Here is a 57,159-nt window from a genome sequence, read left to right as displayed (position 1 = left end):
AGCGCCTGATCGAGACCTTCACCATCGCCGCCGAGGAAGCCGTGCGCACCAACGGCGAAACGATCAACCTGGAAATCGCCAGGCGGCTGGACGGCTATCACGGCTACACCAAGCGCGTGCCGCTGGGCCCGGTATCCTTCATCACGCCGTTCAATTTCCCGTTGAACCTGGTGGCGCACAAGGTGGCTCCGGCGATCGCCGCCGGCTGCCCGTTCGTGCTCAAGCCCGCCGAACGCACGCCGATCGGCGCGCTGATCATCGGCGAGGTGCTGGCCGAAACGGATCTGCCCAAGGGCGCCTTCTCGGTGCTGACGCTCGATGGCAAGCATGCCAATCCGCTGGTGGAAGATCCGCGTTTCAAGCTGCTCTCCTTCACCGGCAGCCAGATCGGCTGGGACCTGAAAACCCGCGCCGGCCACAAGAAGGTGACGCTGGAACTGGGCGGCAATGCGGCGTGCATCGTCGATGCGGATCAAGGTCCGCACATGGACTATGTGATCGACCGATTGGTGTTCGGCGCGCTCTATCAGTCCGGCCAGAGCTGCATCAGCGTGCAGCGCATCTACGTGCATGAATCGCTGTACGACGAAGTGAAGAAGCGCCTGGTGGCCGCCGTGAAAAAGCTCAAGGCCGGCGATCCGAAAAAGAAGGACACCTTCCTCGGCCCGATGATCGACGAAGCCGCCGCCGAACGCCTGCAGGGCTGGATCGAGGAAGCGCGCAAGGCCGGCGGCAAGCTGCTGTGCGGCGGCAAGCGCGTGGGCGCCATGCTCGAAGCCACTTTGATGGAAAACGTACCCAGCAGCGCCAAGGCCTATCGCAACGAGGCGTTCGGTCCGTTCGCCCTGCTTGCGCCCTTCCGCAAGTTCGATGAGGTCGTCGCGCTGGTCAACGATTCGGAATACGGCCTGCAGGCCGGCATTTTCACCGACAGCCTGACCCATGCGATGCGCGCCTGGAACGAGCTTGAACAAGGCGGCGTGGTGGTCAACGACGTGCCCAGCTTTCGCGTCGACAACATGCCCTACGGCGGCGTGAAGCTCTCGGGCGTCGGTCGCGAAGGCATCCGCTGGGCCATCGAGGACATGACCGAGGTGCGTCTCATGGTCATGCGCGAGCGCTGATTTCATCACGGGTCCGACCATCCGCCGCGCTCTTGCGCTGATCAGTGCAGGCGCGGCGGAACGCCCTCTGCCTGTCACGTATCTGTCTTGCGCTGGTGCTTAGCTTGCGCGAGACCGACCACGAGGGCATGTCATGCAGACCGAAGCCGCAGTCGTCTCCGCCGCACCAGTACGCCAGGGATCGGGTCGACTGTTTGCGTTGATCTTCGGGGTGATCCTGCTCATCGGCGCAGGTTATGCCGGTCTTCATCTCGTACAAGACCTCTCGGCCGTCCGCTCCCATTCGCTGGCGCCGTTCCTCCTGCTGGGCGTGGCGCTGCTGATCGCGCTGGGCTTCGAATTCGTCAACGGTTTCCATGACACCGCCAACGCGGTGGCCACGGTGATCTACACCAACTCGATGCCGGCCAATATGGCGGTGATCTGGTCCGGTGCCTTCAACTTCCTCGGCGTGCTGCTGTCCTCCGGCGCGGTGGCCTTTACCGTGGTATCGCTGCTGCCGGTGGAGCTGATCCTGCAGGTGGGCGGACAGGCGGGCTTCGCCATGGTGTTCGCGCTGCTGATCGCCGCCATCCTGTGGAATCTGGGCACCTGGTATTTCGGTCTACCCAATTCCTCTTCGCACACCTTGATCGGTTCGATCATCGGCGTGGGCCTGGCCAATCAGTTGATCTCCGGTCACAGCGGCACCAGCGGCGTGAACTGGGATGCCGCGATGAACGTGTTCCGCGGCCTGGTGTTCTCGCCGATCGCCGGCTTCCTGCTGGCCGGCCTGTTGATGTACCTGTTGAAGGCGCTGGTGAAGATTCCCGCGCTCTATCGCGCCCCCGAAGGCAAGAAGCCGCCGCCGTGGCCGATCCGCGCCCTGCTGGTGCTCACCTGCACCGGCGTGAGCTTCAGTCACGGCTCCAATGACGGCCAGAAAGGCATGGGCCTGATCATGCTGATCCTGATCGGCACCGTGCCTACCGCGTACGCCTTGAACGGTGCGGTGTCCGGTGGCGAGGTGAAGACCTTCCATCAGGTGTCGGTGGATGCGCAGCATGTGTTGAGCGGCATCGCCGGCAGCGTGACCTTCGATGGCGATCCGCGCGCCGACATCACCGCCGCCGTGCAGCAGCGCGCAGCGCAGCCCAATACGGCGCCGGCGCTGGCCCAGCTGATCGGGCAGATCGACCACCAGGTCGGCAATCGCACGTCGCTGAAATCCGTGCCGCCGGAACAGATGGGCAACGTACGCAATGACATCTATCTGGCCAACGCCGCGATCCCGCTGGTGTTGTCCGAGCCGGGCCTGAGCAAGGAGCAGACCGCCGCGCTCACCAGCTGGCGCGGACTGGGTACCCAGGCGATCCAGTTCATCCCGCCGTGGGTGAAGGTCGCCGTGGCGCTCGCGCTGGGCCTGGGCACCATGGTGGGCTGGAAGCGCATCGTGGTGACGGTGGGCGAGAAGATCGGCAAGGAACACCTCACCTACGCGCAGGGTGCGTCGGCCGAGCTGGTGGCGATGACGCTGATCCAGGCCGCCGACATGTACCACCTGCCGGTCAGCACCACCCACGTGCTCACCTCAGGCGTGGCCGGCACCATGGCCGCGAACGGCTCGGGCCTGCAATGGGCCACGGTGCGCAACCTGCTGATGGCCTGGATCCTCACCCTGCCCGCCTCGATCCTGCTGGCCGGCGGGCTGTACATTGTCTTCCGCCAGGTCTTTTGAGCGTTTAACTGGTTAGGGCGTCCACTCGGCGCCCTCCGGAGTGCACCGACGTCCACGCCGGATGGCCATGGCCGACTCCGCGCACCACATCGGGCGCCGCCAGCGCAGCTATCATGGCAACAGGGAGCCCGCCTCGGCGGGCTTTAGCCGTCGCGTCCCTTCAAGGAGCTTGCCGGATGCACGCAAGAACCGCCTTATGGCTTGGCGCGTTGCTGTTTATCAGCGGCGCACAGGCGCAGAACAACCCCGCCCCGGCCGCCACCGCGCCCGCACCGGCAGCCGCCGTCGAGCTGCAAACCGTGACGGTGCGCGGCGAGCAACCCGGCCCCGCGCTATGGGAAGTGCGACGCGGCGACCATGTGTTGTGGATCGTCGGCACGCTGTCGCCGCTGCCCAAACATGCCGAGTGGCAATGGACCAAGCTCGAGGAAGCGCTGGGACGATCCTCCGAGCTGCTCGAAGCCCCGTCGGCGCGCCTGAAGATGCCCTCCAGCCTGTTTTCCCGGCTGGCCTTGCAGCCCTCGGCCAAGCTCAATCCAGGCGGCGCCACCCTGCAGCGCCTGCTGCCGCCTGAGATGTATGCGCGCTGGCTGGCGCTGCGCCATCAATACCTGCAGGACGACGACGCGCTCGAATTCATGCGCCCGATGATCGTCGCCCAGCAGCTCTACGAAAAAGCACTGGCGCACGACGACCTGAGCAACGATGTCGACGTGGCCGCGATGGTGGAGAAACTGGCGCGCAAGCACGGCAACCGCGTCATCGCCGTGCGCTACGAATTGCTGGTTACGCGGGCGCCGCCCAGCACCAGCATCGACCAGGACCAGCAAAAAGGCATCGCCTGCCTGGACGAGACCATGCAGCTGGTCGAGCACGACATGCCCAAGCTCACCCAGCGCGCCAATGCCTGGGCCACCGGCGACATGAAAGCCCTGCAGAACCTGATGCCGCAAAAGAACTACGAGCCGTGCATCGTGTCGGCCATCAATGGCGATTTCGAAAAGCAGCTCAATATCCCCGACCTGCCCCAGCGCATCGAGTCGGCCTGGATGAGTGCGGCCGAAGCGGCACTGATCCGCAACCGGCAGACAGTCGCCGTGCTGTCGATGGAACAGCTGCTGTCCTCCGACGGCTATCTGGCCAAGCTCAAGGCACGCGGCTATATCGTGCGTGCGCCGGACAATACGCTGCTCTGAGTTTGCCCCTCGCATAGAAAAGGCCGCGCTCCCCTGGGAAGCGCGGCCTAATCCGGTGCATCGACTCGCTTACTTGCTGCTGCGGTACAGCGTGGCGGCGTCGGCCTTGAACGACTCGGCGCTGCCCGGGCGGCTGTAGAACATGTGACCCCCCGGATAGACCGTCAGCTTCACGCGCTGCGACTGACCGAAGGTGGGCATCTGGTCGATGATCAGGCGCGAGGTGAAGAACGGACACGACAAGTCGTTGTAGCCGTGCACGATCAGCACCTTCATGTTCGGATCGTTGCCGATCGCCTTGCGCAGGTCCGCCACCGGCTTGTCGTCGGCATTGCCGCGATCCCAGGCCTTGTTGACGGCGTAGGACAGCGCTTCGTAGTGCGCGTCCGTCTTCCAGCCCACTTCGCGCGTGACGAAATCCACCATCGCGCTGGTGGTCGGCGCCAGCAGCGCTTCGAGGATAGGGTCGCCCGACTGGCGATCGGCCGAGCCCGGGAACGGATCGAAGGCGGTGACATTGGAGTCGTAGACGCTGCCGATCTTCTTCTCGTTGCGATGGATTTCGCGCAGGTAGGTGGCGATGTCGACACGGCCATCCAGGCGCGACACCACGGCCGGATCCAGGCCCGTATACGCCGACACCTTCTGCACCATGCGACCGATCGCACCCGGGTCCGAACGACCCGCCAGGAAATCGGTGACGAACTGCGTGCGCACGTAGGTCTCGACGTCGCTCATCGCAGCCGGCGTCAGCCTGCCCTGGCTTTCCAGGTGCGCGGCGGTCATCGACGGCAGGTTGATCATCCACGGCAGCGGCGACAAGGCATCGCCATCGCCGATGGCGGCCGGATCCAGATACGGCGACACCATCACCAGGCCGTTCACGCCCACGCCCATGCGCGTCTGCAGTTCATAGCCGATGCGCGGGGCGCGATAGCCGCCGTAGCTTTCGCCCATCACGTACTTGGGCGCGCGCAGGCGACCGTGCTTGACCAGCCAGTCGTACACCACGCGCGACAGATACTTGATGTCCGCTTCGGTGGAGTAGAAATCCTTCTTGGTCTGCTCATCGTCTTCCAGCGAGCGCGAGAAGCCCGTGCCGACCGGATCGATGAACACCAGGTCGCTCATGTCGAGCCAGGTGTTGGGGTTGTCCTTGGTGACCGCCGCATCCGACGGCGCATCGCCATCCACGCCGAACTGGATGCGCTTGGGACCGATGGCGCCCATGTTGAGGTACACCGACGAGGCGCCCGGGCCGCCGTTGAAGGCGAACGTCACCGGACGATGCGGGTCATTCCCCGGCACTACGTACGAGGTGTAGACCACGTCCGCGATCTTCTTGCCCTTGGCGTTGCGCACCTCGATGGTGCCGACGGTCGCCTCGTAGGACAGCGTACGGCCGCCCACGCGCACGCTTTGCTTGATGGTCTTGTCGGCAGGCAGCGGCGGCAGGTCGCTGTCCGCCTTCTTGTCGGCGGCTTCCGCCGCAGGCTTGGCATCCTTGCCTTCGGCCGCCTTGGCAGACCAGGGCGACAACGCCAGGCCCAGCGCAAACACACCAACCGCGCACCACGCAGCTCCACGCCCCACACGGGCGAAACGACCTCGTACAGCCAAATCTGGATTCATCGACACTCTCACGCAGGGACTCTCGGGCTCGACCGGCAGGACGCGCGGGCGAAACCCCATAGTTGCGTCAAACCGGCACGAGGTCACCAGTGCCGTAAGACAGGGTCAAGACCTTGCGATGCGCGCCGACGCCTTCCGCGCCCTAGCCCGGCGCGGCGACCTGGGCACCATCGCCTCGTGGCCGCGCGCCGATCACCACCATCCACAACACGAAGGCCAGTTCGCCCAGCTGCAGCGGGAAAGCCACCTTGGTGATGACGTCCTCGTACGCCGGCAACACCACGCCCGTCACGCACAGCGCCAGATAAGCGAAGCCGTTGAGGATCAGCCAGTAACCGAGAAAGCGCGGCAGGAAGCGCGAGCGGATCACCAGCAGCGCCAACGGGAACAGCCACAGGCCCCAGAACATCTCGGCGCAGGAAATCATCATCCCGTGCAGACGCAGGAACAGCGCTGCCAGCGCCTCGCGCTGCGGCTGCTCGAACGCCGCCAGGATCGGGCCGCCCTTGACCAGCAGCAGCGCCGCCGCATCATTGAGCACGTTGAAGAAATACAGCGGCGTATCCATGAAGCCCAGCACGAACATCAGCCCCGCCAAGGTCTTGTTGACGCCCTTGAACAGCTGATAGAGCGTAAACGTCAGCACCAGGCTGATCACGCCGGTCAGCAGATCACCAAAGATGCCCAGCCGGAACAGCAACTCGTGCGCGGCAATATTGCCCGCCGTCGCCGCCGGGTTGTCATGCACGAACAGCGTGCTGGGGATATAGATCAGCCGGAACGGCGCGGTGATCGTCAGTGCCAGGTAGATCAGACCCGCGATACGCGCGTCACGCTTGAGCGTTGTCATCAGCAGCATTCCCCGGAGATGCGTGACTCATCGTACAGACTATCGAGATGCACAGGCCGGTACCGGTGTCAGCGAACTCATCTCCGGCGGCATCGAGCGGGTGCGCCCAGGGCTCACCGCAAGCATGACCTTCGGAGCACCTGCTCAGTGGGTCGAGCCGTCGCTCTTCTCCACCTCACCGACCGTGACGGTCCCCGTCCAGGCCGCGTCGCGTATCCGGAAGTACTGCTGGGGATCCCATCGCCAGGGCACATACAACCGCCCACAGCCCGTGATGGGAGCGCCATCGATGGAGTGAGCGCCGCAGGCCGGGCTGGCCGAAGCACCCCAGGCTGCCGCCAGTGCGGGACTGCTGGCCGAAAGCTGTGCCGCGGTCAACGAGCTGACCGCCGGGTCGCCGTAGCCGACCAGCGATCCGGTCATCTCGGTGCGCGCCTGGCGCAATGCCCGTTCCATGCGCATCTTGGCTACCGCATCTCCGTACTCGCCCGACAATTGCCCGTACAGCGCGATCGCCTGCTGGCGCTGGTCGTGATCCAGGCCCTTCCAGACATCATCGCGCGTGGCGACGAAACGCGGGTACTTCCGCTCGGCGGCAAGCGCGAGCCAGGCATAGGCCGCCACCGGATCTCTGGCGACACCCTCGCCATGCAGATACATCAAACCGATGCTCAGCTGGGACAACTTGTCGGCATAGCGCGCCCCCAACGTGAAGTACTCCATCGCCTTCGCGTAGTTGCCACTCGCGTAGTAACTCATACCCGCGAACTCTCCGAACTCATCCGGGTGACCCCAGGTGGACGTGCGCCCCATGGCCGCCAGCACCGCCTGCGACGCCTTGTCGTCCATGGTCGCCACGTGGCTCACTCCAGACAGCAGCATCAGGATGGTTGCCGCCATGCTGCCGATCAATGCCGTCTTCATGCTCGCCTCCACGCAGGGTCTGCAGATCTGACCGGCTTATTTCATGGCCCGAGCTATCGACAAGACGTGAATGTGCGCGCCGTTGGAGGAGTCAGCCCGGTGCACACCATGCGAGGGGCGAGTGCCGTCAGGCCGCCGACTCGGCATCGGCCGGCCGCAGCCGTGCCACGTCGCGCAAGGGCGGCGCGCCGAACTGGCGGCTGTACTCGCGACTGAACTGCGAGGGACTCTCGTAGCCCACCCGGTGCGCTGCCGTGGCCACATCGCACTGGCTGGCCAGCAGCAGGCGACGCGCTTCGTGCAAACGCAGCTGCTTCTGATACTGCAGCGGACTCATCGCCGTGATGGCGCGGAAATGATGGTGCAGCGACGAGGTGCTCATGTTCACGCGCATCGCCAGTTCATCGATGCGCAAGGGCTCGTCGTAGTGCTGGCGCAGCCAGTCGATCGCACGCGATACCTGATGACCCTGGCTGCCCGAGGTGGCGATCTGGGCAAGCAGCGCGCCCTGCTCGCCGGTCAGCAGGCGATACAGCAGTTCGCGTTCGATCAGCGGACCCAAGACTTCGAGGTCGCGCGGCGCGTCGAGCAGGCGCACCAGGCGCAGCAATGGATCGAGCAGTCCGCCATCGAGCGGACTCATCGACAGGCCGGGCGCCGAGACGACGGCGCTGCGGCGCAACTGCACGCCGGGCAGCAATTCGCGGATGCACTGCAGGTCCAGGCGAAAGGTCAGGCACAGGCACGGCGCATCGTCCGACGCCCGTACCACCTGCGAGGACACCGGCACGTCCACGGCGTTGACCATGTAGGTGGCCGGCTCGTGCAGGAATGTCTGCTGGCCGAGCAGGATCTGCTTGGCCCCCTGCAGCGCCAGGCCAAGACCCGGGCCGTACATGGCGCAGGTCGGCACGCCCACCGAGTTGGCGCGGAACAGCGTCAGGGCCGGCCATACCGTGCTGTGCAAGCCGTCCGCCACCGCCAATCGTTCAACGATGGCTGTCAATTCCTCGCGATCTTGCGCCAGGCGCGCCGAGAAGCCGGCGATGGAAGGTTTTTCATTCATGGACTTAGGCCCTGATTCTACAGGACGAGATTGCCTGTTCCTCCGCCCCATGGCGAGCCCCTGGTCGATCACCTTGCAGGATCGGGCAATCATCTCGCAGGAATCGGCTACCCGGGCGTCATCCGGGACGCCCATACTCGATCGCCTTGCTGTCCCGTCCCCAAGGAGTCATGCCATGACGCTTTCCATCCGCGGCTATGCCGCCCAGTCCGCCACCACGCCGCTGGCTGCGCACCAGTTCGAACGCCGCGATCCGCGCGCGAACGATGTGGTGATCGATATCCTGTATTGCGGCGTCTGCCACTCGGACATCCACCAGGCGCGCGACGAATGGGGCGGCAGCCTGTACCCGATGGTGCCCGGCCACGAGATCGTGGGTCGCGTCAGCTCCGTCGGCCCCGAGGTCACCAAGTTCAAGGTGGGCGACACGGTCGGCGTGGGCTGCATGGTCGACTCCTGCCAGCACTGCGCCTCGTGCAATGCCGGCCTCGAGCAGTATTGCGTGGAAGGCGCCACCTGGACCTATAACGGCATCGATCGCCACGACAAGATGCCCACCTTCGGCGGCTACTCCGAGCGCATCGTGGTGTCGGACAAGTTCGTGGTGTCGATCTCCGACAAGCTGGATCTGAAGGCCGCTGCCCCTCTGCTGTGCGCTGGCATCACCACCTGGTCGCCGCTGCGTCACTGGAACATCGGCAAGGGCAGCAAGATCGCCGTGATCGGCCTCGGCGGCCTGGGCCACATGGGCCTGAAGTTCGCCAAGGCGATGGGCGCCGACGTCACCTTGTTCACCCGTTCGCCGGGCAAGGAAGAGGAAGCGCGCCGCCTGGGCGCCGACCATGTGGTGCTGTCCACCGACGAGAAGCAGATGGCCGCCGTGTCGCGCCAGTTCGACTTCATCCTCGATACGGTGCCCAACCCGCATGACCTCAACCCGTACCTGGCCACGCTCGGCATCAATGGCGTGATCTGCCTGGTCGGCCAGCTGCAGCCACTCGATCCGCCGGTGAACACTGCGCAGGTGCTGCTGGGTCGCCGCTCGATCTCGGGCTCAGCCATCGGCGGCATCGCCGAAACGCAGGAAATGCTGGACTTCTGCGCCGAGCACAACATCGTGAGCGACATCGAAATGATCGACATGAAGAACATCAACGAGGCCTACGAGCGCGTGATCAAGAGCGACGTGCGCTATCGCTTCGTGATCGACATGGCGTCGCTCAAGGCGGCTTGATGTACTGACCCGGGCAGCGCAAGTCGCCCGAGTGATCCCGCAAAACCGGCCCTCACACGGCCGGTTTTGTTTTTCCACCGAGATGGCGACTGGCCTCATGCGCTTCGCGCAGTCGCTGCGCATGCGCCTTGAGCAGGTCGCCGCGCGTGATGATGCCCACCATCCGGCGCCCCTGGCGATCCATCACCACCAGGCGGCCGACGTCCGCTTCCACCATGTGGTCGGCCGCTTCGCGCAGCGTGTGGTCTTCGCGCACCACGATCGGCGGACGGTGCAGCAGCGAACGCACGGGCGCATTCAGCGGCGAGCCGGCGCGCAGCAGATCGCGTCGCGTCACCACACCTAGCAGGTGACCCTGCTCGTCGATCACCGGGAAGCCCTGATGCTTGGCCGGAGCGTGCTCCGTGGCCAGCCAGGCCTGCACTTCGGCCAGCGTCTCGCTGGCGCGCAGGCTGACGACGTCGCGGCTGCATGCGTCGCCGACGGCAAGGCGCTCCAGGTAATCGGCGGTGTACTCGGCCGGCACGCGCACGCCGCGACGGACGATTTTCTCCGTCATGATGGTGTTGCGCATCAGCAGACCCGAAACCAGGTACGCCGCGGCGCAGGCAGCAAGCAAGGGCAGCAGGCCGTGCGGTTGCTGGGTGGTCTCGAACGCGAACACGACCGAGGTGAGGAAAGCGCGCGACGCCCCGGCAAAAATCGCCGCCATGCACACCAGCGCCGCCACCTTCGGATCCACCTGCAACCAGGGCAGCCAGGTCACGCACAGCAGGCCGAACACGCCGCCCATCGCACTGCCGATGGTGAACAGCGGCGCAAGTGTGCCGCCCGAGGTGCCGCTGCCCAAGGCTACCGACCAGGACAGCAACTTCATCAGGCACAGCGCGAGCATGCCGGCAAAACCGACCTGCCCGGCAATCAGCGCCGCGATATTGCCGTAGCCCACGCCCAGCGTGGCCGGCATGAAGTAACCCACCACGCCCACCACCACACCACCGATGGCCGGCCACCACATCCAGTGGATCGGCAGTTTCTCGAAGCCGTCTTCAATGGCATAGGTGAGCTTGGTGATGCCCACGCTGACCACGCCGGTGACGATGCCCATGACGATATAGGCCACCACGGCGCTGAGTGCCGGCGTGGCGATCGCCGGCATCGGGAACATCGGCTCGTTGCCTTCCAGCAGATAGCGAATCGCCGTGCCCATCACGGCAGCCAGCGCCACCGGAATCAGAGAACGGGCGCGACGTTCGAACAACAGCAGCTCGATCGCCAGCAGCACGGAGGAGATCGGCGCGGAGAACACCGCGGCCATGCCTGCTGCAGCACCCGCGGCCAACAGCGTCTTGCGTTCGTCCGCGGTGACGCGCAGCAACTGCCCGATCAGCGAACCCAGGGCGCCACCGGTGGCGATGATCGGCCCTTCGGCGCCGAACGGACCACCCGTGCCGATCGCAATGGCGGACGACACCGGCTTCAACCAGGTGATGCGCGGCGGAATCCTGCTCTCATTGAGCAGCACCTGCTCCATCGCCTCGGGAATGCCGTGGCCGCGAATGGCGCGCGAGCCCCAGCGCGCCATCGCGCCGACGATCAAGCCGCCGATCACCGGTACGGCAATCACCCACAGGCCCAGATGGTTGCCCGCCGGACTGCTGAATTCCGTGCTGATCCGGCCGTAAAACGCGAGATTGGTGACCAATCCGATCAAGGCCGTCAGCAGACGCGCCACCAGCGCCACCGCCGAACCGAGCAGCATGGCCAGTAAACAGATCCATAGCACGCGCCGCTCCAACGGACGGAAATGGCGCGGCATATGCGCCGCCGTCAGCGTCGGATCCAGCGACGGGGCAAGCGGAAGCGCCGCACGCGAGTGCGGATCAGCGGGCAGTTCGGAGGGCATCGAGGCAACTGGCGTTAGGTAAGCCGCGCAAGGTTACGCGGATATGCGTCCAGTAGCTGGCTGGAAAATGAACGGCTATGCGAAGCCTCAGGCGCCCAGTGGCGGTGCCTTCGGCGCGTTCCAGCCCAGCAGGTTGTAGACCCTGTAACGCGCGATGCCCAGATACTCGTGCAGCGTGGCATCCATCAACATGAAGTTCCAGGAGTCGGGCGCCAGCTCCCTGCGCGCGTTGACCCAGTCGCCGGCCACCGGCTGCGGCACGATGCCGAAGTGCGCGAAATACAGCAGCGAGCGCTGCAGATGGATCCCTGACGTCACCAGCACGATGTGCTGCGGCGCGTACTCGGCAAGGATCGGACGGCTGAACTGCGCGTTCTGCCAGGTGCTCATGCTGCGCGATTCGAGCGACATGTCCGTCGCGGGAATGCCGAGCGCACGCAAGGCGCGTCCATACACCACCGCCTCGGCCTCGCCATGTTCCTGCGAATCGCCGCCACTCACCACCAGCCGGCACTCCTTCCCCGCCGCCTTGCATGCGCTGTAAAGCTGGGCTGCACGCAACAGGCGGCCATTGACGAAGTAGGAAGGCTGCAGCGGATGCCCTTCGTCCACCGCCGTGCCCGCACCGAGCACCACGATGGCATTGCGCGGCGTCCAGGCGATGGCCGGCTCGACTGCGTAGCCCGACTGCAGACGGTCGGAAAGCCAGCGCGGCAGCGCACCGCAACCGATGCCGAAGAACAACAGCAGGCTCGCGATCAGCAAGCCGCGCGCCGTGTTGCGCCAGCGCAGGCGATACAGCCACACGATCAACAGCAGCAGCACGAACAGAACGGCCAGCATGCGGATTCCCCGCTCCATGGAAAGGCATGGCATCTTAGGGCCTTACGCTATGACGAGGCGATAGTGGAGGGTCGATCGACCCATCGCCCCGGGGATACGCCAGCACGCTGGCGAGCGGAACCTATGACACCGCGGGGACCGGTTCATGACGACACTCGTTTTTGTGCACGGCTGGAGCGTCACCAACACGTCAACCTACGGCTTGCTGCCGCAGCGCCTCCAGGCGCAGGCCGCATCCGCGGGCATCGCACTGGCGGTGGCCGATATCTGGTTGTCGGAATACGTGAGCTTCGATGACGTGGTCACCATGGCCGACGTGGTGCGTGGATTCGATCACGCCCTGCGCGACCTGCACCTGCAGGACGCGAGTTTCGTCTGCATCACCCACTCCACCGGCGGCCCCGTCGTGCGCGAATGGCTGCGTGCGCAGCGCGATCGGCCGCAGGCCTTCAGCACTATCCGCCTCACCCACCTGATGATGCTGGCGCCGGCCAACTTCGGCTCCGCCCTCGCCCAGCTCGGCAAGAGCGTGCTGAGTCGCCTGCGCGCGTGGGCCGGCGGCGTGGAGCCGGGCCAGCGCATCCTCGACTGGCTGGAGCTGGGCAGCAGCGAATCGCTGTCGCTCAACCTCGATCATATCCACGGCGACGATGTGGCCGAACGCGGCCAGTTCCTGTTCGTGCTCACCGGCGACCGGCCTGATCGATCGCTCTACGACCACATCAACAGCTATACCGGCGAAGACGGTTCCGACGGCGTCGTGCGCATCGCGGCAGCCAATCTCAACGCGCGTCACGCAGTGCTCGCACGCCAGGGCAGCGGCAACGATCCAACGCTGGCCATCAATGCCACGATCTCCCCGCGCACGGCATTCAAGCTGATCCCGGGCGCCGCGCACTCAGGATCCGAGCAAGGCGTGATGTCGGCCGCGCCGCAAGCCACGGTGGATGCCCTGCTGCGCTGCCTGCAGGTGCGCGACGTGACCGGCTACCACCAACTGTGCGATGCCTTCGATGCGGAAAACGCGCAACGCGATGCAGCGCGCGTGGAAAAGGAGCCGGTCGGTCCGTTCGCGCCGCGCATCCATATCCATGATCCACGCAGCATGCTGGTCATTCGCCTCACCGACGAAGCAGGCGAGCCGCTGCTCGGTGCGCGCCTGCTGTTCGAGGCCGGTCTGCCGCCGAATCCCGACTGGATGCCGCAGGGTTTCATGCTCGACCGCCAGGCGAACAGCCGACAGGGGCACGTGATCACGTTCTTCCTCAACCATGCCTTGCTGGCCGGCACCGCCCGCGTCGCCGATCCCGACAACAGCCGGCGTACCCTGCGTGCCGCGATGGACGGCCATCGGCCTTATAGCGCGACGATCGAACCCGGCGACCTGACCGGACTGGTGCATCACGCCATCGCCAGCACGGCGTCCAGCGACGATCTTTTCCTGATCCTCGCCCCGCACCAGACCACCGTGCTCGATGTAGTGCTGCCGCGCAACGTGCGTGAAGGCGTGTTCCGACTCACCCAGCAACGCGAGCCAGAGGATTTCTCCAACCCCGTACCCGGTGACGTGATCCCCTGACCTCAAACCCCGGGAGGCGATGGCCTGCGTTAGATGGGAATGCAGCCCGCTTTGCTGAACCCAACACTGCCGCGGACGCCTGCCGCTGACCCGCCTGCTTACCCCGAGCCCCGGTTTGGCTTAACCTCGCCGCCCATGGATGCCCCTGTGGACGACGACGCGACGCTGATGCTGGCCTATGCCCGGGGCGATGCGGCTGCGTTCAACGCGCTGTACGCCCGGCATCGGGCGGCGCTGTACCGATTCCTGCTGCGCGCGGCGCGCGATCCGCAGCTGGCCGAGGAGCTTTTCCAGGAGACCTGGAGCCGTGTCGTGGCCTCGCGGGCGCGCTATCTGCCGCAAGCCAAATTCACCACCTGGCTACTGCAGATCGCGCATAACCTGCTGATCGACAGCTACCGCCGCAAGCGTCCGCTAGCCACCGGCGAGGAAGCCGAACGCGTATTTGAACTGACCGCGTCGCCGGAACACGAACAACCCGAGCACCTGTTGTCGGAGTTCGAACGCCGCCGGCGTTTGCAGCTGGCGATCGAGCAACTGCCCGATGAGCAGCGCACCGCCGTGCTGCTGCGCCTGGAGAACGACCTGAGCGTGGAGGAGATTGCCGAAGTCACCGGCGTGGGACGCGAGACTGCCAAGTCGCGGCTGCGCTATGCCATGAACCGTTTGCGCGAACAGTTGGCCGAATGAATACGCACGACCACGACAACGACGCACTGCCCGGCGAAGACGAGCTGAAGGCGCTCTATCGCAGCCTGCCGCGCAAGGACCCGTCGCCCGCCCTGGACAGCGCCATCCAGCGCGCCGCGGCCGACGCCCTGCGCGCCGACCGCCACCGCGGCGTCATGCGCTGGCCGGTCGCGGTGGCCAGTGTGGCGGTCCTGGTGGTGGCAGCAGGGTTGGGCTGGCGCACGATGCAACAACCGAGCGTGCCGCAGGGCCCTGCCTCGCGCGAGGTAACCGTCGCTGCAGCGCCCACCAACGAACCTGCGCAGACAGGGCCCAATCAAAGCAGCGCTGAGCTCGCCCAGGCGCCTGCCGCGCCTATGGCCGCTGCGGCCCCGGCAGCGCGTATCGCGGCACCGGTGGCAGCGAAGCGGGACAACATCCGTTCCGCCATGAAGCCCAAAGTGGTGGCGCCGGTCGTCGCGACCCAACAACCGCCCGCCCCCGCCACCGAATCCGCACCGCTGGTAGCCATGAACGAGGATCGCATGGCGGCGGCGCCACCGCCCGCACCAGCGGCGCCCGCGCCCGCCTCGGAAGCCGCCGCATCAGCGTATGCACCGCAATCCCCCATGCGCGCCACGGCAATCACCGGCGGACTCAGCCAGCGCACCAGCGCGATGAAGGTCATGGCCGCCCCCGCCGCTGCGCCGGACAGCACGGCAGCGAATGCCGCCGACACGCCGACACAAGAGCTGGAGAAGATCCGCCAGTTGTTCGCCCTGCATCGGCACGACGAAGCCGTGCAGCGGCTGACCGCGTTCCAGCAGGCGCATCCGGACGTGGCCCTGCCCGACGACCTGCGAGCACAACTGCCCGACCATGAGTGATCCGCTGCATACCCTGGCCGCTGCCTGCCAGCACAGCGAGGACATCAAGAAGAGTCGCTTCCTGGCCCAGGCCGCACCGGTACAGACGCCCGAACAGGCGCTGGCCTTCGTACGCCAGGTGGGCGACCCGGCGGCCACCCACAACTGCTGGGCCTACCGCATCGGCCAGGACTATCGCTTCAACGATGACGGCGAACCGGGCGGCACGGCGGGACGTCCCATCCTGCAAGCCATCGAAGGCCAGGGCATCGATCGCGCCGTAGTCGTCGTCACGCGCTGGTATGGCGGCATCAAGCTCGGCGCCGGCGGACTCGTGCGTGCCTACGGCGGCACGGCGGCCGAGTGCCTGCGTCGCGCCGAACGCATTCCCCTGGTTGCCATGGCGCGGCTTGGCCTGCGTTGCGATTTCGCCGAACTGGCCCTGCTCAAGGCGCGCCTGCGCGAGTTCGAGGCCGAGATCGTGCAGGAAAGCTTCGATGCGCAAGGAGTCGCGCTGGAGATCCAATTGCCCGAGCGGCATGCCGATGAAGCGCAGGCGCTGGTCAACGACCTCAGCCGCGGTCGCCACAGCGCACGCCGCCTGGATTGAATCAGGCCGGAGCCGCCCCACCTTTGATCAGATGCGCCAGCCCGGCGCGGATGCCGACGACGAGAACCCATGAGCGATACCGCCGACACCCAGCGCCCCACGCGTCGCCTTGGCACCTTGATGCAGCTGTGGCCGTTCGTGCGACCTCATCGCGCACTCGCTGCAGGCTGGCTGGTGTTTCTGGCGATCTCCTCCAGCGCCACGCTGGTGTTGCCGATGGCCGTACGGCACATGATCGATCAGGGCTTTGGCCATTCCAGCCTCGCCACCATCAATGCCACTTTCCTGGGCCTGTTCGGCGTGGCCCTGGTACTGGCGTTTGCCACGGCGGCTCGCTATTACTGCATCGCCTTGCTGGGCGAACGTTCGCTGGCATCGCTGCGCTCCCAGCTCTATGCGCATGTGATCCGGCTCGACGTGGGCTTTTTCGAACGCAGCCGCGTGGGCGAACTCATTTCTCGACTGGGCACCGATACCGAAGTCATCCAGGCGCTGATCGGCTCGGGCATTTCCGTGGCGCTGCGCAGCGCGGTGATGCTGCTGGGCGCCACCGCCATGATGGTGTGGACCAGCCCGCGACTGGCCGGCCTTACGGCGCTGGTGATCCCCGCGGTGATGCTGCCCATCCTGGTATTCGGCCGCCGCGTGCAGCGGCTCTCGCGCGCCAGTCAGGATCGGCTTGCCGATGCCGCCGCTGTCGCCAATGAAACGCTCAATGCTGCGCCTGCCGTCAAGGCCTACGCACGCGAGGACATCGAGAGTGCGCGCTACGGCGGCGCCATTGCCCGCGCACTTGCCACAGCGCGGCAGCGCATTGGCATGCGCTCGATCCTGACGGCGACGGTCATCGTATTGTTCTTCGGCGCTATCGCGCTGGTGCTGTGGGCCGGTGCGCGCGACGTGCTGGCCGGCACGCTCGATGTCGGTGTGCTTGCGCAGTTCGTGATCTATGCCTTCCTCGCAGCCGGCTCGCTCGCCGGGCTTTCCGAAGTGTGGGGCGACGTGCTGCGTGCGGCGGGTGCGATGGAGCGTATCGGCGAGCTGTTCGAAGAGCGCGCCGAGATCACCAGCCCTGCGCAGCCAGCGCTGCTGCCGCGGCCCGTGGAAGGTGCGCTGCGTTTCGAGCACATCGAGTTCCACTACCCGTCGCGACCGGATGCGCCGGCACTCTACGATTTCGACCTGACCGTTCGTCCCGGCGAAACCGTGGCACTGGTCGGTCCGTCCGGTGCCGGCAAGAGCACCGTGTTTGCCTTGCTGCTGCGCTTCTACGATCCGCAGACCGGGCGCATCACGCTGGACGGTGTCGACCTGCGTGCACTCGCCCTGCCCGAGCTGCGTGGCGCCATCGCGCTGGTGCCGCAGGAAACAGTGATCTTCGGTGGCAGCGCTGCCGACAACATCCGCTTCGGCCGCCAGGATGCGGACGAGCACGAAGTGCGCGAGGCCGCGCGCGCCGCCGAAGCCAACGACTTCATCAGTGCGCTGGGCAAGGGCTATGACGAGGAACTGGGCGAGCGCGGCGTGCGTCTGTCCGGTGGCCAGCGCCAGCGTGTCGCCATTGCACGCGCGATCCTGCGCGATGCGCCACTGCTGTTGCTGGACGAAGCCACTTCGGCGCTGGACGCCCAATCCGAAGCGGCCATCCAGCAGGCCCTGGAGCGCCTGGAGAAAGGCCGCACCACCCTGGTCATCGCCCACCGTCTGGCCACTGTGCAACGCGCCGATCGCATCGTGGTGATGGATGGCGGCCGCATCGTGGCGCAAGGCACGCATCAAAGCCTGCTGGCCGAAGGCGGCCTCTACGCGGAACTGGCAAGGCTGCAGTTCACCGCCTGAGGCATCACTCGATCGAACGCCCACGGGCAACGGGAGTGTTCGACTTGTCGCCCAAGGATGCGGCGCTCATCGGCTCCCCGCGGCGGATCATCCCCGCGTACTGCCAGAAGCGCTTGATGGAGGCGATCAGCGTGTACCAGCCTAGCGGCGTGGGATGGATCGCTGCCTTGAGTGCACGGGCGTAATCGAGCACGAATCCCGGGGTCCAGGCCATCGCCTCGGCGCGCTTGCGCAGTTGGGCGGCGACCCATAGTTCCGGATTGATCATGGTGCGAAGGAAGCCGCGTTTTGCCGACGATCCTTCCAGCGCAGCCTCCAGGCAATGCGCCACCGTGCTGCTGCAGTTGCGATTGGTGAGGTTGTAGGTGGTGTCTTCACGGTAGCGCTTCCAGAATGCCAACAGGCGCTGGTGGTCGTAGCGGTCGAAATGCACCTCGGCGTTCGATTCGCACCAGCCAGCGGATTCCTCCGCATAGCTGGGCTGGAATTTTCCGGGCACGTCGTTGATCGCCGTCGCGCGCAGCATCCGCGTGAAGTCGCTGCTGGAGCGATCGATTTCGACTGCCGGATAGTGACTGACATAAACCCCGGGCGGACAGCCCAACGCCGCGTGCCCGGTAGAGATCACGCCCTTTGCATCCACCGCTGCGATATAGCGATCCACCAGGGGCTGAGGCACGGCGTCGTCGACGGAGCCGGTGGGCGTCCATACGTAGACCACCAGATCGCCCGCCACGTCGCCCAGCGGTTCGGGCGTGAAACCCACGTGCGCGACCGACACATCGCGCATCAACAGCCACGAAAGCACCGCGTGATCGGGCAGCTTCTTCAGCCGCCAGGCCTGCCGAAACATGCCGCAACCGGAGAGGAACAGTCCCATGCCGATGCAGTACGGCACCGTGCCCGCGTAGAACGTGGGATAGGGCTCGACCATGAAAACGGCAAAGCCGACTTCAAGCAGACCGGTGATCAGCGACAGTCGCCAGCCGCGAAAACGCACCACCAGCGCCGCCGCGATGCGAAAGATGCCGTCGACCAGAAACGCGAGGCCAAACGCCATCGCCAGGATCACGCTCGCCGCATGATGCGGGTCGACAATCAACAAGCCCAGGATCAGGAACACCACGCCACGCGCCTTGCGCAGCACGGCCGAGGTACCGGGCCTGGGCGAGGACACGGCCAGCGTGACCACCGCCTCGACCACCAGCAGATAGCCAAACACGTGCACCGGGAAATACAGCACGTTGTCCAGCGCATCGATGAAGATCGCCACGCCCAGCGCCGCCCAGGCGATGCCGCCGACGGCGAGGATCAACCAGCGCCGGCGAATGAAATCGCTGCCCAGCAGAAGCAAACCCAGCTGCACCATGTGATGACTCCGTCGCTCGCCTCAGGTTTCGCTGCGCGACCTCGCAAGAAAGACCGCGAACACGGCGCATCCCAGCGCTATCAGTCCCGGCAGTCCAAACAAGGCGTTGATGCCCATCGCCACGCCAGCCAGTGTCGGGCCCACCAGTGCACCCAAGCCCCAGGCCAGGCCCATCACCGCATACACGCCCACCAGGTCGTTGCCCTGGAAACGGCTGCCGACCATCGCCAGCATCACCGTGTAGATGCCCACGAACAGGCCGCCCCACACGAACACCACGGCAAACGCCAGCCAGGTCTCGCGCAAGGCAAACGGCCAGAACAGCGCGGCCACCGCCGAGATCGCGGCCAGCGCCAGCACCAGGCGTCGCTTGTCCACCTTGTCCGCCAGCCATCCGATCGGCAGCTGCAACACGATGGCGCCCAGCATCAGCATGGAAATGAGCTGCATGGCGCGTGCTTCGGTCCAGCCCAGTTGCGTGGCGTACAGCGAAATAAAGGAGAGCCCCGCCGTCTCGACGCCCGCATTGAGCACGGTGGTGGCCACCGCAATCGGCGCAAGCCGCAGATAACGCATGGGCTGCGCACGCTCGGGCACGCTGCGCCCGGGCGCGGCGACCCACGGCGGCAGGATGAAGGCCACCGCCAGCAGCCCGATGACGGCGCCCGCCAGATAGGCGCCCGCATTGACGCCGAGCACGGACAGCAGCGCCGGACCCAACACCATGCCCAGCGACAAGGCAGCCGTATAGACGGCCATGGTGCGGCCGCGCGCCTGTTCCGTGCTCAGCACGTTGGTCCAGGTTTCGGACATCACGAACAAGGTTTCGGCGGCCATGCCCAGCAGCACACGCATGGGAAACCACCACGCAACATTGGTGACGCGCGTGAAGGCCGCCAGCACCAGCGCGGTGACCACCAGCGCGGCGACCGCCAGGCTGCGCGCGCCAAAACGTGCCGCCAACGAGGGCATCGCCGGCGCAATCAGCAGCACGCCAAGCGCATGCATGGCCGCATTGAGGCCGATATAGCTGCCGGAGTGCCCTTCGGCGGCAAGGCTCATGGCGATCAGCGGCGCGCAGAGGCTGTAACTGAGGCCAAAGATGGTGGCCGCCATGATGACCGCGCCCATCGACAGCAGGCGCGGCCAACGACGCAGACCCAGGCTTACCGTGGCGGCAGCCTCGTGCGGCGCGTTCATGGCGCCACGCTCACGGGCGTGGCCACCACTCCTAGCCTGCCGTTCCGCTCGCCCATGCCGTTGGCTCTCTGGGGTGGGGAATCTCCAGGCCGAGCTTAGGCGGCGCGCGCCGCCGTGACAACGACGGCCTTAGGGCTTAACGCGCCGATTGCAGGGCCGCCGCGATGGCTCGCACCTCATCCGCGTCGGTACGGATCTCGCCGCCGGCCATATCCGCCAGGCTGGCGTTGGTCCACTGCATGCCCGATGGCAGGCTTGCCTTGGCGGACGCATGGAATTCCCTGGAGCCGGTCGCCTGCGCCAGGGCCGCCACGTTCGCGGCAGTGACGCCAGCCCCGGGCATCACCACGATGCGCCCGGATGCCTGCTTGACCAGCGCTGCAATCGTGCCCGCGCCGGCCATGGCGGATGCGGCGGCGCCGGAGGTGAGCAGGCGTTCGGCGCCCAGCGTCACCACGTCTTCCAGCGCCTGCGTCAAGTCTTGTGCCATGTCGAACGCCCGATGGAAGGTCACGCCCATGCCACCAGCCGCCGACAGCAGGGGTTTGCAACGAGCCACATCCACGCGCGCTTCGGCATCCAGCGCACCGAACACCACGCCGTCGCAACCCAGCGAAAGGCAGCCTTCGATGTCGCGCTGCATGGTCTCCAGCTCGTCATCGTCATAGAGAAAGTCGCCGGCACGCGGGCGAATGAGCACGTACACCGGGATGCTCAAGCGCTCGCGCACCTGGGCAATCTGCGCCATCGACGGCGTCAGTCCACCCAGCTCAAGGCCGCTGCACAGCTCCACCCGATCCGCACCGCCGGCCTGCGCGGCCAGTGCGGACGCCAGGGAATTTGCCGCCACCTCGAGCAGACGCCTGGCCATCAGTACAGGCTCTTGGACGGGATCAAACCATTCTGCCTGGCCGCATCGCACACGGCGTACGAGAAGCCGGACTGGATCGCAAACGCGCCGACTTCGCCATGGCGATTCATCGCCAGGAAACCGACCTGCAGGTCCTTGGACGCGGATGGGCGACGCTTGACGATGCGCATCACCGCTTCTTGGCAGGCGTCCTGCGGCGAGCGTCCATGCCGCATGAGTTCCACCACCAGGAAGCTGCCCACGTTGCGGATCACTTCCTCGCCGACGCCGGTCGAGGTAGCCGCGCCGACATCGCCATCCACGTACAGACCCGCACCGATGATGGGGCTGTCGCCGACACGTCCGCGCATCTTCCACGCCATGCCGCTGGTGGTGCAGGCGCCGGCCAGGCGGCCGTTGGCATCGATGGCCAGCATGCCGATGGTGTCGTGGTTGCCCTTGCCGCCCGGCATGCCGGTCTTGCCATAGTCGCGCACTTCGCTGTTGGCCGAGGGTTGGTAGTGGGCTGTCTTCAGCCACTCCTTCCACGCCGCCTCGGACTCGGGCGTCAGCAGTTCTTCCTTCTTGAAGCCCTGCTCCAGCGCAAACTGCAGCGCGCCATCGCCGACCAGCAAGACATGCGGCGTGCGCTCCATGACCCGGCGCGCCACCTGGATCGGATGGGCGATATGTTCCAGCGCCGCCACCGCACCGCAGCTGCCGTCGGCGTCCATGATGCTGGCATCCAGGGAAACGTGGCCGTCGCGATCCGGATAGCCGGCGCGGCCCACGCTGTGATTCTTCAGATCCGCTTCCGGGATCATCACGCCTGCCTCGACGGCGTCCAGCGACCCGCCGCCCTTGGACAGCACACCCCAGGCAGCCTGGTTGGCGGCCACGCCAAAGTCCCAGGTCGAGATCACGCGTGCACCCGTACTGCTCTTGCCCGTCCCACTGGCGCCGGCCAGCGCATGCGCGCCACCTGCCAGCGCCACTGCGGAGGCCCCCAGCACGGAGGCCTTCAGAAACCCTCTACGATCCGTCATCGCCCCTCCACTCCAAACAAAAAAAAAAAGCCCCGCGCCTTGCGACGCGGGGCTTCCTCACATCGATGACCGGCGCGGGCGCCGGTTCGCCGACATTAGCCGGCGATTTCGACGCCCGAAGCCTGGGCGCCCTTCGGGCCCGTGGTGACTTCGAACTTCACGCGCTGACCTTCCTGCAGGCTACGGAAGCCCTTGGAGTTGATTGCCGAAAAGTGGACGAACACGTCCTCCCCACCGTCCTCAGGCGCGATGAAGCCGAAACCCTTGGCGTCGTTGAACCACTTGACCGTACCGAAACGCATTGCGTGAACCTCTGAATCATGGACTGGATGCACCACGGTAAGCGCTGAACCACCTTGACCCCTTGGTCCGCCGCCCCTGGCACAACGGAAGTATCAACATGTTTTATGGCAAAGCGCAATATGGTGACGACTTTGACACGATCAAAACCGTACCGGTTGCTCAGCTTTTGAGCAAAACACCCAAGAGGCGGGGCACCTCGGCGGTGGCCGCTGCCAGGTGGGCGAAGATTTCTTCGATGCTGATTTCGTCCTCGTCGCCACAACCGGCCGCGAAGTTCGCCACCAGGGCGAGACAGGCATAGGGCAGCTCCAGTTCGCGCGCCAGCACGGCCTCGGGCATGCCGGTCATGCCGACCAGGTCGCAGCCGTCGCGCTTCATGCGGGCGATCTCCGCCCGGGTCTCCAGGCGCGGACCCTGGGTGGCGCCGTAGCAACCACCATCAATGACAGCGATGTCAGCCTTGGCCGCCGCGTCGATCAGCTCGCGACGCAGCGACTCGGTGTACGGCTCGCTGAAATCGATATGACGCACCTCGGCGCCCTCGACATCGCAAAAACTCGTGTAGCGGCCATGGGTGTAGTCGATGATCTGATCGGGCACCACGATCACGCGCGGCCCCATATCGGCGCGGATGCCGCCCACGGCGTTGACACCGACCACGCGGCGCGCACCCAGCGAATGCAGCGCCCACAGGTTGGCGCGGTAGTTCACCCGATGCGGCGGCACCGTGTGGCTCTCACCGTGGCGGGCCAGGAAGGCCAGCTTGCGGCCGGCAAAATCGCCCGTCACCACATCGCCCGAGGCCGCGCCGAACGGCGTATCGATGCGATGGCGCGAGGCGTTCTCCAGGCCAGGGAAGTTGTACAAACCGCTGCCGCCGATGACGGCCAGATCGATGCTCACGATGCATTCCTATAGGCGTTCAATTCGTTCGATGTCGCCGCCAGCCGCTCGGCAAAGCCCGCCAGATGGCGCGTCAGCGCCTCCCGCGTACGCTCATCGCTCAACTGGCCGTCGACGATCTTGGTATGCGCTTGGAACACCAGCACGTCGCCCTGCGGCTCGGTGCGAGCGCCTGCGCGGCGCAGGATGAGGCGCAGCTGATCCTGCGCACGCACCGTGCCGGTGACGCCGGGGCTCGCGCCGATGATGCAGACGGTCTTGCCGGTCAGCACGGCGAGCTTGCGCGCCTTGCCGGCGCGCGAGGCCCAGTCGACGGCATTCTTCAGCACGCCAGTGATGCCGCCGTTGTACTCCGGGCAGGCGATCAGCAGGCCGTCGGCGCGCTCGATGGCGTCCTTGAACGCGACCACCGCCTCCGGATCGCCCTGCTCTTCCACGTCCTGATTGAACATCGGCAGATCATGCAGGCGATGCATCACGATGTTCATGCCGGCCGGCGCAAGCTCCTTCGCCGCGTGCAGCAGCGCCGTATTGAACGACGCCTCGCGCAGGCTGCCGGAAATCCCCAAAACGTTCATGCATGACTCCGTGGTCGTTCGTCGCCTTACTTGACCGCGTAGATGCCCGGCAAGTTGCGGCCCTGCTCGTGATAGTCCATGCCGAAGCCGAACACGTAGCGATCGGGCAACTGGACACCGTTGAAGTCGGCCTGGATGCCATCGACCAGGCGGTCGTGCTGCTTGGTGCACAGACTCACTACCAATACGCGGCGTGCGCCGCGGCGCAGGCAATCATCGCGCACGGCCTTCAGGGTGTGGCCTTCATCGAGGATATCGTCCACCAGCAAGACGGTGCGGCCGGTGAGATCGACCATCGGCTCGCGCAGCCAGTGCAGCTCGCTGCCCGAGGTGGCGCCGCGATAGCGCGTGGCGTGCACATAGTCGAACTCGACATCGGTGCGGATGGCCAGCGCGAGATGACCGGCAAAGATCAGCGCGCCATTCATCACCGTGAGAAAGACGGCACGCTCGCCATCGAGGGCGGCGTCGATATCGCGGCCCATGTCGACGATTACCGACTCCAGCGCCGCGCGATCGAACAACAGCTCAGCGCTTGCCAGCGCCGCGGCCAGTGAAGGGTTGGATGTACTCATGCCGAAGCTTGTCCTTCCACGGCGTGCAACGCCGCGATGCGCGCGATGAATCGTTCGCGCTGTGGGTTGTCGTTGAGGCTGTCCCAGGTGGAGGCCACGTCGCCGCGCAGGGCGGCCATGCGTTCGGGCGACGTCGCCGCGCGATCCCGCACGGCGGCGATGGCTTCATCCACCACGTCGGGGAAGCAGGCGAGCACCAGGTCGCAACCGGCATCCAGGTGGGCATGCACGCGCCCCGTCACGCCGCCGGCCGCGCCGGCAGCAGCCATGCTGATGTCGTCGCTGATCACCGCGCCCGCAAAGCCCAGCTCGCTGCGCAAGATGTCCTTGATCCAGCGCGAGGAGAAGCCCGCCGGCTGCGCATCGACCTCGGGATAGACCACGTGCGCCACCATCACGGCTTCCGCGTGCGCGGCCATGCCTTCGACGAAGGGCAGCAGATCCTCGCGACGGATCACGTCCAACGGGCGCGTGTCCACCGCAGTGGCCTTGTGCGTGTCCGCCGCCACCGAGCCGTGACCCGGAAAATGCTTGAGCACAGCGGCCATGCCGCCCAGGTGCATGCCGCGCACATAGGCCTGGCCCAGTTCGGCAGCCACTGCCGGATCGGCGTGAAACGCGCGCAGGCCGATCGCCGCATTGCCGCGCGCGAGATCCACCACCGGGGCAAAGCTGAAATCCACGCCACTGGCGCGCAGCTCGCTGGACATCACCCAGGCGTGCTCTTCGGCCAGGCGGATGGCGTCTTCCGGATCGCGGTCGTACACGGCGCCGATCGCCGACAACGGCGGCAGGCGCGTGAAACCCTCACGAAAACGCTGGACGGGGCCGCCTTCCTGATCCACGGCGATCAGCATGTCGTCGCCGCCGACCTCGCGGATATCGTCGATCAGCGTCATCAACTGATCGCGCGAACTGAAATTGCGCGAGAACAGCACCACGCCGGACACGCCGGCGGCCTTGAGCCATGCATGCTCCGACGCGGCGAGTGTCGTGCCAGCCAGGCCGATCATCAGCATGAGGTGGGTTCTCCCGCCGCCTGCCGCTCATCCTGGGTCCAGCGCGCATACGGATGCGCGATCAGGTTGACGTTGTAATAGCGCGGAAGATGACTCACTTCGCGCCCCAGCCACGAGGGCCGCGGAAAGGAGGCGTCGGTGCTGGGCAATTCCACTTCGGCCACGACCAGACCCGCGTTCTCGCCAAAAAATTCATCCACCTCGAACAGCACGCCGTCGACGACCACGTGATGCCGGATCTTCTCCAGCACGCCGTCACACAGTTCGGCCAGCATCTGCTCGGCATCGGCGATGGGGACCGGGTATTCAAACTCGGCGCGCTCGATGCCGAGCTGGGCCGATTTGATATTGAGCCAGCCGCGCTCGCCGGTGCGGCGCACGCGTACCGAGGCGCGCGCGGTACCGTCGTGCAGCGCCTGCGCGCTGACCAGGTAGCCCTGGGCGATGCGCTCGCTTTCGGTGACGGCGTCACGCCAGCTGTCGTCGCTGAGGAGGAATTTGCGTTCGATCTCGATGCCCATGCGTCAACCGATGATTGGGGAAGGATGTGACGGAGCGGTGAAGGCGTCCCGCCTTCCTTGCGATGGCTCAGCGTTCGAACAGCGCGATGGACTCCACGTGCGCCGTATGGGGGAACATATCCATCACGCCGGCCGCGCTCAAGCGAAACCCATGCTTCTGCACCAGGATGCCTGCGTCGCGCGCCAGCGAGCCGGGGTGGCAGGAGACATAGACGATGCGGCTGGTCTCCTTGTGCGGGAGATACTCCAGCACCTTGTCGGCGCCCGCGCGCGGCGGATCGAGCAAGAGCTTGTCCCACGACTGCTTGGCCCAGTGCGTGTGGCGCTGATCCTCGAACAGGTTGGCCACTTCGAAACGGGCGTGGGTGATGCCGTTGCGTGCGGCGTTTTCAGCAGCGCGCTCGACCAGGCCATGCTCGCCTTCCACACCGACAACTTCGGCGACACGCCGACCAATCGGCAGGGTGAAATTGCCCAGGCCGCAGAACAGGTCCAGCACGCGATCCGTGGGCTGCGGATCGAGCAGCTCCATCGCGCGCGCCATCATGCGGCGATTCATGCCCGCATTGACCTGCACGAAATCGAGCGGGCGGAACTCCAGCTCCACATCCTCGAAGGCTGCATTGTCGCTGGGGATGTTGAAGGCCAGTCGCGGCGACTCCGGCCACAGCGGATGCACGCTGGTCACACCACCCGGCTGCAGATAGATCGCAAAACCGTGCTGCTGGCCGAACGCGATCAGCGCCGCCTGATCGCGCTCGCTCAGCGGCTGCATGTGGCGGAACACCAGCGCCACCACCTCATCGCCGGCGGCGAACTCGATCTGCGGAATATCGGAGGCGGCGTCCATGCTGCTGATCAGCTCGGCCAGCAGGCCGATCTTGGGGCCCAGCGCCGGATGCACGACTTCGCACTGGGTGATGTCGGCAACGAAACGCGGATTGCTCTCCTCGCGAAAGCCCACCAGCACGCGGCCCTTCTTCGCCACCGAACGCACGGACAGGCGACCCTTGCGGCGATAAGCCCAGGGCTCATCGGTCAGCGGCGGCAGCCACAGGTCCGGCATCACTTTGCCGATGCGCTCGAAGTTGTCCTTCAGCACGCGCTGCTTCACTTCGATCTGCGCCGTCGCATCCAGGTGTTGCAGCGAGCAGCCGCCGCACTGGCCGAAATGACGGCAGCGCGGCTCCACGCGGTGCGGCGAGCGGGTCACCAGCTCCACCACCTCCGCTTCGTCATAGTGACGATGACGCTTGCGGATGCGCAGCTTGACCTCTTCGCCCAGCAGTGCGCCGCTGACGAACACGGCCTTGCCGTCGATGCGGGTGACGCCCTTGCCGTCGTGGCTGAGGTCGGTGATGGTGGCTTCGAATTCTTTCATCGCGGGAACTGTCTTCCAGGCACTGCCTATCAAAAACGCGCGCGCCCGGATCAGCGGGACCCGGGCGCGGTGATCGGGCTAAGAGGGCGGATGGCTTACTTCTGCTTCCATGCCCCCGAGGGGTCCTGATAATACCAGCCCGGCCGCGCCCGCTCGATCCAGCCCTTGGCGAAGGTGGCGCGAATCTGTGCTTCCCACTCCGGATGGTTGTTGGCGTTGGCCACTTCGCGGTAGAGCGCATTGCGATCGCGATTCTCATCGGCCACGGCGGCGCTCACGCCGGCTCGCTGGTCCAGCGGCAGCTTGCCGGCATCGCGCACGGCCACCAGGCCATCCTGGGTGAAGCCCACCGCACCGCTGTTGAAGAGCGGCGTCAGGGTGTCGCGGAAACGCGCCTGCATGCGGCCGTGGATGGCTTCCGTGGTCGCCGTCTGCACGCGCAGGTTCGGCGCGTCCGCGGCGTAGGCGGCAGGAATCAGCAGGTCCAGCAGCATCGCCGAGGGCTCGTTGTTCTTCTTCGGCGGCGCCGGCGGCTCGTCCTTGGCCGGCTGCGCCGGCGCGGAGCTGTCGAGCACGGTGCCGATGAACTGATCGGCGGCCTTTTGCGCGGCCGCTTCAGGGAAATAGACATTGATGGTGACGCACCCCACCAGCGCGACCAGCAGCGTGGTCAGCAATCCATAGACGAGCTTGCGCATGATTCGACTCCTTGGGGGTGGGGGTGTTGCTAGTGGACTTCCGGTCCATTGCCTTCAATGGCGGCTTTCAATCGGCGAACCAGCGTGGGCCAGTCGACCTGCGCCTGGTGTCCGATCACCTGCAGGCGCGGCAAGCCGCTGCCTTCGACGATAGTGTAGCCATCGGCATCGTTGTCGAGGCCGCCCATATGACATACGGACGCCTGCAGCGTGCAATTGAGGCCGATGCGCTTATAACCAAACGTCTTGAACAGCTTGAGCACGGCACCCTGCAGACCCGCCGCCATGCCGCCGCCACCGACCGAGGTGAGGTTGTTCACGGCACGTTGACTGATGCGCCCGCCGCTGCCGGCTAGCAGGCTGGCCTTGAACGCCACCGGGTTCCAGTTGACCAGGCGCAGCTCGTTGATGGAGCCGTCCATACGGCCGGTGATACTGCCGAAGTCGAATACGCTGGTCATCGCGGCCAGATCGAGCTGGCGCAATTGCACATCGCCACTGAAGACGGGACTGGGCCCGAACGGCCCTTGCAGGCTCAGCCGCGTGATGTCGACGAAACCATCGAACACATTGACCGACAGGCCGCCCTCCAGCTCGAAGCGGTCATCCACCCAGCGCAGGGCCGGAATGGCGCCACCCAGCGTTCCGGGAAACTCCGGCCAACCCATGGTGCGCGAGAACGACGCCATGTCGATGCCGGCGAACGCGAGCGAGGTTTCCAGTCGGCGCCCTTTGGCAGCCGCCGGACGCCACGCCAGATCGCCCACGTGCATACGCCCGTTGAGCACCGGAATATCCACGGCGCGCTGCAGCGTGAGGGCGCCGCCCTTGCTTTGCCAGCGCAACTGCGCCGCACCGTTGGGTATGCGGTAGACCTGCAAGGCCTGCCACGACATCGAGGTGAGCGGACGATCGCTGTTGGCGTTCCAGTCCAGGCCGCCGCGCAAGCCCTTTACGGCCAGGCGACCGTCGGCGTCGGCGGCGTCCAGGCCATTCGTGTCGAACGCGAAACTGCGCAGGCCGTCGGGGCCCAGATCCAGATTGCCGCTGAGCTCGCCATCGATGCGCATGTCCCGCAAGCCCAGCGTCGCCAGCCAGGCCTGTCCGTAACGCTGATACGCCGCCGGAAAACGCGACTGCAGGCGATCGAGCTTGAGCTGCTGCAGCTCACCCTTGGCGTTGAACGCCATGGCGCCCTCCAGCTGCAGGGCATCGGCGTCGGCTACGCGCAGCCGATTGAAATCCACCGCGCCGTTGCGCGTCGCAGCGGACAGGCTCAACTGCACCGGATGATCGGGCAGGCGCGCATAGATGGGGCCCAACAGCAACTCGCCGCCGCGCAGGCTGGCATCCAGGTCGATGCGGGTGGGTGCGCTGGTGGTGTCGAGGTTGAGCCGACCGTTTCCGTTGACCGCCTGGCCAGCCAGTGCGCCGCCGGGCGTATCGAACCCGCCGCCGTTCAGCGCAAACTGCCCGGACGCCTGCAGGCCCTTGTCCTGGATATCCAGCGCCATATCGGCATCGAGCTTGCCGCCGGTGGCTCGCCCGGACCACACCGTGCTCAACAGGCCCTGCAACCAGGCCAGCGGCACCCCCTTGAGGCTGATCTGCGCGTGCGTCGGCTGGTCGAGCGGCAAGGCCGTGCTCGCCTGGATCGCACCCTGGGTCAGATTGATTTCCAGCGTGTTGGCCGCCTCGTCGATCACCATCGACACCTTGGCGTTGCTCAAGGCCGCGCCCGGTGCGCCGGCAAGCTGGGCCGTGCCATCGAACAACCAGCGCATATGCGTATCGCGCTGAAGCACCCCTTGCAGGTCCACCCCGACGCGCTTCCAACCCATTGCCGGCACATCGGCCTTGGCCGCCCGCAGACTGAGCTTGAGGCCGCCCTCGCCGTCTTCGCCGATCTGCGACTGCACGCCCTGCATCTTCAGCCCGGGAACGGTCACGGTCTTGGCGCCCAGCGCCACGTCGGCGCGGGCTGGCGGCGTCCAGCACGCCCATAGGAGGACGCACAGAGTGAGAAAAAGTTGGCTTGATGTGGGGCGCATGAAGCGCCATTCTGCCAAAATCAGCTGAACGACACGGACAAGTCATGCAACACACGCTTTCCAGCGAGCCTTCAGGCCATCGGAGCGCGCCCTTCACCGTCCGCGCCCTGGTGGCCGACGACGACCCGAGCAGCCGTCTTTTCCTGGTGGAAGCCCTGCGCAGCCTCGGTCTGCACGCGCATGCCTGTCATGACGGCCCCTCGGCCATCGCCCTGGCGCGCGACGAAGCGTTTGACCTGCTCCTGCTGGATTGCCGCATGCCAGGCGCAGGTGCCGAAGAGGTACTGACCGCCCTGCGCCACGATCCACAGGCGCGTTCCAGCGATTGCACCGCCGTCGCGACCAGCGCGGAGATGGATGTCATCGAACGGCAACGTCTGCTTGCCGCCGAATTCAGCGAGGTGCTGCAAAAGCCCTGCAGCCTGGCCGATCTGCGCCGCATCCTGGCGCTGGTCCACGCGGGTGCCGCCGCCGTGCCGCTGCTGGATGACGCACAGGCGATCGCCACCATGGGCGACGCCGATGTAGTGAAGGCGATGCGCACGCTGCTGCGCGCGGAGCTGGCGGGGCTGTATCAGGATCTGGACGCGCTGCTGGACGACACCGAAGCACTCGCCGACCGCATGCATCGCCTGCGCTCGTCCTGCGGCTTCTGCGGCGCGGCAGCGCTGGGCGTCCAGGCGACGCTGTTGCAGCGTCATCTCAAGCTGAAGCATTCCGGTTCGCTGGCGCCGCTGTCGCGCTTCCGCCGCTCGCTGCTGGCCACCATCGATGCGCTTGGCGGCGACGCGGCCACCTGAGTTCAACGACGCGACATCGCCCCGCCCAGCACGTGCCACGCCCGCAGTTCGCCACCGCCCAGATGAAAGCGGATCACCTCGCGCATCATGCTGCGCAGTGCCGACAAGCCGGCGGCATCGGGCATGTCATCGGCAGCCAGGGCGAGCAGATCGACTCCGCGCAAGGCATGGGCCGTTCCCGTGCGACACGGTGTGGGCCCCTGCTCCACCACATAGCGGTAAAGCTGGGTCGGCTCCAACGGCTCGCCGGACTCCGCTTCGAATTCAAGCTGCAGGCCGTAACCGATCGCCTCTAGCAGGTCGCGCTCGAAACGCCGCAGGCTCCAGGCCAGCGGCTCGCTGCCCGCAAGACGCGGCAAGGTGCGCGCATACGCGTCGAACAGATCAGGCAAGGGATCCTGACGACCGGTCAGCCGTACGCAAAGCTCATTGAGGTATAGGCCCGCCAGGCCGGCATCGCCCAGCAGACGCAACGGCGGGCTCGTATGCTCCGCGCTCTGCAAGGTGGCCAGCTCGCCGCGCAACAGCAGATCGAGCGACAGGGACTGGAATGGCTCCAGTTGGGCACGCTGCACGCGCGCACGCTCGCGCCGCACGCCGCGCGCCACCACGCCCAGACGCCCGTGGTCGCGCGTCAGGCATTCAAGCAGCAGCGATGTCTCGCGATAAGGCCGCGAATGAAGCACATAGGCCGGCTGCTGCTCGATACGCATGGTGGTGACTGTCGGGCCTGGTCAGTGGATGACCGCGCAGTCAGGCATACCAGGCAGAGCCACGCGCTTGGCCTGCCCGATATCACGCATGCGCAGACTCAATCGGTGTATCCGAATTTCTTCAGCATGGTCTCGTCGTCGACCCAGCCTTCGCGCACCTTCACCCATAGACGAAGAAAAACTTTGCGCTCGAAGGTGCGTTCCATATGGCGACGCGCCGACGTGCCAATTGCCTTGAGCTGCGCACCGCCATTGCCGATCACGATGGCCTTCTGCCCATCGCGTTCCACCCAGATCACGGCGTGGATTTCGGCGATGCCATCAGGGCGATCGCTGAACTGCTCGATCTCCACCGTGGTGGCGTATGGGAGCTCCTGGTCCAGACGCAGCATGAGCTGCTCGCGCACCATTTCGGCGGCGAGGAAACGCTCGCTGCGATCGGTGACTTCGTCTTCGCCAAACACCGGCGGCTGCACCGGCAGGCGCTTGAGGATGCCCGTCTCCAGCTCCTTCAGGCCCTTCTCCTTCAGCGCGCTGACGTAGTAGACCTCGTCGAAACTGTGGCGCGCCATCAGCTCTGCCACGAAGGGCAGCATGGTGGTCTTGTCCTTGGCCAGGTCGACCTTGTTGATCACCAGCAGGCGCGGCACCTTCTGCTCGACCAGCGCGTCGTACAGCGCCTCGTCTTCATCGGTCCAGCGGCCCGCCTCGATCACCTGCACCACCACATCCACTTCACTGATGGCCGAACGCGCAGCGCGGTTGAGACTGCGATTCATCGCGCGCTTGGCGCCACGATGCAGGCCCGGCGTATCCACGTACATGATCTGGCCGGCCTCGCTGGTGGCGATGCCGAGGATGCGGTGGCGGGTGGTCTGCGGACGCGGGCTGACAATGGACAGGCGAAACCCGATCAGCGCGTTGAGCAAGGTGGACTTGCCCACATTGGGACGCCCCGCGAGCGCCACGGTGCCGCAGCGAAAATCGTCGTGGGGAAGTTCGGCCGGTGCGCCGAGATCGAGTTCGTCGTTGTCGTTCATGAGTTCAATTCCTGCATGAGGCGCAGCACGGTTTCAGCGGCGTCCTGTTCAGCGGCCCGGCGACTGGTGCCGTGACCCTCGGCCCGGATGGGTGCCGGTTCGTTGATTTCGCACGAGACGTCGAAGGTCTTGGCGTGGTCTTCGCCATGGCTGTCGATCAGATCGTACTGCGGCAAGGGCCAGCCGCGCGCCTGCAGCAACTCCTGCAGGCGGGTCTTGGCGTCCTTGGAAGAGCGCGGAATGGCCGCCACCAGCGGCTCGAACAGGCCGCGCACCACGTTGCGGCAGGCCTCGAAGCCGGCATCGAGATACACCGCCGCCAACAAGGCCTCGAAAGCGTCGGCGAGGATGGAATCGCGGCGGAAACCGCCGCTCTTCAATTCACCCGAGCCCAGCTTGAGCTCATCGCCCAGTTCCAGTTCGCGTGCGATGACGGCCAGCGCCTGGCCGTTCACCAACTGCGCGCGCAAGCGGGACAGCTCGCCCTCGCTCGCATTGGGGTGAGCCTCGTACAGCAGCTCGGCAACCACCACGCCGAGCAAGGCATCGCCCAGGAATTCCAGCCGCTCGTTGTTGGGCTTCCCGGCGCTGCGATGAGTCAACGCCAGTTCTGCGAGGGCAGGATCACGAAAACTATAGGCGAGCTTGGTCAAATCCTGGGCCTGTGCTTAACCTTCGACATTACCCTGCAGCGCCACGCTCTTTTCGAAGTGCAACAGGAAGTCGATGTTGTACATAAACGGAATGCGCTTGTCGTAGCTCACATTGAGCGACGTCGCATTGCCGGTGCGCTTGATGTTGATGTCCTGCGGCGTGATGGTGTCGTCGCTCACGTACTGGAAGTCGAGCTTCTTCATCAGGTCATTGCGGACCTGGGTCACCGACTTGGGACCATCTTCGCTCGCCAGCTGGTTCATGGCCTTGGTCACGCCCATGAACTCGGTATAGGCCGGCACCAGCTTCATGGCCATGTAGCCGAAAAAGCCCACCACCACCAACACCACGAGAAACCCGATCAGGGTGATGCCCGTTTGCTTCGATTTCATAGTCCCCTCGCTATGCCGCCTTTCGGCGATATCCGGTTTACTGGCAAGGCGCCACCCAGCCGCCCCGGAGGCGACTTGGCGCCTGCATTGTCGCGCCAAGCGGCCTGGAACGTCACCGGGCACAGACCTATGCCCGTCACGCTTTTAGTGAATGACCGTACCCATGCGATGGAAGGCCACGCCCGAGCCGGTCCAGCTCAGCCAGATCAGGAAGGCCTTGCCGGCCAGGTTCTGCTCCGGCAGGCAGCCCCACCAGCGGCTGTCGGTACTGTTGTAACGGTTGTCGCCCATCGCCAGGTAGCAGCCCTGGGGCACCACCAGCGGCACATGCGGGTTGGGCAGCGGCGGCGGCACGGTGTAGTTGGGCATGCGCGCAGTCAGGTGATTGACCACCCCGCCCTCGCCGTTGGGCAGGTGCTCGTTCCACACGGTGGCGCCCATTTCCAGCATCAGGCGCGATTCGGCGCGCTTGGGGTCGCCCTCGTATGGGCCAATCAGGTCCGCGGCTACCGGCTCGCCGTTCACGATCAACTGGTCGCCATGCATCTCAACGCGGTCGCCCGGCATGCCGATGATGCGCTTGATCCAGTTCTGGTTCGGCACCGGCGCATGCGGATCGGCGCAGCTCTGGTCGCCGCTGCGCACCAGCTTGCCGCCGTCTTCGCACAGATAACCCGGGAAGCGGAACACCACCACGTCGCCGCGCTTGGGCTCGCCCAGACTGACGAACTTGTTGTTGAAGGCCGGCATGCGCAGGCCATACGCAAATTTATTGACCAGGATGAAATCGCCGACATCCAGCGTCGGCATCATCGAACCGGACGGTATGCGGAACGGCTCGGCCACGAACGAACGCAACACCAGCACCACCAGCACCACCGGAAACAGCGAACGGGCCCAGTCCACCGCCACCGGCTCGTGCGGCTCCTTGCCCACCGCCTCGGCCTTGGCCTTGCGCGACTTGTAGAAGAACAGGCGGTCCAGACCCCACACCACGCCGAACAGCACAGTCAGGCCAAGCAGAATCGCCGAAAAATCAAAATCCATTGAAAGCTCCTCAGGAGCAGTGGAACGAGGGTGTGACAGGGAACCATCGATCGGCAGGATGCCAGGCGGCCTGCCATCGCTGCGACAAGCTCAGCTTTACTTATCCACCTTCAGGACGGCAAGGAAGGCTTCCTGCGGGATCTCCACACGGCCCACTTGCTTCATGCGCTTCTTGCCTTCCTTCTGCTTCTCCAGCAGCTTCTTCTTGCGGCTGACGTCGCCGCCGTAGCATTTGGCCAGCACATTCTTTCGCAGCGCCTTCACCGTCGAGCGCGCGACGATCTGCGCGCCGATCGCCGCCTGGATCGCCACGTCGAACTGCTGGCGCGGAATCAGATCCTTCATGCGCTCGACCAGGTCGCGGCCACGACGCTCGGCATGGACGCGATGCACGATCAGGCTCAGCGCGTCCACGCGGTCACCATTGATCAGCACGTCCACGCGCACGAACGGGCCTGCCTCGAAGCGCTCGAAGTGATAGTCCATCGACGCATAGCCGCGCGACACCGACTTGAGGCGATCGAAGAAATCGAGCACGACCTCGGCCAGCGGCATTTCATAGGTGATCTGCACCTGGGTGGCCAGGTACTGGATGGAACGCTGCACGCCGCGCTTTTCTTCGCACAGCGTGATGATGTTGCCGATGTAGTCCGGCGGCGTGAGGATGCTGGCGACGATGATCGGTTCGCGGATTTCCTGCATCAGATGCGGCGCCGGCAACTTGGCCGGGTTGTCCAGCATCAGGATCGAGCCGTCGCTCTTGAGCACTTCGTACACCACGGTCGGCGCGGTGGTGATCAGGTCCAGGTCGTATTCGCGCTCCAGGCGCTCCTGCACGATTTCCATGTGCAGCATGCCGAGGAAGCCGCAGCGGAAACCAAAGCCCATCGCCTCGGAGCTTTCCGGCTCGAAGAACAGCGCCGCGTCGTTCAAGCGCAACTTGTCGAGCGCTTCGCGCAGCGCCGGATAATCGTCGGCCGAGACCGGGAACAGGCCTGCAAACACGCGCGGCTGCATGGTCTGGAAACCCGCCAGCGGTTTCTCGGCGGGCTTGGCCGCCAGTGTCAGCGTGTCGCCGACCGGGGCGCCGTGCACATCCTTGATCGACGCCGTGATCCAGCCCACTTCACCCGGCGACAATTTGGCGAGCTTCTTGCGCTTGGGCGTGAACACACCCACTTCGCTCACCTCGTGCGCGCGGCCGGTGGACATCACCAGCAGTTTGTCGCCGGGCTTGATCTCGCCCTGCACCACGCGCACCAGCGACACCACGCCAAGGTAGTTGTCGAACCACGAGTCGATGATCAATGCCTGCAGACGATCGGTGTCACCCACCTTCGGCGGCGGAATGCGCGCCACGATGGCTTCGAGCACTTCCACCACGTTCTGGCCGGTCTTGGCGCTCACCGCGACCGCGTCGTCCGCATCGATGCCGATGACGGCCTCGATTTCGCCCTTCACCTTTTCCGGATCGGCGGTGGGCAGATCGATCTTGTTGAGCACCGGCACGACTTCCAGGCCCATCTCCACTGCGGTGTAGCAGTTGGCGACGGACTGGGCTTCCACGCCCTGCGCGGCGTCCACCACCAGCAACGCGCCCTCGCAGGCGGCCAGCGAGCGGCTGACCTCATAGGAGAAGTCGACGTGACCCGGGGTGTCGATGAAGTTGAGCTGATAGGTCTTGCCGTCGCGCGCCGTGTACGGCAGCGACACCGACTGCGCCTTGATGGTGATGCCGCGCTCGCGCTCGATCGGATTATTGTCGAGCACCTGCGCCTCCATCTCGCGTTCGGTCAAGCCGCCGCAGATCTGGATGATGCGGTCCGCCAAGGTGGACTTGCCGTGATCGATATGGGCAATGATGGAGAAATTTCGAATCAGTTCCATGGAGCACGCTAGCGGCGTTCACTGATCTGCGGTACGCGCAGGCAGCGCATGACCGGGATGGTCACACGAACCCGGCATTATCGCATGGAACCGTGCCACTTCGGGCATCGGGAAAAGCGGGCCATCTCAAGGGGATAAGCGAGATCGGAACGCCTCGTTGCGAGGCGTCGCGCGATCCCTCCCAGAAGAGCGATGGTGGCCCAAGCGCCCATCGCTCCGCTTGTTCCGGCCTTGCGCAGCCGGAACACGACCGGTCACCCCGCAGCGACTGCCATCGCCGCGAACGGCGACCTCAGCCGTCCTTGCCACCGGGCACGGTCAGCCCGATGAAACCACTCTGGTCGCCATGACGGACCAGCAGAAGCACGGTGTCACCGGGCTTCGCCCCCTTGGTCGCCTCGCGGAAAGCGGCCGCGGTGCCCACCTTGGTCTGGTTGACCATCAAGATCACGTCGCCAGCCTGCAAGCCGGCCCGCGCCGCCACCGCACCACTCACCTGGCTGATGCCCACGCCTTCGCCGGCCTTGAGGCCAAGCTGCTGGCGACTGTCGCCATCGAGATCCTGAACGGACAGGCCCAGGGCACTGGCCGCTGCCTTGGCCGCCGGCTGCTCCGTATCGGCAGCCGCCATTTTGGCGTTCTTGTCGCGCGGCATTTCCGCCACGGTGACCGGCACATTTTCTTTCTTGCCGTCACGCAGGATCTCGAGGGTGGCCTTGCTGCCCGGGGGCGTCTGGCCCACCAGCGGCGGCAGGTCCGCACTCTGATTGATGCTCTGGCCGTTGTACGCCAGGATCACGTCGCCCGGACGGATGCCCGCCTTGTCGGCGGCGCTGCCCTTGTTGACCTGGGTCACCGCTGCGCCGCTCGCATTGTCGAGCTTGAGCGCCTTGACCATGTCATCGCTGACCTGCTGCACCATCACGCCGAGCTGGCCGCGCGACACATAGCCCTTCTCCTTGATCTGCTTGACCACGTTCATGGCCACATCGATCGGAATGGAGAAAGCCACGCCCTGGTAACCGCCGGTGTTGGAATAGATCTGCGAATTGACGCCGACCACGCGGCCCTGCAAATCGAACAGCGGGCCGCCGGAGTTGCCGCGGTTGATCGGCACGTCGGTCTGGATGAAGGAGGTATACGGCTGATCCTGGCTGCCCAGGTTGCGCCCCACTGCGCTCACGATGCCTTGTGTCACGGTGTAGTCGAAGCCAAACGGCGAGCCGATCGCCAGCACCCACTGACCCGGCTTGAGCGTGCGCGAATCGCCGATCGACACCGGCGACAGGCCACCCTTGGGGTCCACCTTGAGCAAGGCGATATCGTATTGAGGGTCGCTGCCCACCAACTTGGCGGTGAGCACTCGGCGGTCCTGCAGGCGCACGGTCACCGTATCGGCGCCATCCACCACATGATTATTGGTAAGCACATAGCCATCGCCGGAGATGATGAAGCCGGAACCCAGCGAGGTGTGCTGCTGCTCTTCCGGCGAGGGCATCATCGGCATGCCGAAGAAGCGTCGCAGCATGTCCATCTGCGGATCGTCGTCATCGTCCGGCGCATCGGGCATGCCGCGTGCACCCGCACGGGCCTTCGTCTGCTTCTTGCCGTTGAACTTGGCCTCGACATGCACCACCGACGGCGCATTCTTCTGCACGATGCCGGTGAAGTCGGGCAGACCCGACACCGTCGGCGCCGCGCTCTGGGCCTGCACTCCGCCGGCCAGGGCCAAACTCATCAAGACGCTGCACGACAGCGTCCGCAAGACAAGTCGATTCATGCACTACTCTCCTTCTGCGTCTCAGGCACACCATGCCGGCCCGCAGATCAGGCGGGCATGGAGGGGTGAAAGGGAACGATCAGGCCGCGGCAAGGGACACACGGCCTTCGATCATTGCGGTCCGGCGGCGGACTGCGCGGGCTGCTGGTCCGGATGTATCAGCAACAGATAGCGGCCATCGCCATTGCTGACCACCGGATAGCGCGCGACACGGTAGGGCGTGAGGCTGTTGCGCGAATACAGCGGCGTGCCACTGTCGCCCTCCAGCGTGGCCGAGGCCTGCTGGCTCATCTTGTACGGGACTTCGGAATAGACATTCAGACCCGGCGGCGCCACCGCAGGAGTTTCCGACTGCGCGACCTGGGTGTTGTTTTGCGCAGAGGGAGCGGCTGCCGAAGCGACCTGCGGCGAGAGGCGATCAGCGCCCTGCCCGGCTGGCTGCGCCACCATCAACGCGGCAACGGCCACGCCGGCGGCGATCGCACCGCCCGCCGACCAATGCAGCCAATGACGCCGCTTGCCCTGCTGCACCGTGACGCCTTCGCGCTCGATCGCCTGCATCACGCGGGTGGCGAAATCGGCGGAGGCCAGCGCCGGCAGCTCGCGACGCAGACCGTCACGGGCAACGTGGTAGCGGGACCAGTCCTGCTGCAGCGACGCGTCGTGATCAAGCCTGCGCAGCAAAAAGCGCAGCTCTTCCTTGGACAGTTGCCCGTCCATGCCAGCAGAAAGGTTTTCGCGTTGATGATCAGTCATGGGTTCTTGCCCTCGCGGTCCGACAACAGCGGCCGCAATTTTTCATCGATAGCTTCGCGCGCCCGAAATATACGTGAACGTACCGTACCGATCGGACAGCCCATCGCCTCGGCGATTTCCTCGTAGCTGAGGCCGTCCACTTCACGCAGGGTGATCGCGGTGCGCAATTCCTCAGGCAGGGCTTGGACAGTGGAAAATACCGTTTGTTCAATTTCCTGTCGCATGAGTTCACGCTCGGGGGTGGCGCTCTCATGCATGCGGTCCGCGCCGGGCACGAAGGCGGCATCGTCGATGGCGATATCGTCGGCGGGCGGGCGGCGGCTCATCGCCACCAGATGGTTCTTGGCGGTATTGACGGCAATCTTGTACAGCCAAGTATAGAAAGCACTCTCGCCACGGAAGGACCCGATCGCCCTCCAGGCACGGATAAAGGCCTCCTGGGCCACGTCTTCACATTCCGCGTGGTTCTTCAGATAACGGGAGACCAGGCCCACGACCTTGTGCTGGTACTTGCGCACCAGCAGATCGAAGGCCCGTTTGTCCCCCTGTTGGACGCGCTCGACCAGCGCGCTGTCCAGTTCATTTTCGCCCATCCGGGCCATCTCCTTCGTCGATGCTGCCACGCGCCCTGGGATGCCTTGTGAATGGATGCGAGCTGCTCAGACAAGAACTTCACGTTCTAGTTCAGAGAGACCCCCATCCCCGGGACGACAAGTGCGCCAACGCGGCGACACCGATGGTGGAAACGCATGGGCACTCCCAAGGGAGCACCGGTCATGACGAAAGGACCACCACCGCCCCAGCAGTGCGGCCCACGGGCGCATCGGGCGCCCTACCCTTGAGTATGGGGCTCTTCGCGGCGCACGCAAGTCAAGCGGCGGTATCGCTGATGCCGGCCAGCAGGCGCTGGCGCTCCAGCAACAGCTTCTCGAACACCGGCTGCGGCAGCGGACGGCAGAACAGAAAGCCCTGCAGTTCATCGCAGGCATTGGCGCGCAGGAACTCCATGTGCTGCTCCGTCTCCACGCCCTCGGCCACTACGCCGCGCTTGAGGCGATGGGCCATTTCGATGGTGGCGCGCACGATGGCCTCGTCGTCGGGATCCACACCGATGTTCTTGACGAAGCTCTGGTCGATCTTGATGCGATCGGCCGGCAGCTTGCGCAGATAGTCCAGCGAGGCGGCACCGGTGCCGAAGTCGTCTATGGCGATGCGCACGCCCAGCCGATGCAGGCCCTGCAGGTTCTCCACCAGGTTGGGCGCAGCCTTGATGCTGATGCTTTCGGTGATCTCCATTTCCAGCAGGTTGGCCTCCAGCCCGCTCTCGTCGAGCGCGGCCGAGACCACTTCCAGCAGGTTGGGCTGCATCAGCTGCACGGCCGAAAGGTTCACGCCCAGGCGCAGGCCCAGGCCGAAACGGCGCTCCCATTCCTGGGCATGCCGGCAGGCCGCACGCAGCACCCACTCGCCGATGGAGACGATCAGCCCGGTTTCCTCCGCTAGCGGAATGAAGAAGCCTGGACCAATGAAGCCCAGTTCCGGGTGCTCCCAGCGAACCAGCGCTTCCATGCCCACGATGTCTTCGGTGACCGCATCCACCTGCGGCTGATAGAACACGCGCAACTCGCCCTTGTGCTCGGCGTGGCGCAGGCCGGATTTCAGCGCGAGGTTCTGCTGTTGCGACTGCTCGGCGCTGCCCTCGAAGATCTGATAGTTGTTGCGGCCCAGGCTCTTGGCGGCATACATCGCCTCGTCGGCGTGCTTGAGCAAGGTGTCGGCATCGGGAGCATCGTCGGGGAAGAAGCTCACGCCGATGGACGCCGTCACCTGCAGCTCGGTGCCGTCGTCGATGCGCAAGGGAGCGCCCATCACCTGCACGATTTTCTCGGCGATGCGCAGCACGTCTTCGTTCTTGACGATGTGGCGCAGGATCACCACGAATTCGTCGCCGGCGTAGCGCGCCACGGTATCGGACGCCCGCACGCTGCCACGCAAGCGCTGCGTGGTGGTCAGCAGCACCTGGTCGCCCACCGCGTGGCCGAGCGTGTCGTTGACCGTCTTGAAGCGATCCAGATCGACGAACAGCAGGGCAAAGCACTCGCCCGTGCGATTGGCCTCGCGGATCACCGTATCAAGTCGGTCGTTGAACAGCAGGCGATTGGGCAGGCCGGTCAAGGCATCGAGCAGGCCTTCCGCGCGGCCCTGCTCGCGGGTATGGCGCAGCTCGATCGCATGGGCAAATCGCGAGGCGGCGCATCGAAGCACGGGCTGCACGATGTCCAGCGCCGGCAACGGCTGGCGCGTACCCACCAGCAGAGCGCCGAGCACAGTGCGGCGCTCGTCCTGCAGCGGCCAGCCGGCAAAACCGGCCAGGCCAAGCTGGGCCAGCAAAGGATCCATCGGCGCAAGCCGCCCGGCATCGGCCTGATGCAGCATGGCCTGACCCGACAGCACCAGCCGCAACGAGCTTTGCAGGTGCGGGCCGGGCCACAGTTGTTCGTCGCCACGCCAGTACTGCACGAGCTGCACCGGTGCGCCGCCCTCATCCGGGCGCGCGGACCACACGGCGACATAGTCCAGGCCCATTTCCTCAAACAGCAGGCGGGCCGCCTCGGTGATGCCTTCGTCGCCGCTGCCGGCGCCGAACATGCGCGCCAGCAAGCCGAGCGCCACCTCGGCGCGGGCACTGGCCCGATCGCTGCGGAACATCAAGGCGACCGCATCGCGACCGGCGTGTTGAATCGCCCGTGCGCTGGCTTCACCCGCATCCGCGCCGCGCGATGAACGTCGACGACCGGCATGCCACTGGCGCGAGCCCTCGGCAATCACCTGCTCGATGGTGGCTTCCTTGAAGGCCAGCACATCCTTGAGCGGTCGGCCGCGCAGTTCGTGATCGCCGAGACCGCTGTTGCGTGCCACGGCAGGGCTGTATTCAACCAGCTGGCCGCGCACCGGATCGACGATCAACCATTCGCTGTCGACCTCCTCGAAGGCGAAGCGGTAGTCGCCACTCGTTGAAGTTGCCAGGCCGTCGCCGGAACTGTCCTGTCGCGCGCCCATCCGATGGACCCGCTGCCAGCGCGAGAGCAGTTCGTGCTCGATCTGCGAGGCATACAGCCAGTCGGCAATGCCCGCCGGCAACACGTTGGGCTTGAGCACGGCAGCGTCGTCGAGCACGGCAAGAATGGGCGCCCCGACGCAGGCCGGCACGCCGCGCAGAACGTCGATGCCCGCCATGCCCTCGCGACCGTCGCCCTCGAACACGATCACGATCAACGCCAGTGGCGGCCGACCTTCGAGCAGGATGCCGGCATGGGTGGCGTCGCGGGCGGAGTGCACCACGAAATGGCCGTCACGATCGAACGTATCGAACAGGGCTCGACGCAGCTCACGCTGCGCGGCAACGACGAGGATGCCCGCATTGCTCGTCATATCAGAGGATCCAACGACCGTCGCGCAGGCGCGGACGCTGCGCCGGCTCGGACTGGCAGCTCAGGCGTACCAGCACGTCGTTGAAACTGGCCACGAAAGACTCCGGCGGATCGAGCATGACCACCCGGCGCACATGCCCCGAGGTGGCGCGCGCCAGCTGGCGCAGCAAGGTGGCATCGGCCATCGGCAGCGGCAGCGGCAGGCGCTGCAGCAGATAGATGCCGAAGTGATTGCTCTGCAGCATGTAGCGCAGCGCGATATTGAGGCGTTGCGAGCCGGGCAAGCCGACGTGTTCTTCGCGCAGGTTGCCCAGCCCCAGCTCCGGATTCCACAGGTACACGGCCTGCCCGCTCCGCCGTACCAGCGGCCGCAGCAACCCGACCAGGCCGACCTTGTCGCCGCCCTCGAGCGCAATCAGATTGCCCCGGGCCGCAAGGATGCGCTCGAGGATTTCAGCGCCGCCCTGCAGGGGGCTGGCGGGAGTGGCGATGGAGGTATTCATTCCGGCCTAAATTACGTGTTCTGCGGCAGTTCGCATAGGGAGGGACCAAGCCTCGCCGGAAACCGTGATGCATTTCATGCGGCAGCGCACAGCCCGGGTTTTTACGGGGTGTTCATCCGCCCCGGGGAGCTCCGCCGGTCGTCTCGCAATCCTCGCTACGGGAGGGTATGGTGCAAGGCCTCGTGGCCACTCTCCTTATCCCCATGTTCGAAGGATTGCGCTTCAATCATTGGAAGACGAGCCTGGATGACAGCGGCATCGTCACCCTCTCCCTCGATCGCGCCGGCAGCAAGGTCAACGCCATTTCGCGCGACGTGCTGGACGAACTGGGCCAGATCGTGGAGCGCCTGGCCATCGAGAAGCCGGCCGGCGTGCTGATCCATTCGGCCAAGCCGTTCGGCTTTGCGGTGGGCGCGGACATCAAGGAGTTCGTCAGCTATGCCCAGCAGGGCACGGTGCTGGAGAACATCGAAAACGGCCAGCGCGTCTACGAATCGCTGGCCCGCCTGCCCTGCCCCACGGTGGCTGCCATCCATGGCGCCTGCATGGGCGGCGGCACCGAACTGATCCTGGCCTGCCGCCAGCGCATTGCTGCCGATGACGACAAGACGCGCATCGGCCTCCCCGAAGTCATGCTGGGCATTCACCCCGGCTGGGGCGGCACCGCCCGCCTGCCGCGACTGATCGGCGCCACCGACGCCCTGCCCGTCATGCTTACGGGCAAGGCCTTGTCGGCCAAACGCGCCCTGGCGCTGGGCGTGGTCGACCGGCTCGCACCGCCGGCCGAATTGCTGGCCGAGGCGCGCGCCCTGCTGCGCCGCCCGCATGCACGTCCCTTCGCCCTGCGTGCGAAAGCCTGGGCCACCAACACCTGGCTGGCGCGTCAGCTGCTCGCACCGATGGTGATCAAGCAGACGGCCGCCAAGGTACGCAAGGAACATTACCCCGCGCCGTTTGCCTTGATCGACGTATGGAAGCGCGGCGGCGCCAGCATCCAGCAGCGCCTCAAGCTGGAGGCGCGCTCGGTCGCCAAGCTGGCCGAAACCTCGACCGCGCAGAACCTGATTCGCATCTTCTTCCTGCAGGAACGCATGAAGAGTCAGGGCAGCGGCATCGAGCACGGCATCAAGCATGTGCACGTGGTCGGCGCCGGCGTGATGGGCGGCGACATTGCGGCCTGGGCCGCCTTCAAGGGCTTCGAGGTCACGCTGCAGGACCGCGAGATGAAGTTCATCCAGCCCGCACTGGATCGCGCCCGCCAATTGTACGAAAAGAAGCTCAAGACGGCCGACAAGGTGGATGCCGCCGTTCGTCGCCTGCGCGCCGATGTGGAAGGCAAAGGCGTGGCCACGGCTGACCTGGCGATCGAAGCGATCTTCGAGAATGCCGATGCAAAGAAGGCGCTGTACGCCACCATCGAGCCGCAATTCCAATCCAACGAACTGCTCGCCACCAATACGTCGAGCATTCCGCTGGACGAACTGCGCGTCGGCCTGAAGGCACCGCAGCGCTTCCTTGGCCTGCACTTCTTCAATCCGGTGGCGCAGATGCCGCTGGTGGAAGTGGTGCGCCACGACCAGCTCGATACGAATGCCGAGCAGCGCGCGCTGGCCTTCTGCAAGGCGATCGGCAAGCTGCCGGTGGCGGTCAAGGGAACCCCGGGCTTCCTGGTCAACCGCATCCTGATGCCTTATCTGCTCGAAGCCATGCGCCTGTACAGCGAAGGCGTGCCGGGTCCGGTGCTCGACAAGGAAGCGAAGAAATTCGGGATGCCGATGGGTCCGATCGAGCTGGCCGACACGGTGGGCCTGGACGTCTGTGCCTCCGTCGGCAAGGAACTCGCTCCCTTCCTCGGACTGGAACTGCCACCCGGCCTGGAAGACAAACTGGCCGCCGGCAAACGCGGCAAGAAGGATGGCCAGGGCATCTACGTCTGGCAGGACGGCAAGCCGCAGAAGCCGGAAGTCGATCCCGACTACGCGGTACCAGCCGACCTGCAGGACCGCATGATCCTGCCGATGGTCAACGAAGCGGTGGCCTGCCTGGCCGACCACGTGGTCGACGATGCCGACCTGCTCGATGCCGGCGTGATCTTCGGCACCGGCTTTGCGCCGTTCCGCGGTGGCCCGATCCAGTACGTGCGCAGCGAAGGCGCTGCCGTGGTGAAGGGCAAGCTGGAACGCCTCGCGCAGCGCTACGGCGAACGCTTTACGCCGAAGAACGGCTGGGATCTGCCGACGCTCGCCAAGACGGGTTTTGATCTGCCGGTCGGTGAGGTTTCAGACGCAGACGCCTGAACAACTTTCATAGGCACCAAAAAAAAACGCCCGGCATAGACCGGGCGTTTTTTTTGTCGGCGCAGTTAGAGCAATCCGCTCACCACATCAGGTCATCGGGCACGCCATCTTCGCCAACGCTACCGGTGCTGCCCGGCTCCACCAGCAAGGCGATCTGGTTGGCGTCGACCGCCTTCACCTGCTCGGCTAGTTCACGCGTCACTACCAGATAACGCCCCTGCTGCTGCACGACGCCGAGTTCGCCTGCGTTGATCGCCTTGAGTTGATCCGCGTCCACATGCACGCGACGAATCTTGCCGCCGTATTCAAAATGCCGAACGTGATCAACCTCGGGCTTGTTCAAGGTCTTGCCTTCCAGCAATTGCTGGATCTTCAGCTTGCGCTCGCGACGAACGCGCGCCTCTTCGGCCGCGGCCTGTTCGGCACGCTTGCGCTCGTTTGCTTCGGTCTGCGCGCGGATCGCATAGGCCTTGGCCAGGTCGATCTCTTCCTGGCTTCTGGGACCGGAAGGCTTGCCGTGCGGCTTGTGCTGGCCCGGCTTGCCACCCTTGGAGGGCGATCCGCCCTGGCGCTGCGGATAAGGCTTGCCACTGGACGGCGCCGGCGGGCGCTTCTCTTCGCGGACCTGTTTGACGATGCCGCTCTTGAGCAGCTGATCGCGCAGGGAATCGGCCATGGTTGAAACTCGCTTGCGTAGTGCGGTGACTAAAAGGCGGCAATCAATAATGCGGCGGCGGCGGTTCGCTGTGTGGATCATGACCTTGCGAGCTGCGCAGCGATGACAGCTCGCTGCGCAAACCGCGGATCAGATCCTCCAGCGCCGCCAATCGCATGGACAGCTCCGCATCGGCGGAGGCCAGCGCGTTCACCGTGTCATCGACAAAGGTGAGCCGCACTTCGAGCTCCGTCAACCGTTGCTGCATGGATTCGTCCGCCATGCTCAGCGTCTCAGGCTGCGACCGCGACCGATACCGTAGTACGCCAGCCCCGCTTCTTCCACCGCGGCGGGATCGTAGAGGTTACGGCCGTCGAACACCGCAGGCTCAGCCAGCATGTCGCGGATGCGCGCGAAATCGGGGCTGCGGAACGCCTTCCACTCCGTCACGATGGCAAGCACGTCGGCACCCTGCAGGGCTTGATAGGCGCTGTCGCACAGGGCCAGATCATCGCGATCACCGTAGATGCGATGCGTCTCGTGGCGTGCCTCGGGGTCGAACGCGCGCACCTTGGCGCCCGCCTTCCACAGCGCTTCCATCAGATGTCGGCTCGAGGCTTCGCGCATGTCGTCGGTGTTGGGCTTGAACGCCAGCCCCCACAGCGCGATCGTTTTGCCGGCGATCTGGCCGTCGAAGTGACGCAAGATCAGTTCGAACAGCTTGGTCTTCTGGTCGTGGTTCACCGATTCGACCGCACCCAGCAGGCGGGCGCTATAGCCGACGCCGCGTGCCGTGCGCTCCAGCGCCTGCACGTCCTTGGGGAAACACGAACCACCGTAGCCCGCACCCGGATAGATGAAGTGGTAGCCGATACGCGGATCCGAACCGATACCCTGTCGCACCAGCTCGATATCCGCGCCCACGCGCTCGGCGATGTTGGCGATCTCATTCATGAAGCTGATCTTGGTGGCAAGCATCGCGTTCGCTGCGTACTTGGTCAGCTCGGCGGAGCGCTCATCCATCACCACCGTGCGCTCATGGTTGCGATTGAACGGCGCATACAGCTTGCGCAACACGCCAATGGCGCGTTCGCTGGAGCTGCCGATGACAATGCGGTCGGGGCGCAGGCAGTCTTCCACTGCGTCGCCTTCCTTCAGGAATTCGGGATTGGATACCACGTCGAATTCGACCGTCACGCCGCGCTTGGACAGTTCGTCTGCGATGGCATCGCGCACGCGGTCGGCGGTACCCACGGGCACCGTCGACTTGTTCACCACCACCGTGTAGCGGTCCATGTGCTGGCCAATCGTGCGAGCGACGCCGAGCACGTATTTGAGATCCGCACTGCCGTCTTCGTCAGGCGGCGTGCCGACGGCAATGAATACAACCTGGCCGTGCGCAATTCCCGGTGCCGGATCGGTGGTGAAGTCCAGCTGCCCGCTCGCGTGGTTGCGCTTGACGATGGGCTCCAGGCCCGGCTCGTAAATGGGGATGTCGCCGTTTTTCAGGCGCTCGACCTTGCCTGCGTCGATATCGACGCAGACCACGTGGTTACCCATTTCCGCCAGGCAGGCGCCGGTGACCAAACCCACATAGCCGGTGCCGAAGATCGTGACCTTCATTGTCGTGAAAACTCCAGGAGACAAGACGCAAGATTGTATCAGGCCGATGGCGGCCACGGAGGCCGTGCAGCCTTTATGCCGCAACCAAAAAACGCCGACCCAAAAAAACACGGGGCGCGAATTGCTTCGCGCCCCGTGCATCGATCAACCAGCTTTGGTGGCGATTACTTCGCGCCGCCAGCCTGATCAGCAGCGGCCGTCGGGCCGGTCTTGACCAGGGTGACGTCGAAGATGATCGTCGAGTTCGGCGGGAAGCCGTTCTGCGGCTGGGCGCCGTAGGCAATGTTGGCCGGGATGAAGAACTTGTAGTGGCCGCCGACCTGCATCAGCTGCATGCCTTCACGGAAGCCCGGGATCACGCCGGCGAGCGGGATCGAAGCAGCACCGCCGCCTTCATGCTTGGACGAATCGTCGAACACTTCGCCGTTCACGAACGAACCGACGTAGTTGACCTGCACGGTGTCGCTCGGACCCGGGCGGGCGCCCGTACCCTGGCTGATCACCTGGTACTGCAGACCCGAAGCGGTGCTCTTCACGCCCGGCGCGGTCTTGTTCTTGGCGAGGAAGGCAGCGCCTTCGCTCTGGTTCTTGGCGGCGACCTGGGTGTACTCGGCCTTGGCCTTGGCCTGCAGATTGGCCACGAATGCGTCACGAACCTGCTTGGCTTCGGCTTCGCTCATGGTCGGCTTCTGGCCCGACAGGGCGGACTGCAGAGCGCGAGCGACCGTGGCCGGATCCACTTCCGCGCGGACCAGCGGCGGCAGCGAGCTGGCCAGATCCCAACCGACCACGTAGCTGGCCTTGGTCTTGTCCACTGCAGCGGGAGCTGCCGCGGCGGGAGCAGCGGCGGGCTTCGCGGCCTGTGCGTGCACGCCAGCGGTCGAGCCCAGAGCAACAGCGAGCGCGGCCGCCGTCAGCGTGGGACGCAGAAAATGCTTCATGTAGAACTCCCTCGTATTGGATATGCCGGCGCTACCGGACTTAAGGCCCCCCCGATGGAGGCAGGCCCCGCATTGTGCGGTGCTTGCTTAGTCTTGGCAACGATAGTGGCGGTATGACCGTCAGTCGTGATTAAAAGTTCACGTTTCGACGAAAAACGTGGTTTTTTACGATTCTTGCACGCGTATTTCAGTAGGCCGTGCGTCCAGGGGCTCAGTGATGGCCATCCTCGGACCGGCCCGGCTTATCCAGGGTGTCGCGCAAAGCCGCCTGAAGTCGCGCGTGGACCTGCACCAGGCCCCGCCACAGCAGCCACGCCAGCAGCAGCAAAACCAGCACCAGCACGATGGCCACCTCGCGCGGCGGCAGGATGGTCGAGGCCAGCGCCGCGACCAGCAGGCCCAGCACCCACATGGTCGCAAGTGGAATGAAGCGCGCCAGCAGACCCCGGATATGCATGTTGTAGGCGCCGCCAATGCGCTCGGGGATGCTCAACTCCGCCAGCAGCATGCCCAGCGCCGACGCCTTGCGGTAGGCGGCCACGATCATGGGCAGTGAGACGATCGCCGCAATCGACCAGGCCAGGCTGCGTTTGACCTGCGGACTATCGGCCAGCCAGTCCCAGTGGAAAAAGCCGCGCCGATACAGATAGGACATGATCAGGAACGCCGCCACCACCAGCATCATGTTGATGATCACGTGCCACACCAGGCGTCGGATCATCTTGGCCACCACCACGCCCTGCCCGCCCAGGCTCAGGTTGCCCATCCAGTCCGTATAGGCACCCAGCAGACCGATGAGGCCCTGGGGCATTCGTCGCGATAGCCCGCTGGCCAACGGGTCCGATGCGCGGATCAGGTAGGGCGTGAGAAACGTGGTGATGGCCGATACGGCGACCGCCACGGGGTAAAGAAAACCGCTGGTCACCTTCAAGGTGAGTCCCAGTGAGGCGATCACAAAGGAGAACTCGCCAATCTGCGCCAGGCCCATGCCCACGCGCAACGAAGTGCGCCCGTCATTGCCGGCGACGAACGTACCGAAGCTGCAGGTAATGACCTTGCCCAGCACCACCACCGTGGTGACGACGATGATGGGCAGCCAGTATTCCTTGAGCATGGCCGGGTCGATCAGCATGCCGATGGCGACGAAGAAGATCGCGCTGAACATGTCGCGCACCGGCCCGATGATGCGCTCGATCCGCTCCACACTCTGCGATTCGCCCACGATCGCGCCGATCATGAAGGCGCCCAGCGCCACGCTGTAACCCATCTCGGTGACCAGCAGGCAGAAGCCGAAACACAGGCCGAGCACGGCCACCAGCAGCACGTCGTCGCGACTGACGCGCGCGATGTAATCGACCACGCGTGGCACCAGCAGCAGGCCAACCACCAGCGACACGGCCATGAACAGCGTGAGCCGACCGACCGCCGCCATCGCTTCGCTGGCCTCCAGGCCGCCAGTACTGGCGATACCGGTGAGCAAAGCCATCAACACGATGGCAATCACGTCCTCGATGATCAGGATGCCGAACATCAGTTGCGCGAAGCGCTCGCGCTTGAGATCCAGGTCATCGAGCGCCTTCATGATGATGGTGGTCGAGGACATCGAAAGCATGGCGCCCAGGAACAGCGCATCCATCGAACTCCAGCCGAAGAAACGGCCTATCTCGTAGCCCAGCCACAACATCAGCACGATTTCGCACACCGCCGCGACCAGCGCCGCGCCGCCCACCTCGCGCAGCTTTTTCAGGCTGAATTCCAGCCCCAATGCGAACAGCAGCAGGATCATGCCCAGTTCGGACAAAGTACGGATGGTCTTCTCGTCGTGGATGAACACCACGGGGAAGGTATACGGCCCGACCAGCACGCCGGCGATGATGTATCCGAGCACGACCGGCTGACGCAGCCGCTGAAAGATCACCGTCGTCAGGCCCGCGATCAGCATGACGGTCGCGAGGTCCTGGATGAAGTGCAAATCGTGCATCAATGAAATCCGTCGGAGCGTCCCGCAAGACTAACAATCGCGCACCCGATGCACAGCCCTGAATGATGACAACGATCATCCGAGCGACAAAAACGCCGGTCACACAGAACGCGCGGCAAACTCAGGCGCGGCTAACTGCTTGTTGTGATTCATTCGTGAAGAAAAGTTGAAATATTTTCACGACGAACGCTTGACGAAAACTCGATCCCTGTCTATTCTTTCGGGCTTCCAGAGGCACACGGGGCCATAGCTCAGCTGGGAGAGCGCCTGCATGGCATGCAGGAGGTCGGCGGTTCGATCCCGCCTGGCTCCACCAAATTTAGATACGTCCCCATCGTCTAGAGGCCTAGGACATCACCCTTTCACGGTGGCGACCGGGGTTCGAATCCCCGTGGGGACGCCACTCTACCGATCAAACGGCAAGAGTGGTCAAGGACGAAATCTAAAGGTGCAGTGCTGGAAGCAGTAAAAAATGTGGAGCGGTAGTTCAGTCGGTTAGAATGCTGGCCTGTCACGCCGGAGGTCGCGGGTTCGAGTCCCGTCCGCTCCGCCACTTTACGAAGAGCCCGCCATTGGCGGGTTTTTTGTTGCCTGCGATTCACCGTACCCCTGTAGGAGCGCACCCTGTGCGCGAAAAGCCTACGAAGCGGAGACGCCGCCGTCGCGCACAGGGTGCGCTCCTACAACGACGTCTCATCCGGCGAGCGATGACCTTCCTGCCGGACCAGCGTCCCCTTCGAATGCCCCTGCTCCGCCAGGTATTCCAGCCAGCGCGATAGAAACCCGTTCATCCGCAACCGGTGCTGCAGCACCGTATGCGCCGGCGGAAACGGACCGAGTACCTGCCACAGGTGGCGGCCCGGATGGCAATGCAAGGCCTCGGCCACGTGCGCATCGGTGTACATGCGCAACTGCGCCGACGGCGACGGCTGACCCGTGTGCGCGTCGACGAAGTTGTAGGTGAGCTCGAGCTCCAGCGTGTACGGATGCCGTTCCTGCACCTGCAAGCGCACATCCAGGCCATCGTCCACGCTGGAGAGATAGAACCCCGGCGCCAGCTCCTGCGGCGTAAACAGCCGCACCAGCCGATGGTAGTTCTCGGCGTAAAGCCCCATCAGGAAGCCGAAGCGTCCTGGCAGCAAGGCTTGGCGACTGTCTAATACGGCACTCATGGGCGGTACGAACTCCTTAGAACATGGTCCGCTCGATACCGAAGCGGTCAAAAATCTTGCTGGCAATCTCTTCGATGGACACGTGCGTGGTGTTGAGGCTGGGAATGCTTTCACGGCGCATCAACTTTTCGGCCTGCGCCAATTCCCAGCGGCACTGCTCCAGCGTCGCATAACGGCTGCCGGCGCGCCGCTGTTCGCGGATCTGCGCCAGCCGCATGGGGTCGATGGTGAGACCAAACAGCCGATCCTTGTACGGGCGCAGGCGCGCCGGCAGTTCGAGTTTGTCGAGGTCGTCGTCGGTCAAGGGGTAATTGGCGGCGCTGACACCGTAATGCAAGGCCATGTAAAGACATGTTGGCGTCTTGCCCGAGCGCGACACCCCCACCAGGATCAGGTCGGCCTGAGCATAGTCCACGTCAATACCGTCATCGTGTGACAGCGCATAGTTCGTGGCATTGATGCGGGCCTCGTACTTGTCGAAGTCCACCAGGCCATGCGAGCGGTTCACCGCTCCGGAACGCTTGGCGCCCAGCTCATCCTCCAGCGGACCGATGAACGGCGCAAACACGTCCAGCATCAGCCCGCCGCTCTCGGCCACGATCTCGCACAACTCGCGCGAGGCCATGGTGTTGACCACGATCGGCCGCTCGCCGGTTTGCGCATAACGGGTCTTGATGCGCAGCGCCGCCGCCTCGGCTTTTTGGGCGTCATCGATGAACGGCAGGCGGTGCTTATCGAACTGCACACCCTCAAACTGGGCCAAAATACTGTTGCCGATCGTTTCCGCCGTAATACCAGTGGAATCGGAGATATAGAAAACGGTTCGCTGCATGGCTGATCCAAAGTCCCTGGTGGTTCTTGGCCATCACCTTAGCGCAAGGTGAAAAGCCTGTCTTTGCTTGACTCACGGCTGACTGGTATTGCGTTGGCGCTGGTTTTCGCCCGAATGGTCTTCTTGTGCTGCGCACCATCGGCAGCGGACAATACCAGTTCTTTGTAGCCCGATTTCTCCCCGAAACCGGGCTACGGCTGTTTTGAAACCCTACGAGCTCTCGAGGAGACTCCCTTGAACGATCTGGTGCTTTGGCTCGACACGCTGCGCATGACCGACCTGGGCAAGGTTGGCGGCAAGAATGCGTCGCTTGGCGAAATGATCGGCAATCTCGCCAAGCTCGGCGTGTCCGTGCCCGGTGGTTTTGCCACCACCGCTGACGCGTTCCAGGAATACCTCGACAAGAGCGGCGTCGCCAAGCGCATCCAGCAGCGCCTCGCCTCGCTCGACGTCGATGACGTGATGGCGCTGACCGCGGCCGGCAAGGAGATCCGCGAATGGGTCACCGAGACGCCGCTGCCGGCGGATCTGGACAAGGCCATCCGCGATGCCTACGCCAAGCTCTGCAAGGACGCCGGTGCCGAGAATATCGCGGTAGCCGTGCGCTCCTCCGCCACTGCGGAAGACCTGCCCGACGCCTCGTTCGCCGGCCAGCAGGAAACCTTCCTCAACGTGGTCGGCATCGAGGACGTGCTGCACAAGGTGAAGGAAGTCTTCGCCTCGCTCTACAACGACCGCGCCATCGCCTACCGCGTGCACCAGGGCTTCAAGCACGAAGACGTGTTCCTCTCCGCCGGCGTGCAGCTGATGGTGCGCTCGGACGTGGGCGCCTCCGGCGTGCTGTTCACGCTGGACACCGAGTCGGGCTTCCGCGACGTGGTGTTCGTCACCGGCTCGTACGGCCTGGGCGAAATGGTCGTGCAGGGCGCCGTCAATCCCGATGAGTTCTACGTGTTCAAGCCCACGCTGAATGCCGGCAAGCCTGCCGTGCTGCGCCGCAGTCTCGGCGCCAAGCAGCAGCGCATGGTGTACTCCGACAAGCCCGGCGAGCGCGTGCGTATCGAAGAAACACCCGCCGAACTGCGCAACAAGTTCTGCATCAGCGATGAGGACGTGCAGGAACTGGCCAAGCAGGCGCTGATCATCGAGAAGCACTACGACCGCCCGATGGACATCGAGTGGGCGAAGGACGGCAACACCGGCAAGCTCTACATTGTGCAGGCCCGTCCGGAGACGGTGAAGTCGCGTGCGCATGCCACGCAGCTGGAACGCTTCCATCTCAACGAGAAGGGCAAGGTGCTGGCCGAAGGCCGCGCCATCGGCCAGAAGATCGGCTCGGGCAAGGCGCGCGTGATCCGCTCGCTGGCCGACATGAACAAGGTACAGACCGGCGACGTGCTGATCGCCGACATGACCGATCCCGATTGGGAGCCGGTGATGAAGCGCGCCGCGGCCATCGTCACCAATCGCGGCGGCCGCACCTGCCACGCCGCCATCATCGCGCGCGAACTGGGTGTGCCGGCGGTGGTGGGCACGGGCAATGCGCTCGAGCTGATTCCGGACGGCGCGGAAGTCACCGTGTCCTGCGCCGAAGGTGACACCGGCACCATCTACGAAGGCCTGCTGAAGTTCGACCGCGTCACTGCGGATCTCGGCGACATGCCCGAAGCGCCGCTGAAAATCATGATGAACGTGGCCAACCCTGAGCGCGCGTTCGACTTCGGCATGCTGCCGAACGCCGGCATCGGCCTGGCCCGCCTGGAAATGATCATCGCCAGCCATATCGGCGTGCATCCGAAGGCGCTGCTGGAATACGCCAAGCAGGACGCGGAAACCAAGAAGAAGATCGACGAGCGCATGGCCGGCTATGCCGACCCGGTGTCCTTCTACGTCGATCGCCTGGCCGAAGGCATCGCCACCATCGCGGCTTCGGTGTACCCCAAGCCGGTGATCGTGCGCCTGTCCGACTTCAAGTCGAATGAGTACGCCGGCCTGATCGGCGGCTCGCGTTATGAGCCGCACGAAGAGAACCCGATGATCGGCTACCGCGGCGCCAGCCGTTATGTCGACCCGGGCTTCGCCGAGTCCTTTGGCCTGGAGTGCAAGGCAGTCAAGCGCGTGCGCGAAGTGATGGGCCTGGACAATGTGTGGGTGATGATTCCGTTCGTACGCACGCTGGGCGAAGGCCGCAAGGTCATCGAGGTGCTGGCCAAGAACGGCCTCAAGCAGCGCGAGCACGACCTCAAGGTCATCATGATGTGCGAAGTGCCGTCCAACGCCCTGCTCGCCGACGAGTTCCTCGACATCTTCGACGGCTTCTCGATCGGCTCCAACGACCTCACCCAGCTCACCCTGGGCCTGGACCGCGACTCCAGCATCGTCGCCAACCTGTTCGACGAGCGCGACCCGGCGGTGAAGAAACTGCTGGCCATGGCCATCAAGACGGCCCGCGACAAGGGCAAGTACATCGGCATCTGCGGCCAGGGCCCGTCCGACCATCCGGATCTGGCCGAATGGCTGATGGATCAGGGCATCGAATCGGTCTCGCTCAACCCGGACACCGTGGTGGATACCTGGCTGCGTCTGGCCAAGCGCAAGGCGGCATGAGTCTGCCAACGCATGCGTGACTCGAAGGGCGGTGGCGACACCGCCCTTCTTTTTTGCGCCGCATTCAAGGAGTGCACGCCCGCCCACCCGTATCGAACGTGCTCTCGTCGGATTGAATCCGTCCGTGGCGAACCGTGAGAAACGTGGCGATCGGCATGGCGAGCGCCGAACTTCCCTGCCCGCTCCTGGCGACGAAACGCACCGCCACGTGATCTCCCTGCGCAACTACTTGTTCGACCTCGTCGCGGATGTCGGGATACGCCACAAACAAGGCGCGATAGGTGCGCAGCACGTCGGCGGGCCCGCTGCGGTTGGCACAAAAATCGGACGAGGCCAGCCTGGCATCATCCGCATACAGGCTCGCCATCGCCGCCGCATCGTGCCGGTTGAAGGCGTCAAACATTGCCTGCACCACGGCCTGGGGCGATGGCGACGCCCGTGCCGAATCGCTCAACCCTGCTGCCAGCAGTACCAGGCTTGCTGCTTTCATAGCGTTCTCCCAAGTGAAGCGCGGGGGAAAGCTTCGCGCCTGGCGGCGCGCCACGCGTGCCTTTGCTTGCTCACTTCAGAGGTGAAACTTAAGGCGCCAAGCGCGGTCCACACAGGAACGCGATCGGAGGGGCACGTCCATGCAACGACTGACCAGGCTGTTGGCGAACAACAAGGGCTTCCTCACCTTCATGCTTTGCATGTTCATGTTCCGCAGCGCCGTCGCCGACTGGAACGTGGTGCCCACCGGCTCGATGCAGCCGACCATCGAAGTCGGTGACCGCATCGTGGTCGACAAAGCCGCCTATGACCTGCGCGTACCATTCACCCATGTATCGCTGCTCCACCGCGCCGACCCGCAACGGGGTGACATCGTGGTGCTCGATTCCAGCGCAGCGGGCGAGCGACTGGTGAAACGCGTCATCGGCGTTCCCGGCGACCAGATCGCCCTGCTGCAGAACCACCTGTATGTGAACGGCAAGGCGGCCGAATACCGCTTTACCCAGGTCGCCGGCATCCGCGACGATCGCGAGGATCCGGCGCTGTACGCCATGGAGAACACCGGCCAGCTCAGCCACGCCGTGCGGTGGTCGATTGCCGCCCAGGGCCACACGCGCGACTTCGGCCCCGTGACGGTGCCACCCGACCAGTACCTGCTGCTGGGCGACAACCGCGACAACAGCGCCGACTCGCGCTATTTCGGCTTTTTCCCCCGCAACGAGATCACCGGCCGAGCCACCCGCGTCGCCCTCTCATTGGACCCCGGCAACCACTATTTGCCACGCGCAGACCGCTGGGGAGCGGCATTGCGCTAGTCAATAGCGTTTATCTTGTCCGAAATGCCCCTGCCCCCATTGCCAGCCTTTACGTCATTACGTAAAATCGTCGGCTCGCGTGGACCACACGCACATCTTTGGAGAGGTGGCAGAGTGGTCGAATGTACCTGACTCGAAATCAGGCGTACGTGTAAGCGTACCGTGGGTTCGAATCCCACCCTCTCCGCCAGACAC

51 protein-coding genes and 4 tRNA genes (1 of these 55 only partly in view) are annotated in these 57,159 nt (G+C 65.1%); 17 read left to right on the top strand and 38 right to left on the bottom strand.

Features of this window, described 5'->3' with window-relative positions; all coding sequences use genetic code 11:
- From Y882_RS09455 to Y882_RS09445, 3 genes are all read left to right on the top strand, one after another.
- On the top strand, positions 1-1,124 hold the 3' portion of the coding sequence (locus Y882_RS09455) for an aldehyde dehydrogenase family protein (protein ID WP_046971663.1). Its footprint begins 307 nt before the window's first position; 1,124 of the gene's 1,431 nt are visible here — the last part of the coding sequence; its start codon lies off the left edge, out of view; its stop codon occupies positions 1,122-1,124.
- A gap of 133 nt (positions 1,125-1,257) precedes the next feature.
- Positions 1,258-2,841 carry an inorganic phosphate transporter gene (locus Y882_RS09450; RefSeq protein WP_046971662.1) on the top strand — a complete coding sequence of 528 codons (1,584 nt, stop codon included), beginning with the start codon at positions 1,258-1,260 and terminating at the stop codon, positions 2,839-2,841.
- A 176-nt stretch (positions 2,842-3,017) separates the two neighbouring features.
- On the top strand, positions 3,018-4,037 hold the full coding sequence (locus tag Y882_RS09445; protein WP_046971661.1) for a TraB/GumN family protein: 1,020 nt from the start codon (positions 3,018-3,020) through the stop codon (positions 4,035-4,037).
- A gap of 69 nt (positions 4,038-4,106) precedes the next feature.
- Here the strand turns inward: Y882_RS09445 and Y882_RS09440 are convergent, their stop codons facing one another.
- The 4 genes from Y882_RS09440 to Y882_RS09425 all read right to left on the bottom strand — a co-directional run bounded on the left by Y882_RS09440 (position 4,107) and on the right by Y882_RS09425 (position 8,509).
- Positions 4,107-5,597 (bottom strand): S10 family peptidase, encoded by a 1,491-nt coding sequence (locus tag Y882_RS09440; protein ID WP_211259157.1) that lies wholly within the window; start codon positions 5,595-5,597, stop codon positions 4,107-4,109.
- Positions 5,598-5,811: 214 nt separating this feature from the next.
- On the bottom strand, positions 5,812-6,519 hold the full coding sequence (locus Y882_RS09435; RefSeq protein ID WP_046971737.1) for a DUF4386 domain-containing protein: 708 nt from the start codon (positions 6,517-6,519) through the stop codon (positions 5,812-5,814).
- Positions 6,520-6,663: 144 nt separating this feature from the next.
- A complete protein-coding gene (locus tag Y882_RS18855) occupies positions 6,664-7,443 on the bottom strand; it encodes a sel1 repeat family protein (RefSeq protein ID WP_052949845.1) in 780 nt (259 codons plus the stop codon).
- 127 nt (positions 7,444-7,570) lie between these two features.
- The gene (locus Y882_RS09425; RefSeq protein ID WP_046971659.1) at positions 7,571-8,509 is read right to left on the bottom strand and encodes an AraC family transcriptional regulator; all 939 of its coding nucleotides are present in this window, start codon (positions 8,507-8,509) and stop codon (positions 7,571-7,573) included.
- 175 nt (positions 8,510-8,684) lie between these two features.
- Between Y882_RS09425 and Y882_RS09420 the strand changes: the two genes are divergently transcribed.
- Entirely contained in the window at positions 8,685-9,743 is a 1,059-nt protein-coding gene (locus Y882_RS09420; protein WP_046971658.1) for an NAD(P)-dependent alcohol dehydrogenase, read from the top strand.
- 52 nt (positions 9,744-9,795) lie between these two features.
- Here the strand turns inward: Y882_RS09420 and Y882_RS09415 are convergent, their stop codons facing one another.
- Positions 9,796-11,562 (bottom strand): chloride channel protein, encoded by a 1,767-nt coding sequence (locus Y882_RS09415; protein ID WP_046971735.1) that lies wholly within the window; start codon positions 11,560-11,562, stop codon positions 9,796-9,798.
- A gap of 174 nt (positions 11,563-11,736) precedes the next feature.
- Positions 11,737-12,492, bottom strand: a complete 756-nt coding sequence (locus tag Y882_RS09410; RefSeq protein WP_046971657.1) for a YdcF family protein — start codon at positions 12,490-12,492, stop codon at positions 11,737-11,739.
- A gap of 145 nt (positions 12,493-12,637) precedes the next feature.
- On the opposite strand from Y882_RS09410, the gene Y882_RS09405 reads away from it, so the two are divergent.
- From Y882_RS09405 to Y882_RS09385, 5 genes are all read left to right on the top strand, one after another.
- On the top strand, positions 12,638-14,071 hold the full coding sequence (locus Y882_RS09405) for a lipase family protein (protein WP_046971656.1): 1,434 nt from the start codon (positions 12,638-12,640) through the stop codon (positions 14,069-14,071).
- A gap of 135 nt (positions 14,072-14,206) precedes the next feature.
- Positions 14,207-14,761 (top strand): RNA polymerase sigma factor, encoded by a 555-nt coding sequence (locus tag Y882_RS09400; protein ID WP_046971655.1) that lies wholly within the window; start codon positions 14,207-14,209, stop codon positions 14,759-14,761.
- Positions 14,758-15,627 carry a hypothetical protein gene (locus Y882_RS09395; RefSeq protein WP_046971654.1) on the top strand — a complete coding sequence of 290 codons (870 nt, stop codon included), beginning with the start codon at positions 14,758-14,760 and terminating at the stop codon, positions 15,625-15,627. The genes Y882_RS09400 and Y882_RS09395 overlap by 4 nt, the downstream gene beginning before the upstream one ends.
- Entirely contained in the window at positions 15,620-16,216 is a 597-nt protein-coding gene (locus Y882_RS09390; RefSeq protein ID WP_046971653.1) for an IMPACT family protein, read from the top strand. The genes Y882_RS09395 and Y882_RS09390 overlap by 8 nt, the downstream gene beginning before the upstream one ends.
- A gap of 69 nt (positions 16,217-16,285) precedes the next feature.
- Entirely contained in the window at positions 16,286-18,055 is a 1,770-nt protein-coding gene (locus Y882_RS09385) for an ABC transporter transmembrane domain-containing protein (RefSeq protein WP_046971652.1), read from the top strand.
- Positions 18,056-18,059: 4 nt separating this feature from the next.
- Here the strand turns inward: Y882_RS09385 and Y882_RS09380 are convergent, their stop codons facing one another.
- The 13 genes from Y882_RS09380 to Y882_RS09320 form a co-directional block, all read right to left on the bottom strand.
- Complete coding sequence (locus Y882_RS09380; protein ID WP_046971651.1) at positions 18,060-19,424, bottom strand: HdeD family acid-resistance protein; 1,365 nt, start codon at positions 19,422-19,424, stop codon at positions 18,060-18,062.
- Between the two features lie 21 nt (positions 19,425-19,445).
- Entirely contained in the window at positions 19,446-20,624 is a 1,179-nt protein-coding gene (locus Y882_RS09375; protein ID WP_046971650.1) for an MFS transporter, read from the bottom strand.
- A gap of 136 nt (positions 20,625-20,760) precedes the next feature.
- Positions 20,761-21,495, bottom strand: coding sequence for a copper homeostasis protein CutC (locus Y882_RS09370; RefSeq protein WP_046971649.1), 735 nt, complete (start codon positions 21,493-21,495; stop codon positions 20,761-20,763).
- Positions 21,495-22,520, bottom strand: coding sequence for a glycosylasparaginase (locus Y882_RS09365; RefSeq protein ID WP_046971648.1), 1,026 nt, complete (start codon positions 22,518-22,520; stop codon positions 21,495-21,497). Before Y882_RS09365 ends, Y882_RS09370 begins: the two co-directional genes overlap by 1 nt.
- A gap of 95 nt (positions 22,521-22,615) precedes the next feature.
- Positions 22,616-22,822 (bottom strand): cold-shock protein, encoded by a 207-nt coding sequence (locus tag Y882_RS09360; protein ID WP_026633225.1) that lies wholly within the window; start codon positions 22,820-22,822, stop codon positions 22,616-22,618.
- A gap of 160 nt (positions 22,823-22,982) precedes the next feature.
- Positions 22,983-23,726 carry an S-methyl-5'-thioinosine phosphorylase gene (locus Y882_RS09355; RefSeq protein WP_046971647.1) on the bottom strand — a complete coding sequence of 248 codons (744 nt, stop codon included), beginning with the start codon at positions 23,724-23,726 and terminating at the stop codon, positions 22,983-22,985.
- Entirely contained in the window at positions 23,723-24,304 is a 582-nt protein-coding gene (locus Y882_RS09350) for an NADPH-dependent FMN reductase (protein ID WP_046971646.1), read from the bottom strand. Before Y882_RS09350 ends, Y882_RS09355 begins: the two co-directional genes overlap by 4 nt.
- A 26-nt stretch (positions 24,305-24,330) precedes the next feature.
- On the bottom strand, positions 24,331-24,879 hold the full coding sequence (locus Y882_RS09345; protein WP_046971645.1) for a hypoxanthine-guanine phosphoribosyltransferase: 549 nt from the start codon (positions 24,877-24,879) through the stop codon (positions 24,331-24,333).
- Entirely contained in the window at positions 24,876-25,898 is a 1,023-nt protein-coding gene (nagZ, locus tag Y882_RS09340) for a beta-N-acetylhexosaminidase (protein WP_046971644.1), read from the bottom strand. The genes Y882_RS09345 and nagZ overlap by 4 nt, the downstream gene beginning before the upstream one ends.
- A complete protein-coding gene (locus tag Y882_RS09335; RefSeq protein ID WP_046971643.1) occupies positions 25,892-26,419 on the bottom strand; it encodes a CYTH domain-containing protein in 528 nt (175 codons plus the stop codon). The genes nagZ and Y882_RS09335 overlap by 7 nt, the downstream gene beginning before the upstream one ends.
- Positions 26,420-26,486: 67 nt before the next feature.
- The gene (gene rlmD / locus Y882_RS09330; RefSeq protein ID WP_046971642.1) at positions 26,487-27,800 is read right to left on the bottom strand and encodes a 23S rRNA (uracil(1939)-C(5))-methyltransferase RlmD; all 1,314 of its coding nucleotides are present in this window, start codon (positions 27,798-27,800) and stop codon (positions 26,487-26,489) included.
- Between the two features lie 95 nt (positions 27,801-27,895).
- Complete coding sequence (locus Y882_RS09325; protein ID WP_046971641.1) at positions 27,896-28,498, bottom strand: YdbL family probable chaperone protein; 603 nt, start codon at positions 28,496-28,498, stop codon at positions 27,896-27,898.
- Positions 28,499-28,527: 29 nt separating this feature from the next.
- A complete protein-coding gene (locus Y882_RS09320) occupies positions 28,528-30,549 on the bottom strand; it encodes a hypothetical protein (RefSeq protein WP_046971640.1) in 2,022 nt (673 codons plus the stop codon).
- A gap of 44 nt (positions 30,550-30,593) precedes the next feature.
- Between Y882_RS09320 and Y882_RS09315 the strand changes: the two genes are divergently transcribed.
- A complete protein-coding gene (locus tag Y882_RS09315) occupies positions 30,594-31,349 on the top strand; it encodes a response regulator (protein WP_046971639.1) in 756 nt (251 codons plus the stop codon).
- A 2-nt stretch (positions 31,350-31,351) separates the two neighbouring features.
- On the opposite strand, the gene recO is transcribed toward Y882_RS09315, so the two are convergent.
- From recO to Y882_RS09260, 11 genes are all read right to left on the bottom strand, one after another.
- The gene (gene recO / locus Y882_RS09310; protein ID WP_046971638.1) at positions 31,352-32,062 is read right to left on the bottom strand and encodes a DNA repair protein RecO; all 711 of its coding nucleotides are present in this window, start codon (positions 32,060-32,062) and stop codon (positions 31,352-31,354) included.
- 98 nt (positions 32,063-32,160) lie between these two features.
- Positions 32,161-33,102, bottom strand: coding sequence for a GTPase Era (gene era, locus Y882_RS09305; RefSeq protein WP_046971637.1), 942 nt, complete (start codon positions 33,100-33,102; stop codon positions 32,161-32,163).
- Positions 33,099-33,755 (bottom strand): ribonuclease III, encoded by a 657-nt coding sequence (rnc, locus tag Y882_RS09300; RefSeq protein ID WP_046971636.1) that lies wholly within the window; start codon positions 33,753-33,755, stop codon positions 33,099-33,101. Before rnc ends, era begins: the two co-directional genes overlap by 4 nt.
- Positions 33,756-33,770: 15 nt before the next feature.
- Positions 33,771-34,148: a DUF4845 domain-containing protein gene (locus Y882_RS09295; RefSeq protein WP_046971635.1), complete on the bottom strand. Its 378-nt coding sequence runs from the start codon at positions 34,146-34,148 to the stop codon at positions 33,771-33,773.
- Between the two features lie 144 nt (positions 34,149-34,292).
- Entirely contained in the window at positions 34,293-35,195 is a 903-nt protein-coding gene (gene lepB / locus Y882_RS09290) for a signal peptidase I (RefSeq protein WP_046971634.1), read from the bottom strand.
- Between the two features lie 96 nt (positions 35,196-35,291).
- Positions 35,292-37,082 (bottom strand): translation elongation factor 4, encoded by a 1,791-nt coding sequence (gene lepA / locus Y882_RS09285; protein ID WP_046971633.1) that lies wholly within the window; start codon positions 37,080-37,082, stop codon positions 35,292-35,294.
- 292 nt (positions 37,083-37,374) lie between these two features.
- Complete coding sequence (locus tag Y882_RS09280; protein WP_046971632.1) at positions 37,375-38,862, bottom strand: Do family serine endopeptidase; 1,488 nt, start codon at positions 38,860-38,862, stop codon at positions 37,375-37,377.
- A 111-nt stretch (positions 38,863-38,973) separates the two neighbouring features.
- The gene (locus Y882_RS09275) at positions 38,974-39,618 is read right to left on the bottom strand and encodes a sigma-E factor negative regulatory protein (protein ID WP_046971631.1); all 645 of its coding nucleotides are present in this window, start codon (positions 39,616-39,618) and stop codon (positions 38,974-38,976) included.
- Positions 39,615-40,211, bottom strand: a complete 597-nt coding sequence (rpoE, locus tag Y882_RS09270; protein ID WP_046971630.1) for an RNA polymerase sigma factor RpoE — start codon at positions 40,209-40,211, stop codon at positions 39,615-39,617. The genes Y882_RS09275 and rpoE overlap by 4 nt, the downstream gene beginning before the upstream one ends.
- Before the next feature lie 277 nt (positions 40,212-40,488).
- Positions 40,489-43,050: a putative bifunctional diguanylate cyclase/phosphodiesterase gene (locus Y882_RS09265; protein ID WP_046971629.1), complete on the bottom strand. Its 2,562-nt coding sequence runs from the start codon at positions 43,048-43,050 to the stop codon at positions 40,489-40,491.
- A 1-nt stretch (position 43,051) separates the two neighbouring features.
- The gene (locus Y882_RS09260; RefSeq protein ID WP_046971628.1) at positions 43,052-43,552 is read right to left on the bottom strand and encodes a hypothetical protein; all 501 of its coding nucleotides are present in this window, start codon (positions 43,550-43,552) and stop codon (positions 43,052-43,054) included.
- Positions 43,553-43,755: 203 nt separating this feature from the next.
- On the opposite strand from Y882_RS09260, the gene Y882_RS09255 reads away from it, so the two are divergent.
- Complete coding sequence (locus Y882_RS09255) at positions 43,756-45,849, top strand: 3-hydroxyacyl-CoA dehydrogenase NAD-binding domain-containing protein (RefSeq protein ID WP_046971734.1); 2,094 nt, start codon at positions 43,756-43,758, stop codon at positions 45,847-45,849.
- A 79-nt stretch (positions 45,850-45,928) separates the two neighbouring features.
- Here Y882_RS09255 and Y882_RS09250 read toward each other — a convergent pair whose 3' ends face one another.
- The 5 genes from Y882_RS09250 to Y882_RS09230 form a co-directional block, all read right to left on the bottom strand.
- Positions 45,929-46,525, bottom strand: coding sequence for a DUF2058 domain-containing protein (locus Y882_RS09250; protein ID WP_046971627.1), 597 nt, complete (start codon positions 46,523-46,525; stop codon positions 45,929-45,931).
- A 43-nt stretch (positions 46,526-46,568) separates the two neighbouring features.
- Positions 46,569-46,772 carry a SlyX family protein gene (locus Y882_RS09245; RefSeq protein WP_244466309.1) on the bottom strand — a complete coding sequence of 68 codons (204 nt, stop codon included), beginning with the start codon at positions 46,770-46,772 and terminating at the stop codon, positions 46,569-46,571.
- 17 nt (positions 46,773-46,789) lie between these two features.
- Complete coding sequence (locus Y882_RS09240) at positions 46,790-48,127, bottom strand: UDP-glucose dehydrogenase family protein (protein ID WP_046971625.1); 1,338 nt, start codon at positions 48,125-48,127, stop codon at positions 46,790-46,792.
- Between the two features lie 164 nt (positions 48,128-48,291).
- A complete protein-coding gene (locus Y882_RS09235) occupies positions 48,292-49,068 on the bottom strand; it encodes an FKBP-type peptidyl-prolyl cis-trans isomerase N-terminal domain-containing protein (RefSeq protein ID WP_046971624.1) in 777 nt (258 codons plus the stop codon).
- Between the two features lie 211 nt (positions 49,069-49,279).
- The gene (locus Y882_RS09230; RefSeq protein ID WP_046971623.1) at positions 49,280-51,049 is read right to left on the bottom strand and encodes a cation:proton antiporter; all 1,770 of its coding nucleotides are present in this window, start codon (positions 51,047-51,049) and stop codon (positions 49,280-49,282) included.
- 240 nt (positions 51,050-51,289) lie between these two features.
- Between Y882_RS09230 and Y882_RS09225 the strand changes: the two genes are divergently transcribed.
- The 3 genes from Y882_RS09225 to Y882_RS09215 all read left to right on the top strand — a co-directional run bounded on the left by Y882_RS09225 (position 51,290) and on the right by Y882_RS09215 (position 51,602).
- A tRNA-Ala gene (locus tag Y882_RS09225) sits at positions 51,290-51,365 on the top strand.
- 11 nt (positions 51,366-51,376) lie between these two features.
- Positions 51,377-51,452, top strand: a tRNA-Glu gene (locus tag Y882_RS09220).
- Between the two features lie 73 nt (positions 51,453-51,525).
- Positions 51,526-51,602, top strand: a tRNA-Asp gene (locus tag Y882_RS09215).
- 127 nt (positions 51,603-51,729) lie between these two features.
- On the opposite strand, the gene Y882_RS09210 is transcribed toward Y882_RS09215, so the two are convergent.
- Both Y882_RS09210 and ppsR read right to left on the bottom strand, forming a co-directional pair.
- Entirely contained in the window at positions 51,730-52,221 is a 492-nt protein-coding gene (locus Y882_RS09210; RefSeq protein ID WP_046971622.1) for a DUF1249 domain-containing protein, read from the bottom strand.
- Positions 52,222-52,237: 16 nt separating this feature from the next.
- On the bottom strand, positions 52,238-53,053 hold the full coding sequence (ppsR, locus tag Y882_RS09205; RefSeq protein ID WP_046971621.1) for a posphoenolpyruvate synthetase regulatory kinase/phosphorylase PpsR: 816 nt from the start codon (positions 53,051-53,053) through the stop codon (positions 52,238-52,240).
- Between the two features lie 234 nt (positions 53,054-53,287).
- Between ppsR and ppsA the strand changes: the two genes are divergently transcribed.
- A complete protein-coding gene (ppsA, locus tag Y882_RS09200) occupies positions 53,288-55,660 on the top strand; it encodes a phosphoenolpyruvate synthase (RefSeq protein ID WP_046971620.1) in 2,373 nt (790 codons plus the stop codon).
- Positions 55,661-55,724: 64 nt separating this feature from the next.
- Here the strand turns inward: ppsA and Y882_RS09195 are convergent, their stop codons facing one another.
- A complete protein-coding gene (locus Y882_RS09195) occupies positions 55,725-56,204 on the bottom strand; it encodes a nuclear transport factor 2 family protein (RefSeq protein WP_156171383.1) in 480 nt (159 codons plus the stop codon).
- 85 nt (positions 56,205-56,289) lie between these two features.
- On the opposite strand from Y882_RS09195, the gene lepB (Y882_RS09190) reads away from it, so the two are divergent.
- Together lepB (Y882_RS09190) and Y882_RS09185 are read left to right on the top strand one after the other, a co-directional pair.
- A complete protein-coding gene (lepB, locus tag Y882_RS09190) occupies positions 56,290-56,964 on the top strand; it encodes a signal peptidase I (protein ID WP_046971618.1) in 675 nt (224 codons plus the stop codon).
- A gap of 100 nt (positions 56,965-57,064) precedes the next feature.
- Positions 57,065-57,154: transfer RNA gene (locus Y882_RS09185), tRNA-Ser, on the top strand.
- The last annotated feature ends 5 nt before the right edge of the window (positions 57,155-57,159 follow it).

Source organism: Dyella japonica DSM 16301 (genome assembly GCF_001010355.1).
Taxonomy (GTDB): domain Bacteria; phylum Pseudomonadota; class Gammaproteobacteria; order Xanthomonadales; family Rhodanobacteraceae; genus Dyella; species Dyella japonica.
This window is presented reverse-complemented; position numbering and strand designations above follow the sequence as displayed.

What these genes read in the sequence shown, in the direction of transcription:
- Y882_RS09450 (WP_046971662.1), top strand. Translation starts at nt 1,258, where the DNA reads ATGCAGACCGAAGCCGCAGTCGTCTCCGCCGCACCAGTACGCCAGGGA.
- Y882_RS09445 (WP_046971661.1), top strand. Translation starts at nt 3,018, where the DNA reads ATGCACGCAAGAACCGCCTTATGGCTTGGCGCGTTGCTGTTTATCAGC.
- Y882_RS09435 (WP_046971737.1), bottom strand. Translation starts at nt 6,519, where the DNA reads ATGACAACGCTCAAGCGTGACGCGCGTATCGCGGGTCTGATCTACCTG.
- Y882_RS18855 (WP_052949845.1), bottom strand. Translation starts at nt 7,443, where the DNA reads ATGAAGACGGCATTGATCGGCAGCATGGCGGCAACCATCCTGATGCTG.
- Y882_RS09425 (WP_046971659.1), bottom strand. Translation starts at nt 8,509, where the DNA reads ATGAATGAAAAACCTTCCATCGCCGGCTTCTCGGCGCGCCTGGCGCAA.
- Y882_RS09420 (WP_046971658.1), top strand. Translation starts at nt 8,685, where the DNA reads ATGACGCTTTCCATCCGCGGCTATGCCGCCCAGTCCGCCACCACGCCG.
- Y882_RS09415 (WP_046971735.1), bottom strand. Translation starts at nt 11,562, where the DNA reads ATGCCGCGCCATTTCCGTCCGTTGGAGCGGCGCGTGCTATGGATCTGT.
- Y882_RS09410 (WP_046971657.1), bottom strand. Translation starts at nt 12,492, where the DNA reads ATGCTGGCCGTTCTGTTCGTGCTGCTGCTGTTGATCGTGTGGCTGTAT.
- Y882_RS09405 (WP_046971656.1), top strand. Translation starts at nt 12,638, where the DNA reads ATGACGACACTCGTTTTTGTGCACGGCTGGAGCGTCACCAACACGTCA.
- Y882_RS09400 (WP_046971655.1), top strand. Translation starts at nt 14,207, where the DNA reads ATGGATGCCCCTGTGGACGACGACGCGACGCTGATGCTGGCCTATGCC.
- Y882_RS09395 (WP_046971654.1), top strand. Translation starts at nt 14,758, where the DNA reads ATGAATACGCACGACCACGACAACGACGCACTGCCCGGCGAAGACGAG.
- Y882_RS09390 (WP_046971653.1), top strand. Translation starts at nt 15,620, where the DNA reads ATGAGTGATCCGCTGCATACCCTGGCCGCTGCCTGCCAGCACAGCGAG.
- Y882_RS09385 (WP_046971652.1), top strand. Translation starts at nt 16,286, where the DNA reads ATGAGCGATACCGCCGACACCCAGCGCCCCACGCGTCGCCTTGGCACC.
- Y882_RS09380 (WP_046971651.1), bottom strand. Translation starts at nt 19,424, where the DNA reads ATGGTGCAGCTGGGTTTGCTTCTGCTGGGCAGCGATTTCATTCGCCGG.
- Y882_RS09375 (WP_046971650.1), bottom strand. Translation starts at nt 20,624, where the DNA reads ATGAACGCGCCGCACGAGGCTGCCGCCACGGTAAGCCTGGGTCTGCGT.
- Y882_RS09370 (WP_046971649.1), bottom strand. Translation starts at nt 21,495, where the DNA reads ATGGCCAGGCGTCTGCTCGAGGTGGCGGCAAATTCCCTGGCGTCCGCA.
- Y882_RS09365 (WP_046971648.1), bottom strand. Translation starts at nt 22,520, where the DNA reads ATGACGGATCGTAGAGGGTTTCTGAAGGCCTCCGTGCTGGGGGCCTCC.
- Y882_RS09360 (WP_026633225.1), bottom strand. Translation starts at nt 22,822, where the DNA reads ATGCGTTTCGGTACGGTCAAGTGGTTCAACGACGCCAAGGGTTTCGGC.
- Y882_RS09350 (WP_046971646.1), bottom strand. Translation starts at nt 24,304, where the DNA reads ATGAACGTTTTGGGGATTTCCGGCAGCCTGCGCGAGGCGTCGTTCAAT.
- Y882_RS09345 (WP_046971645.1), bottom strand. Translation starts at nt 24,879, where the DNA reads ATGAGTACATCCAACCCTTCACTGGCCGCGGCGCTGGCAAGCGCTGAG.
- nagZ (WP_046971644.1), bottom strand. Translation starts at nt 25,898, where the DNA reads ATGCTGATGATCGGCCTGGCTGGCACGACACTCGCCGCGTCGGAGCAT.
- Y882_RS09335 (WP_046971643.1), bottom strand. Translation starts at nt 26,419, where the DNA reads ATGGGCATCGAGATCGAACGCAAATTCCTCCTCAGCGACGACAGCTGG.
- rlmD (WP_046971642.1), bottom strand. Translation starts at nt 27,800, where the DNA reads ATGAAAGAATTCGAAGCCACCATCACCGACCTCAGCCACGACGGCAAG.
- Y882_RS09325 (WP_046971641.1), bottom strand. Translation starts at nt 28,498, where the DNA reads ATGCGCAAGCTCGTCTATGGATTGCTGACCACGCTGCTGGTCGCGCTG.
- Y882_RS09320 (WP_046971640.1), bottom strand. Translation starts at nt 30,549, where the DNA reads ATGCGCCCCACATCAAGCCAACTTTTTCTCACTCTGTGCGTCCTCCTA.
- Y882_RS09315 (WP_046971639.1), top strand. Translation starts at nt 30,594, where the DNA reads ATGCAACACACGCTTTCCAGCGAGCCTTCAGGCCATCGGAGCGCGCCC.
- recO (WP_046971638.1), bottom strand. Translation starts at nt 32,062, where the DNA reads ATGCGTATCGAGCAGCAGCCGGCCTATGTGCTTCATTCGCGGCCTTAT.
- era (WP_046971637.1), bottom strand. Translation starts at nt 33,102, where the DNA reads ATGAACGACAACGACGAACTCGATCTCGGCGCACCGGCCGAACTTCCC.
- Y882_RS09295 (WP_046971635.1), bottom strand. Translation starts at nt 34,148, where the DNA reads ATGAAATCGAAGCAAACGGGCATCACCCTGATCGGGTTTCTCGTGGTG.
- lepB (WP_046971634.1), bottom strand. Translation starts at nt 35,195, where the DNA reads ATGGATTTTGATTTTTCGGCGATTCTGCTTGGCCTGACTGTGCTGTTC.
- lepA (WP_046971633.1), bottom strand. Translation starts at nt 37,082, where the DNA reads ATGGAACTGATTCGAAATTTCTCCATCATTGCCCATATCGATCACGGC.
- Y882_RS09280 (WP_046971632.1), bottom strand. Translation starts at nt 38,862, where the DNA reads ATGAATCGACTTGTCTTGCGGACGCTGTCGTGCAGCGTCTTGATGAGT.
- Y882_RS09275 (WP_046971631.1), bottom strand. Translation starts at nt 39,618, where the DNA reads ATGACTGATCATCAACGCGAAAACCTTTCTGCTGGCATGGACGGGCAA.
- rpoE (WP_046971630.1), bottom strand. Translation starts at nt 40,211, where the DNA reads ATGGGCGAAAATGAACTGGACAGCGCGCTGGTCGAGCGCGTCCAACAG.
- Y882_RS09265 (WP_046971629.1), bottom strand. Translation starts at nt 43,050, where the DNA reads ATGACGAGCAATGCGGGCATCCTCGTCGTTGCCGCGCAGCGTGAGCTG.
- Y882_RS09260 (WP_046971628.1), bottom strand. Translation starts at nt 43,552, where the DNA reads ATGAATACCTCCATCGCCACTCCCGCCAGCCCCCTGCAGGGCGGCGCT.
- Y882_RS09255 (WP_046971734.1), top strand. Translation starts at nt 43,756, where the DNA reads ATGTTCGAAGGATTGCGCTTCAATCATTGGAAGACGAGCCTGGATGAC.
- Y882_RS09250 (WP_046971627.1), bottom strand. Translation starts at nt 46,525, where the DNA reads ATGGCCGATTCCCTGCGCGATCAGCTGCTCAAGAGCGGCATCGTCAAA.
- Y882_RS09245 (WP_244466309.1), bottom strand. Translation starts at nt 46,772, where the DNA reads ATGCAGCAACGGTTGACGGAGCTCGAAGTGCGGCTCACCTTTGTCGAT.
- Y882_RS09240 (WP_046971625.1), bottom strand. Translation starts at nt 48,127, where the DNA reads ATGAAGGTCACGATCTTCGGCACCGGCTATGTGGGTTTGGTCACCGGC.
- Y882_RS09235 (WP_046971624.1), bottom strand. Translation starts at nt 49,068, where the DNA reads ATGAAGCATTTTCTGCGTCCCACGCTGACGGCGGCCGCGCTCGCTGTT.
- Y882_RS09230 (WP_046971623.1), bottom strand. Translation starts at nt 51,049, where the DNA reads ATGCACGATTTGCACTTCATCCAGGACCTCGCGACCGTCATGCTGATC.
- Y882_RS09210 (WP_046971622.1), bottom strand. Translation starts at nt 52,221, where the DNA reads ATGAGTGCCGTATTAGACAGTCGCCAAGCCTTGCTGCCAGGACGCTTC.
- ppsR (WP_046971621.1), bottom strand. Translation starts at nt 53,053, where the DNA reads ATGCAGCGAACCGTTTTCTATATCTCCGATTCCACTGGTATTACGGCG.
- lepB (WP_046971618.1), top strand. Translation starts at nt 56,290, where the DNA reads ATGCAACGACTGACCAGGCTGTTGGCGAACAACAAGGGCTTCCTCACC.